This window comes from Paenibacillus turpanensis (genome assembly GCF_011421635.1).
Taxonomy (GTDB): Bacteria; Bacillota; Bacilli; order Paenibacillales; family YIM-B00363; genus Paenibacillus_AK; species Paenibacillus_AK turpanensis.
The window spans coordinates 230,687-288,357 of sequence record NZ_WTLI01000001.1; the positions used below are offsets into that span (position 1 = coordinate 230,687).

Consider the following 57,671-nt stretch of genomic DNA (forward strand, 5'->3'; position numbering starts at 1 on the left):
TGGTCGAGCTCTTCATCCGTCCAGCCGGCCAGCTCCTTGCCGGTGAGCGTCATGCCGCCGCGCGGAATCATGCCGAGCTGATGCGCAATCGCTTCGGCCGTCGTGCGGTGATCGCCTGTGATCATCACCGTCTTGATCCCGGCCTTGCGGCAGGTCGCGATCGCCTCGCGCACCTCTTTGCGCGGCGGGTCGATCATCCCGGTCAAGCCCGCGAAAATCAAACCGCGTTCCGCCTCTTCCGCATCGTTTACCGTTTCCGTCGACTTTACCTCACGGTATGCGAGACCGAGCACGCGCAATGCCGAAGCGGCCATGCTTTCGTTCGCCGCCATGACCTTCGCCTTCAGCGTCGGCGTAAACGGCGTGACCTTGCCGTCCCACAGCACGTAGGAGCACTGCTCCAGCAGCACATCCGGCGCGCCCTTCACGCATACAAGGCGCCCGCCCTGGTGCTCAACCAGCACGCTCATCCGCTTGCGTTCGGACTCGAACGGAAATTCCATCAAGCGGCGATAAAGCCCGTTCAGTGAAGATGCGGTAATGCCCGCCTTGGCGCCGAGAACGACTAGAGCCCCTTCAGTCGGATCGCCTTTAATGTTCCACACGGGAACTGCCGTGTCCTTGCCCTTTTTCCCCTTGCCTTCAACGGCAGCTTCTGCTTCCTCCAGCACCGCATTGTTGCACAGCACCCCGATTTGCAGCAGGCGGCGCAGCGATACGTCGCGGCGCAGATCGACGGACGAGCCCTTCATTGTAATGTCGCCGAACGGGCTGTAGCCGTCCCCGGTGACCTCCATCGTCTTTCCGCCCATCCAAAGATGCGTGACAGTCATCTTGTTTTGGGTAAGCGTTCCGGTTTTATCGGAACAAATGACCGAGGCGCAGCCAAGTGTTTCCACGGAAGGCAGCTTGCGCACAATCGCCTTGCGGCGGATCATCCGCTGTACGCCAAGCGCAAGCGCAATCGTTACGATCGCCGGCAGGCCTTCCGGAATCGCTGCCACTGCCAGCGAAACCCCGGCAAGGAACATGCCGTATACCGGCTGCCCATGCATTACGCCGGCAGCAACAACAACGACGGTCAACGCAAGCGCAACGCCGATCAAAATTTTACCCAGCTGCTCCAAACGATTTTGCAGCGGCGTTTCCATGGAATCGGTATTTTGGATCAAGTCGGCGATCTTGCCCATCTCCGTGCCCATTCCAGTACGAACGACAATTCCCTTTGCCGTGCCGCGTGTAACCATCGTTCCCATAAAGCCCATGTTTTTCTGATCGCCCAGCGGAATTTCAGCCGTGTCCAGCACTCTGCTGTGCTTGGCAACCGGCACCGACTCGCCCGTTAATGCCGATTCCTCGGCGTAAAGGCTGTTCGTCTCTATAAAGCGAAGATCGGCCGGAATGCGGTCCCCGCTCTCCAGCATAACGATATCGCCCGGCACGAGCTCGCTTGCCGCAATGCTTTGCAGGCGGCCGCCGCGAATGACGTTGGCGCTCGGAGCAGACAGCTCTTTTAAAGCATGCAGGGAGCGTTCCGCACGAAACTCCTGCACAAAACCGAGAATTCCATTAATCAGGATAATGGCAACAATCGTGATTGCATCTAAATACTCGCCGAGCAGTCCTGAGATGAGTGTCGCGCCAAGCAGCACAAGCACCATAAAATCCTTGAATTGGTTCAAAAACAGAGCCAGCGGCGATACCCTCGCCCCTTCGCTCAGCTCGTTCGGGCCAAACTGCTCCCTCCTTTTTAACGTATCCTCCTCGTCCAATCCATGCTCCGGGCTCGTCCGGAGCTGCGCTGCAATATCCTCCGCACTCGACTGATACCATTCCCGTTGATCCATAAGGGCTCCCTCCTCATTCCAAACACCTTGTACTAGGACAAATGTATTCAGACAAGCTGAGAAATATCCCTTATAACCAAATCGGGAACTGGCGGCGGCCTGCTGCTTTCGTATACAATGGGTTGGAACTTACTAGAGCGACAAAATGTTAGGAGTGGCTTTTATGGCTTTGGACGGATTGGTTGTCCGTGCGATCGTGCACGAGCTTCAAGCGTGCGCCGGCGGAAAAATCAACAAAATTTATCAGCCCACCGAACAGGACATCGTCATGTTTATCCGTTCGGGCGGACAAAATTATAAATTACTTTTATCGGCAAGTCCTACTTACCCGAGAATCCAACTCACGGACCGGCAGTTTGTCAACCCGGTCGAAGCTCCGATGTTCTGTATGCTGCTTCGCAAGCATTGTGAAAACGGAACGATCGAAGCCATCTCCCAAGTCGGGAACGAACGGATCGTCCACATTGATGTGCGCCAGCGTGACGAGCTTGGGGATGTCAGCGTGAAGCGAATCGTCATGGAGATTATGGGTCGGCACAGCAATCTGATTTTGATGGATCCGGCAAGCGGCACCGTGCTGGATGGAATCCATCACATCACTCCGGCGATCTCGTCCCACCGGGTTGTCCTACCCGGCGTCCGGTATGTCGAGCCGCCGCAGCAGGGCAAGCAAAACCCTTTTGAAGCGTCGGAGGCCGAAATCGTCCGAGTGCTGGAGGAGGCAGTAGCTTATGATGCCGCCGCAGCCGGCAAAGCGTTCGTCGACGCATACACCGGAATCAGCCCGCTTGCCGGCCAAGCGATCGCGGCGGCGGCCCCAGCCGGGGCTTCAGTCGCACAAGCCGCAGCTGCAGCATTTATGAGCACGATGCAGCGTCTCCGTGAACACCGATACGACATCATGATCAAGGAAACCGGAAAATCAGGGAAAATGGTGTTTTCCGTCGTTCCTCTTGTGCAATTCCCGGAGGAACCGGTTCGCTTCGATACAATCAGCGACTGCTTGGAGCAATTTTACGGGGATAAATCAGAACGGGATTTAATCAAACAGCGTACGGCGGATTTGAGCCGTTTTTTGCAAAACGAAATCCAAAAAAACGAGAAAAAGATCGTCAAGCTGCGTGAATCGTACGAGGATGCAAAGGATGCAGACCGCTTCCGCAAGCTGGGCGAGCTGCTGACCGCCTCCCTTCATACGATCCAGAAGGGTGACACGAAGGCAGCCGTCATCGATTACTACGATGAGGCGCAAAGCGAAATCGAAATTCCGCTTGACCCGCTGTTAAATCCATCCGAGAACGCACAGCGCTATTTCAAAAAATATAATAAAGCGAAGACCAGCTTAACGCATATCGAGGAACAGCTTCAGGAAGCCGAGGAAGAAAACGGCTACTTCCGCGGTCTGCTGCTTCAGCTGGAGGACGCTACGCTAAACGATATCGGGGAAATTCGCGAGGAGCTGACCGAAGGCGGTTATTTACGCGCCCGCGCGAAGAAAACGAAGAAGAAAAAGAAAGACGGGCGGCCGGCTCTCACTTGCTTTATATCGAGCGAGGGAGTTCCGATCTTTGTCGGCAAAAACAATACGCAAAACGATTATTTAACGTTAAAGTTTGCCGCAGCCGGCGAAACCTGGCTGCACACCAAGGACATCCCCGGCTCCCACGTGCTCATCCGCGGCGCAAGCTTCGGGGATTCTACACTGGAAGAGGCGGCGGAGCTGGCGGCCTACTTCAGTCAAGCGAAGCACTCGAGCAGCGTTCCGGTCGATTACACCTTGGCACGTCATGTACGCAAGCCGAATGGGGCAAAGCCTGGCTTCGTCATTTACGACCACCAAAAAACGGTGTACGTCACTCCAGACGAAGCCAAAATTAAAGCGATGAAGTCGGAACTCAAATAAGCGGCAAACCGAAACAAAAAAGGCTCACGGTACGTTTTACACGTCCACGAGCCTTTTTATTTTGCCGACCGCATCCCTTGCACAGCCAGACACGAAATATATATGCTTAGTGCCGCGCATAACCGCGTCCTCGGTTACACAGCGTCCGCCTATAAACACCTTGGTCAGCCAGCCGTTCTCTTCGATTTCACAATCCATCTGAAGCAGCAGCGGCTTTATTTCCTCGATTCGTTCTTCCGTCGATACGCTAAAGGCAAATGCCGCAGGCCGAAACTGCCGCAAACAGTCCAAAATCCCCTTTTCCGCAGGCGATGTGCCTAAAAATACGACCTTATAACCAACCTGAAGCGCATAGAAGCCAAAATATAAAATACCCATTTCATGCCGCTCGCCCGGTGCACAGCCTGTGACAAACATAGGACGATCGCCATACGCTTGAAATAAATGCTGCACAGCCAGCAGCCGGTCCCGCATAAAGTGACTGGCAAAATGCTCCTGAAATTCGGATAGCTCGCCCCGTTCCCAGCGTTCACCGATTTCGATCAACACGGGCTTCACAACTTCCATCAGCACAAAATCCATGGAATGAAGCGCAAGCAAACGGTCAAATAACCGCTGCGCATCATGCTGGTCCAGCGTGAGAAAAGCCTCAAGCAAGCTTTCCCGATAGTGGGACAATTCCGCCCCGCCGGCAAATGCTTGCATGGTGCCGGCAGCCGGCTCCGGCTTTCCCTCATCCGGTCCGTCCCCCTGATAATCCTGAACGGCCAGTCCAATCGGCACACCCGCTCCGACCCGGCTTTTCAGCCAAGTCAGCTTTTCCATATCTTCTTTTGTATAGCCTCGGTATCCGTTTGGAAAACGTGTCGGCTTGACCGCCTCGTACCGTTCTTCCCATTTGCGGATCAGTTGCGTTGAAATTCCGGTGCGCAGGGACACCTCTTTAATTGTATACAGCCTTTGTTTCATGCCTTCCCCCTGTGCTTCCTAACTAAGGAAACATTATAGAGGAATAACAAACGTTATACAACCTCGCTAAAAAGAAGCGACTTCCTTATCCGCTACCGGGTAATTGTTATAAATCCATCTCCTGAACGAGTTGCCGCAAATAGGGCTTGAGCCGGTCTGCAATGTCCTCACGGCGCAGCGCATATTCAATCGTCGCTTCCAGATAACCGAACTTGTCCCCAATGTCGTAACGCTTGCCCTGAATCCGATACGCTTTCATCCGCTGAATCTCATTCAGCTTGCGCAGCGCATCGGTGAGCTGAATTTCACCGCCGCGTCCCGGCTCCTGCCGCTCCAAAATATCAAAGATTTCGGGGTGGATGACGTATCTGCCGATCACCGCCATATTAGAGGGCGCCTGCTCCCTGCTCGGCTTTTCGATCAAATCCTCAATCCACGGATGCTCGCTGGAATCGGCTACAGGCGACACGATCCCGTACTTGTCCACATCCTCCCAATCGACTTCCTGCACCGCTATAACCGAGGTGCGGTACTCGTTATAAAGCGATATCATCCGATGTAAGCAGGGCGGCTCCGATTCGATGATGTCGTCTCCAAGAAGAACGGCAAACGGCTCATTTCCGATAAATTTTCGTGCGCATAAAACGGCATGTCCAAGGCCAAGCGGCTGCTTCTGGCGGATATAATGAATATCCGTCATATTCGAAATGCTTCTTACCAGGGAAAGCAATTCTTCTTTCCCTTGTTCTTCCAGCGTAGTCTCCAGCTCGAACGACTTGTCGAAATGGTCCTCGATCGCCCGCTTGTTGCGGCCGGTGACAATAATAATATCTTCGATGCCCGAGGAAATGGCTTCCTCGACAATATATTGAATCGCCGGCTTATCAACAACCGGCAGCATTTCCTTCGGCTGCGCCTTGGTAGCCGGCAAAAAGCGGGTACCGAGACCCGCCGCAGGTATAATCGCTTTACGGATCACCCTTCATGCCCTCCCTTCCTTCTCGCTTCCGCGAGGGAGAGCAGCTTTTGCGCTGTTTCTGCCGACGTTCTCCGAGCCCCGATGTACGAGCGGTGCAGCGCCCCATTGCGCGCCCCGTGAAAATCCGAGCCGGCTGTAAGCACAAGCCCATTGCTTAACGCCAGCGCTTCATAGACGGCTTCCTGCTCTGGACTATGGTCGGAGTGAAATACCTCAAGCCCGTCGAATTGCTTCGTTTCGAGCAGCCGCTCTACCATAGCATCCCGTCCGTAAATGCCCGGGTGGGCGATAACCGCGCTTCCACCCGCCTCGCGAATCCAGCGCGCAGCTTCCTCCGGAGAGATGCGCTGCGGAAGCACAAATGCCGGCTTTCCGGAAGCGAGATACCGGTCAAACGCTTCTTGAATGGTTGCGACATACCCTTTTTGCAGCAGCGCCGACGCAATATGCGGCCTGCCGACCGTCTCATCCTGCTTCAGCTCTCTTCCGATCGAAGCAACAACCTCTTCCATCGTTAAGCTCATTCCGAGCTGAGTGAGCTTCGCCAAAATCTCCTCGTTCCGTGAATCGCGCACGCGGCGAAGCTCCGCCAGCCTAAGCAGCAGCGTCTCGTTCTCCACGTCCATCCAATAACCAAGCACATGAACATCGCAGCCTTCGTCGGCCGTGCTGATTTCCACCCCAGGTACGACGCGGACGCCAATCCGTTCGCCTTCCTCCTGCGCCTCTTTCACTCCGGCAACCGTGTCGTGATCCGTGATCGCAATCAGGTCAAGACCCGCTTCCTTCGCCATACGCACTACTTCCGAGGGCCGATGCAGCCCGTCGGATGCCGTTGTATGCATATGCATATCTGCATTATTCATTCTGTTATCCTCCAAACATTCACTGTCCCTGACCTAAGCGCCAGGGGTCCGATCCTTTGCGTGTCCCGACGACTCACAGCCATTTGCCCAAATCGCGCTCCCGCAGGAAGGTTAGAAAGGTTACCGCCGAGATAGGCAGCAGGGTCGTATTTAAATAGGTTGCATAAAAGCTCCGGACGAAACGAACGTCGCTGACCTCCATCACTTTAAACAACCCGAGTGTCACCTCATGCTTTACCGAAGAAGAGGACAAAATTGACAGCCCCAGCCCCGCTTCCACCGCGGATTTGACGGCTCCCGTGCTTCCGAGCTCCATGACGATTTTCATCCGCTCCGGCTCAATCCCTTTGGCGCTCATTTCCTGCTCCATCACCTGACGAGTGCCCGAGCCCTTCTCCCTCAGTACAAAAGGATAGGCCAGCATTTCCTCCATCGTAACCGATTCGCGTTCGTACAGCTCGTGTCCGGCCGGCACAATCAGCTTGAGCTCATCGGAGAGCACCGCTTCACTGTGGAGATCCGGCTGCTGGATCGGCGCTTCAATTAAGGCAAAATTGAGCTGATGGCTGCGTATATCCTCGATCAGCTGCGTTGAATTCATTACCTTCATGCTGACCGAAATATGAGGGTATTCCTGCGAAAACGGCCCGAGCAATCGCGGCAAAATGTATTCGCCGATTGTCAGACTCGCGCCAAGCACAAGTCTGCCCTGCAGCATATGGGTAAACTTAGACATGGCAACATCTGTTTTCTTCATCAGCTGGATGCTCTGCTCTGCATAAGGCAATAAGGTCCGGCCTGCATCGCTCATTTCAATTTTTTTCGTTGAGCGGTGAAACAGCTTTGTGCCAAAATACTCCTCAAGCGATTGGACCTGCATAGTCACCGCAGGCTGCGTCATATGCAGCGCCTGCGCAGCAGCAGAAAAGCTTCCTTTACTTGCCACGGTGTAAAAAATATGAAGCTGATGAAACGTTAAGGCCATGATGGCGCTCCTCCTCACGGGTTTCCGAGCTGCGTTTTGTATAATTTCCTCTATTATAAATATTTCTTATGAAAATAAAAAGCCGCCGCTCGATCGTGAGCCGCGGGCATTTCGGGATTTTTTTAACATTATCTGCGCTTCCTGCTGTTTTTGATAAGCGTCATTCTCCGCGAATGCCGCAGCCACGAGTAGTACGACTTTAAATCACGAAGCTCCAGAGTTTCGGACATGCGTCCGAGAAACGTCACGATAATCATCTTTTGAAGGGGGTTGCCAATCAGATCAACTTCCTTTAAATCGGCAAATTCACAAACGACGACCAAATCATCGTCTACTAAATAGACATCCTGTTCATTGCGGTAATACGATTCCATCCTGCCCTGCTTTAGCTTCTCCCACATAAATTCGGCGATATCCGCAAACCCTGTTTTTTCGGTTTCTACCCGGTCGATCCAGCGCTGCTTTGCATGATTGGTGACGATAATATCGGCCACACGTATATCGCCAAGCTCAACAAAAAAAGATTCATAAGTCCCAAACCTTCTCGTTGCCTTATCTTTCATAAATTCCACCCCATTTCTAGTACAAAGTGCCCAATTCTATTACTTCTATAAATAATAACGTATCGCAAAAATGTTTCCAACTATTTTTTGCTAGGAACAGGTTAATTTTACCTTTTTTCCGACACCATTTTGAAAATGTCGTCGAAAATCAGCCAAAAAAGAACCTTCGCCTATTTTCCAATAGGCTAAAGGTTCCTTCTGCTTTCCAAACGCGCTCAATACGTGTAAAATCGGGTCTTGTCGGGGATATTGCTACTGTATTCCGTTTTGAGCTCGCCTCGAAACGATTTTTCTATTTTTTTGACGTACGGCAGCTTCAGCATTGCTTTGACCACGTCGTCATAACGGTCCGTATGAATATACATAGCAACATAATGCAGTTTTTTGGAAATGAAATGGACGTGACCGTAACGCTCCAGGTTACGGGCCGCCTTCGTGTCATTGACCCATACAATTAGGCCTGTACGATCCGGAAACAAGCGTTTTCCCCCTTTAGCAAGTTATTTTTATTTGGAGATGACGAATAAGATGATGGCAAAACATGTTCCTTTAGTATCCGTACTGCGCGGGCCCTTGCGCGAAAGTATGCATTCCGGGCGGGTTGCTGTTGTCCACAGCAGCGGTGCTCTAGTCGCTTCTGCCGGCGATCCGAAAGACCCGATGTTCGCCCGTTCTACCGCAAAGCTGCTTCAGGTGATTCCCGTTCTGGTAAGCGGGGCGTCAGAACGCTTCGGGCTGGAAGACCAAGATATCGCCGTCGCCTGCGCCTCCCATAACGGAGAGCCTGTCCACGTTGAGGCCGTTACCAAGCTTTTGGAAAAAGCAGGAATATCCCAGGATCAGCTGCAATGTGGTCCGCATGCCCCTTACCATAAACCAACGGCAGTCAGGATGAGAGAGCACGGAACCCCTTTTACAAGCTTACACAACAACTGCTCGGGCAAGCATGCAGCGATGCTTACGCTGAGCGCTTTTCTTGGAGCAAAAGACGAAAATTATATGGATCCGTCTCATCCGGTGCAGCAGTATATGTTGAAAACGGTTGCGGCAATGAGTGGAGAAGAAGCCGCAGATATTCCGCTTGGAATCGACGGCTGCGGTGTTCCCGTATTTGCGATGCCGCTCCAAAAGCTCGCCCTTGCCTACGCCCGCTTAGGCCGGCCGGATTCGCTTCCGGAAGGCTACGCGGCGGCGTGCGGCCGCATTCTCCGCGCCCTGCGCAGCCACCCGCATCTGCTGGCCGGCGACGACCGCTTCGATACGGCGCTAATTCGGGCCACAGGCGGCCGCCTGATCGGCAAGATGGGCGCCGAGGGCGTCTTCGCAGTCACCGTGCCGGATGAAGGCCTCGGCATCGCCGTGAAGGTCGAAGACGGCTCGCTGCGCGCGCTGTATCCAGCCGTTGTCGAAGCACTGCGCCAGCTGCAGCTGCTTTCCGGCCGCGAATATGAAGCGCTGGCCGGCTTTCATTCGCCGCTGCTGCATAATTGGCGCGGCGACGCTGTCGGCCGGATCGAGCCCTGCTTTACACTTGACCGAGAGGCATGCGGCTAATTTAGCCGCATTTGCCGCTGCAGCCCCCTCCGGTGCTGCAGCCGCCTCCTGTTGACAGGTCAAAATTGCTCGGCACTTTAATCGATTGCGAAACCGAGCGCGCAATGCGCTCGGATACTTCATATAACAGCTCATCCAGCTGCTGTTCCGCATCTTTAAAGCGAATTACTTCCTTATGCTGCTCCAGCTCATCCTGGATGGCATGCACTTCATTCAGTGCCTCGTGATAATTGGGATGAAAATGGCCGAACCTTTTGCATTCTTCAAATCGTTCCTTCGCTTTCTCGAAGCGCTCGACGATTTTACGTATATGAGGATTCTCGTCTACCTTCGATTTACTGCGCTTATATTCGGCGACAAGAACAGACTCGTTAATGAATTCTCCAAGCTCGTAAGCCTTGGAAATAAGGGCGGCCATATCCAGAGTGCGGCTTTCAATAACGCTCATTCGCGTTCAGTCCTCTCTTTTGGCTTACCTCTTATTTATCATTTATCCCAGGTAAAATCAACTGCATTTCCTCCCAATCCCCGTATTGAAGGCGAATTTCACCGTTTTCGGTGCGGCCCGATACGTTCCATCCCGATGAATCCTCCGTTACGCGAAGAGGCTGAAGCCGCAGCGCACCCGCTTTGGTCCGCAGCTTCACCGACGATTGCCATTCGATCGCCTTCTGCAGGATTTGCTTTTGCGTTGCGGCGTGATAAGGCCGACTTTCGTTCAGCCACATAGGCGGCACCGCTTTTAACTCCGGATAAACCGTATCGAGCGTCGGCGCTCGCTTTTCTACACGGTACAAATGCAGCGCATGCCTCGGCAGCACCAGTCCAGACTCCTGCCCTTCCTCTGGCTTCTGGAGATTAGGCGACACGCTGTCCTTCTTCACCGTTCCGCGTTCCAACGCATAGCCCTCCTGCCGAAGCAGCTCACGCAGCTTATCAGCCTGCTGCGGGTCAACTTCAAAATAACGTTCCCCGATTCGGGCGCCGAGCAGCGGAGAAATTCGCGGATGGACAGCAAGCTTGTCGGCCGTTTCCGTTTCTTCACTGCGCAGAACCGTAAGCTGCAGGATCGAGGCCGTATGAGTCCGGTCGGCCCATTCTCGAAGCGAGCATTCCACCTGCTCGGGTATGCCGAACAGCGCCTGCGCCTCAAGCAGCGAACAGAAACGCTGGGGATCTCTTCCGAGCCCCTGTCCCAGCCGGAAGCTCTCACGGGAAAGCCTGTAGCGGCTCACCTGATCCGTCTGGAGATGCTCCGCAAAATGCTCAAGCTCCCAGCGCAGCTCAAGCGGGCAGTCTGGAGGCACAATTACCTCGTAATCGGGCTGCACGAACACGCCGGCCTCTGTTTCCTCCTCCGCAGAATCGGTGCTTCCCGCCGGAGCCTGAACACGAAACAGCCATTCGCCGCCGGCGCTCTTTCCCGCTTCCGCCCAGCCCAGTGCGCTCCATGGAAGCAGCCAGGCATTGAGAAGGGCAGCCTCGGCAGCTTCACGCGAAGACGGGAGCACAATGCCCGATTCCTCAAGCACAGCCCGGAATCCGTTTACGGAAAGCCAACCGGTATCGTGCGCTTTATCGAATGCGGCTTCGGCATGCTGCAGCCATGGGTCGGAACAGCCGGCCCGTTCCAGAAATAATTCAAACAACTTCCGGTGCATGCCCTGAAGCTGTTCTTGGAATAGCTGGCTTAACACGTTTTCTTGGACAGCCAGCACGCCATTTTGCGGCGCCACAAGCCCCAAAGAAAGCGCAAGATCAAGAACGAGCGCCAGCTGTACGGGGTACACATCATCATTGCGGTATCGAATTCCGATTCCGCTTACTCTTTCCGCATCCGCCTCAACCTGGGCCGTAAGCTTTTGGACCAGCTTGCGATGAAGTACGCCCTTTCCCGTTAAGGGTGCCTCCTGCCTTGAGAGCGCCGCTAAAACGGCTAGCAGATCATAAACGATCCCCCGCCCGCATGGGGCCTCCACAGACACCGGCTGCTCTCCGGATACCACCCTCACGGCTTCGGCAATTTCCGGAAGGAGCGCCTCCTGCCAACAGCTAAGCGTATCTTTGGGCAGGACAAACACTCTCTCCCCCCACGATTTCATTAGGGAGAAGACGATGTTCTTTTTCCGAAGCAGCATGAGACCGACCCGCATCTCCGCCCCGGATTGGCCGGGGGGAGCGGCACGAACCAACTCTTCTTCCGTAAAAGGCTCGCCGGCAAAGCTGCGCAGCACCGACAGCAATGCCTCACGCTCCAGCTTGTTCAAGCTCTTCGCCAAGACACCGGCTTCCAGCGGCTTTGACTGCTCCTCTTTCTGATCCCCATGCGACATATGCGACAAATAATACAATCGGTTCATACCAGCATCATCTCCGGTTCTGTAATCGCAATCGTTTGAATTTCGTACCGGTATCCCTGTTCAACCAAAAACAGCTGACGCTTCATTGCAAAATCCTGTTCATTGGTCCTGTGTGAGACAAGCGAGTAGAAATACGCCGTCGACCCGGACTGCTTCGGGCGAAGCACGCGGCCCAGCCTTTGAGCTTCTTCCTGCCGGGAGCCGAAGCTTCCCGAAACTTGAATGGCAACAGCCGCATCAGGCAAATCTACGGCAAAGTTCGCCACCTTTGACACCACGATGAGCGATCGCTCACCACTGCGAAACGCAGCAAAAATCCGCTCCCGTTCCTCGTGGGGAACCTGCCCTGTGATAAGCGGAGCCCCTGTCTTTTCCGCTATGTAGCTCAGCTGATCGAGATACTGGCCGATAATAATCGTCGGCAGCCCGTCATGACGTTTCAGCAGCCTGCCGATCGCCGCCATTTTCCAAGGGTTTTCTCCAGCAATCCGAAATTTCTCCTTGGGCTCTGCCGCCTCGTATTGCCGCTCTACCGCCTCAGGCATCGGCACACGGATTTCCACACATCTCGCTTTTGCAATCCAGCCCTGTTCCTCCAACGACCGCCAAGGCACATCGATACGCTTGGGGCCAACCAGCGAGAACACATCCTCTTCACAGCCGTCTTCGCGGACAAGCGTCGCGGTTAGCCCCAGCCGACGCTTTGCCTGAATATCCGCAGTTGCCCGGAAAACCGGTGCCGGCAGCAAATGTACTTCATCGTAAATAATGAGCCCCCAGTTCCTTTGATTAAAAAGACCCATATGGGAAAAAATATCCTGCTTCGTTCGCCGGTGGGTCAAAATTTGGTAGGTTGCAATCGTCACCGGCTTCACGTCTTTCATCGTGCCGCTATACTCGCCGACTTGATCCTCGTCCAGCGTCGTCTTGTTTATTATTTCGTTTCGCCACTGTCTGACACTGGTAACGTTCGTCGTCAGAATCAACGTCTCGCACTGCAATCTAGCCATGATGGCGATGCCCAGCACCGTTTTCCCCGCTCCGCATGGCAGGACAAGCACACCACTTCCTCCCTCTGCAGTGCCACCCCGGTAGAAGGCTTCCACCGATTCTCGCTGATAGGACCTCAGCTCAAACGGTCGACCGTCCGGAAGGGTTTCCTTGAGGTTGATCCCCATGGCCTCTCCGTGTGAAAATCCGGCAAAATCCTGTACAGGATAACCCAGCTTTACAAGCTCCTGCTTTAGCACGCCGCGACCTTCCGGCTTTATGTATACAGCTCCCGCCTCATCATGGCCCTCGAACCATTCCTGAAGCGAGGGATAGGCCGATATTTTATCGTATACAGCAGCGTCGCTAACACGCAAAATAAGTCCAAGCTCCGTTTGTTCTAAAACGAGCATACCGTATCTTTTGATGTACTCGGCAATTTCCGTTTTAACCTTGGAGGGAACCGGAAACTTGGCATATTGCTCCAAAACAGCGACAACCTCTGCGCTGGTCCAGCCGGCCGCCGCCGCATTCCATAATGACAACGGGCTCATCCGGTAGGTATGGACATGCTCCGGGCTTTTGACCAAGTCGGCGAACCCGCAGATTCGCGCCCGCGCTTCCTCAAATAATGGATTTCTTACCTCAAGCAGCAGCGAAAAATCGTTTTGAACAATTAATGGCTTTAAATTTTTGCTCATCATGAATCGCCTCCGCCCTTTTCTATTAGTATGAAAGTTCGCTGGGCGGTTTAAACGACCGGACGCAAAAAACCCGGAGCCCAAGGCTTCCGGGTTTGCAGTACTGCCCTATTATCTGGAATGCACAGGCTCGGAGATTTTGCTTAGCGCCTCTCCCGCTTCCTCTTCCAGCTTGTTGCGTACAGCCAGATCGCCGATGGCAACGACACCGACCAGCTCGCCGTTTTCAACGACCGGCAAACGGCGTACCTGTTCTTTTGCCATCATTTTTGCTGCTTCATCCGCAGTCGTCTCTGGAGTAACCGTCGTGATTTGCTTGTTTGTCATCACTTCGCTCACTTCAGTGGATCCCGAATGCTTTTCTGCATAACCGCGAATCACAAGGTCACGGTCCGTAATTACGCCGATCAGTTTGCGGCCTTCTACAACAGGCACGAAACCGACGTCGTATTTTTTCATTTTAACGGCAACCTCATAAATGTTGTCCTTTAAAGTAACCGTCTCAACATCCGTCGTCATAATTTCACGCACTTTTTTGCTCATCGTTATCCCTCCTCCAAAAATGAACGAAGAGAAACGGCAGTCGCCGGCCCTCACGGTTTAGACTTCCCTGAGGGACCGAATCCATGCGTTAGAAGATCAGCCCAAATAGGCTTCCGCCATTCGGGTAAACCACTGCGCGGAAAGAAGCATGGCCTTCTCATCAATGTCAAATAACGGGTGGTGATGCGGGGCCACATGCTTTTCGCTGCCCGCGCCGACAAAAACAAAGCAGCCCGGCACCTGTTGCAAATAGTAAGCGAAATCTTCCCCGGCCATAATAAAAGGACTCTCCATTACGTTGGACTCTCCTACGGTTTGCCGGGCCACCTGCATCGCAAGCTCCGTTTCGCGCTGCGGGTTAACGACCGGCGGGTACCCCCGCTTGTACTCAAACTCGGCGGTAGCCCCCTGCATCTCGCAGCTCGCCTTAACGACCTCTTTCAGACGGCGTTCCGCCAAATCGCGGGTTTCCGCAGTAAAGGAACGAACCGTACCGATCAACGCCGTCTTTTCCGCGATCACATTAAAAGCCGATCCCCCATGAATCGAGCCAATGGAAATGACGCAAGGGTCGGTCGGATCGACGTTGCGGCTCACGATCGTTTGCAGGTTGACCACGAGATGCGAGGCCGTTACGATGCTGTCCACCGTCTGATTCGGCAGACCTCCGTGTCCACCCTTACCCTGTACGGTAATTTGGAACTCATCGGCGGCTGCCATGAAAGGACCCGCTTTCGTCTGAATCGTGCCTACGGGAAACGGCGTCCACAAATGAACTCCGTATATGGCATCGACGCCTTCCAATGCGCCGTCGCGAATCATGCCAAGAGCGCCGCCCGGACTTACTTCTTCCGCAGGCTGGAAAATAAATTTTACGTTTCCCTTTAAACGGTCGCGTACCGAGCATAAATGCGCAGCCGTTCCAAGCAGCGCGGCCGTATGCGCGTCATGTCCGCAGGCGTGCATGACTCCGGGAACCTTCGATTTATATTCACAATCCTTCTCATCCTGGATCGGAAGGGCATCGATATCGGCGCGAAATGCAATCGTAGGTCCCTGCTCCGCCCCGCGCAGCAGCGCCGTTATGCCGTGACCGCCAACCCCCGTCGCAACTTCCAGCCCAAGATCGGACAGCTGTTTCGCAATGAACGCTGAGGTTTCTTTCTCTTCATAGGAAAGCTCCGGATTTGAATGCAGGTGGCGTCTCCATTCCACCATGCGCGGATACCATTGATCCAATCCTATAGACAATGTCATGCGCAGCTCCTCTTTCCACTCGGTTTCGATTTGTACTTATTGTAGCATGTTCGTCTTTGCGTGTTCCATTATGATCCTCGCAAAGCGTGAAAAGGTTCGTTTTTTTGCCTAAAGCGCGGCTTGCACATCGCCATGAAACATACTATCATGGAAAAGACAGCTAACCTGCTGCATTACGAAACTAGGAGGAATTTTTTGTGATTCTCGAAAATACAGGATTAAACGGTCAAAAAACCGATCTTCACCATTTGGATTCCGCCTCTTCCAAAATCGGCTTTGTCCGGTGGCAGTGGGAGTACTATAGAGCGACTTACGATTACAAAATCGACGACACCGCGTCGGGTGCCGAATATTATCTTCGCATCAGCACTCGCGCCGTTGAAGGTAAGCTGGAAAACCCGGACGCGATTTTGCGCATTGACGACGTATATCTTGGACGTGCGACTTTCCCGCATGGACTCGATTACGAAGGCCAAGTGCCGGAGCAGGTATTAAAAATTGCCAAGATGAAGCTGGCTGCGCTGAAAGACCAGCTTGCTAGCCATTAATAAAGGGAAGCGCCAATGAACTCCTCGAAAAGGGGAACACCGGACTTTCTTCTCTTGATTCTAACCTTTATTCTTGTCTGCTTCGGACTTGTCATGGTATTCAGCTCCAGCAGTGCAACTGCGGCAGCCGACCCCGATATTGCAGACAAGTTTTATTATTTAAAAAAGCAGGTCATCTGGGTTATCCTTGGCTCGATCGGAATGCTGACACTGATGAATATCCATTACAGCAAGCTGAAGAAATGGTTTCTTCCGTATTTGATTGTTGTCATGGTGATGCTCGTTATTGTTTTGTTCCGTCCACCCGTCAACGGAGCGCACAGCTGGCTCCAGATCGGAAACTTAGGGATTCAGCCCGCCGAATTTGCGAAGCTGAGCATTATATTATATTTATCCGCGCTCATCAGCAAAAAAGGAGAAAAGTTCCGCGATTTTCAAAGCGGGCTCCTTCCGGTTATCGTCATGGTCGGATTGTTATCCTCTTTAATTTTTATGCAGCCTGATTTTGGCTCTAGTGTTATCTTCTTGGCTTGTGCCTTCACCGTTATTCTTACCGGCGGCGCAAATCTCAAGCATTTATTTTCTATTATAGGAATCATTGGCGCAACTGGCGCTGTTTTTATCGGGATCTATGCGCTCATCAAACAGGATCTCGGTTACCGCTTCGATCGTGTCACCTGCTTCTTGGATCCTTGGTCGGATACCTCGAATGCATGCTACCAAATTTTGCAGTCCCGTTATGCCTTCGGGCACGGTGGCCTTACCGGTACCGGCATCGGACGCAGTGTGCAGAAGCTGCACTATCTCCCGGAGGCACATAACGACTTCATTTTTGCCATTGTAGGCGAAGAACTCGGTTTTATCGGGACAAGCCTATTCCTGCTTGCGTATTTGTTATTTATTTGGCGCGGACTCATTGTCGCCCTTCGTTGTCCCGATCTGTTCGGTACGTTAATTGGAACGGGTGTCATGGGCATGCTCGGGGCCCAAGCCTTTATAAATATCGGCGGGGTAACCGGTGCCATTCCTTCCACGGGAGTAACACTGCCGTTTATCAGCTATGGCGGCTCTTCTTTACTCGTATGTATGTTTAGCATGGGGATTCTGCTCAGCGTTTCTCGTGAGCAGCAGGAACCCAATGCCTCGGCCTCATACAACAAAAAGGCAGTTCCGGTGAGATAGTTCGCCGAAACTGCCCTTTTTAGTGCCTATTTTACCCGAAGCTGCTGGGACGGCTCCTCTTGAGCATCCTCTTTAAATGCAACACCTTCTACTTTCACATTCACTTCAACGACCTGGAGGCCGGTCATATTCTCGATGGCTTCCTTTACATTGTTTTGCAGGTCTTGACACACCTCTTGAATCTGCACACCGTAGTTGACGATGACGCGCAAATCAACTGCCGCCTCTACCTGCCCGACTTCGACGGTAACGCCCTTCTGGACATTCTTCCCGCTCAGCCGCTTGGCTAAGCCTTCAGAAATGCCTCCCGACATCGCTGCGATGCCTGGGGTATCCAACGCCGCCAAACCTGCTATGGTTGAAACGACATCGTCCGACACGCGTACGGACCCGTGCTCCTCGTGTTTTGCCATAGACAACCACCTCTTTTCGTATCGTAGTTCCATTGTATAAGTTTATGGGCTCTGCCGCAACCGACCGACCAATTTTTGAATTGGAAATCATTTGCTCTCCGTCAGCCGGATAAGATATAGTAGAGAGGCTGTTATTTTTTGCTCGGAACTTTTATAGGGGTGAAATTGGAATGAATCCAAAGGTGTATTACACTTTACTGGGCGGAGGCTTTATTGCCAGCGGAGCGGCTCATTACTTGCATTTGCCGATGATGGTGCAGTTCGTGATTTCCTGCGTAGCTATTATTCTCGCAGCCAGCTTTCTCGGAAAAGCGACGGAAAATGTAGCGCACTATGCAGGACAGCGGCTGGGCGGTTTTTTGAACGCCACTTTCGGCAATGCAGCAGAACTTATTATTGCTATTCTTCTCATTAAAGAAGGTCTTTTCGATATGGTAAAAGCAAGCATCACCGGTTCGGTGATCGGGAACCTGCTGCTTGTGCTCGGAGCAAGCTTTGTTGCCGGGGGATTGAAGTTTAAGGAGCAAAACTTCAATGTAAAGCTAGCTTCCCACAACTCTTCGTTAATGATCCTTTCGATTATTGCCCTGTTCGTGCCGGCGATGTTCGCTTCCCGGCTGACTAGCGCCCAAACCGAGCAAATGAGCTTATCGGTAGCTGTCATTCTCGTTATAGCTTATTTGCTCTGGCTGCTTTTTTCCATGGTTACGCATAAGCATGTTTTGACGGATGAAGCCGCCCCAGACCATGGGGAACAGCCTTCCTGGTCAAAAGGCACATCCATTGTGCTGCTTATTGTAGCGACAGCGATGGTCGCTTTCGTCAGCGAATGGCTGGTCGGCACATTGGAGGAGGTTACACATCGTTTTGGACTTTCCGAGCTGTTTGTCGGCGCATTCCTGATTGCCATTGTCGGCAACGCGGCAGAACACAGTGCAGCGATATTACTTGCGATGAAAAACAAAATCGGCGCGTCTGTAGAAATTGCCATCGGCAGCTCACTGCAAATCGCCCTGTTCGTCGCACCGGTGCTCGTCCTCGTCAGCTTCTTTATGGGGAAGCCGATGGACATTATTTTCACCGTAGAAGAGCTTGTGGCCATGGGCGTCGCCGTATTTATTGCCAAAAACATTTCTCAGGACGGCTCCTCCAACTGGTATGAAGGCTTCCTGCTCTTGGTGGTTTATATGATTATCGGAATCGCCTTTTATTTGATCTAGCTGCGTACAAAAAAACGCCGATGCTCCAAAATTGGAGACTCGGCGTTTTTTATTTGCTTTGGCTAAGCGCTTCGTACAATTCTGCCAAATTCCGCTCAAGCTTGATCAGCAGCGCTTTTCCGTAATGTTCATCGAGCAAACCTGCGCGCACGGCAAAATCAATTTCCCGAGATAAGCCGTACATCTGCGTGTCTAGCACTTCCTCGTACACCGGGCAACGGCGGTTTGTCAGAGTTTCCATCTGGATCTCGATCAACTTCTCTATCTTCTCTGCATCCTCCTGCAGAAGCTGCAGCGCCTTTTGATGTAATTCTAGCATTAGTTCCGATGAAGACATTGTGGTCCCCCCTTGTCTGCCTGCAATGTACCTATGTCTATATTAGACGAAAACGAGGCTTTGTACAAGTGAGGTATTCGCGGGAAAGCGCTGCCAAAATAAAAAATGATCCTTCCCTTCAATCGGGTCAGGATCACTCTTTCGGCGATCGGGTATTAGATTACTGCTACCGTCATGCCGTGCTTTTCAAATACTTCCTTCATCGCTGTCTTCGCTTCTGCTTCATCCGGGCCATGAACATGCAGTTCATATTCTCCGGTGTTCACCAAAGTTGTGAACAGTCCAAGGATGCTCTTCACATCGATATACTTGTTCTCGTATTGAAGAACGATAGAGGACTTGAATTGGTTTGCAGTTTGGGAAAGTTCGACGATAGCAGCATTTTTGTTGGACATAGGATCGCCTCCAGAAATATTTGATACCATCATACCTTGTAACGAATCACCTGTGCAAGAACAATTTGGATTATTTTAACTGATCCGGGTTGAGTCCCTTCAAGTCCGGTACGACAAACAATCCGTCCTTACGAATTAACTCATCATCGAACCATACTTCTCCGCCGCCATATTCCGGGCGCTGAATGAGCACGAGATCCCAATGTACGGCAGAACGGTTGCCGTTGTCCGCTTCTTCGTAAGCTTGACCTGGGGTAAAATGCAGGCTGCCAGCAATTTTCTCGTCAAACAATGTATCCTTCATTGGATGAAGAATATAAGGATTAAAGCCAAGGCTGAATTCGCCGATGTAACGAGCCCCTTCGTCCGTATCGAGGACGGCGTTCAGACGTTCCGTATCATTGGCTGTCGCCTCTACAATCTTGCCGTTTTCAAAACGGAAACAGATGTTTTCGTATGTAACTCCCAAATGCACAGACGGTGTATTATAGGTGATGACCCCGTTAACGGAATCGCGAACCGGCGCCGTATACAGCTCCCCATCCGGAATATTCCGCTTGCCGTCGCACTTGACATTGCCGATGCCCTTAATGGAGAAGGACAAGTCTGTGCCCGGGCCGACGATCCGAACCTTGTCTGTACGGCTCATGCGCTCCGAGAGCGGGTCCATTGCTTTCGACATTTTCGCATAATCCAAATTGCAAACGTTGAAATAGAACTGCTCAAACGCATCCGTATTCATACCGGCCATTTGCGCCATTGCATCGTTCGGGAAGCGCGCAATAACCCAATTTGTATGCTTCACCCGGCGCTCAAGATGTACCGGCTTCGTGTAAAGCTGCTCATACTGGGCCATTTTATCGGAAGGAATGCCGGATAGATCACTTGCATTCTCGGAAGCCCGGATACCGATCCACCCGTTCATTTTGTTCATTCGCTCCAAATCATGCGCAGCCCACTCTTCAATATGTGCCTTCGATGCCGAAGAAATAATAACGCGGCGGATATTGCGATCCTGAAGCTCAACGTAAGGATTTCCCCCCGCCTGATATATTTCTTCAATAAGAGCTTTGACCAGCTCGCGCTCGCCGCCGATCATTTCAATTAATACATTGTCACCTTGCTTTACACCAACCGAATAATGAACCAACTGCTTCGCCAACTGGCTAATGCGCGGATCTCTCATGGTGTTTCTCCTCCTTTTACGTACGTTTCGAGCCTTTTCTCCACTTTCTGGACTTCATTCTTTGCTTTCATTCTTTTTTTTACCGCAACTCCAACCAGTCCCAGCACAACAAATATGGCGGAAAGCAGCAGCAGCCGTTGTTTATTTTCCTGAAAATGCATCAGGTCATAGCCAAGCATGCACTCCATAAAAATGATCGGGAGCTTTCCGAGTGCTGAAGCGGATGCAAACGAAGCAAAGCGTATTTTAGAAATCCCGGCTCCGAAATTAATCACGGATGATGGGATAACCGGGATGACCCGCAAAAATAAAATTACGAAAAACCCGCGTTGATCCAAGCTTTGATTAAATAAAGCTATGGAAGGGTAACGCGAAATGCGCCGCTCCACCCATTCATGGGCGAAATAACGCGTAACATAAAAGGAAATGCAGGCAGCGATTACCGTGGCGGTGTAGGCGATAATAAAGCCTTTTACAAACCCGAAGGAAACCGTGCAAATCCCCCCAATAATAAAGAAGGGCATGACCGGAAAAAAGGTTACCGTGAATACAACGGCAACCGCTAGGACATACGCCATCCAGCCAAAGGAGAGTAAATATTGCGATAACTGCTCTACATTGGAGTTGAGCAATATTGAACCCGTTTTCGTAAAAAAAAGAAAATAAACGACGCCGATTCCTGCTGCTAGCAGCCCGAGCAGCGCCAGAGACTTTTTCCATACTTGTGATTTCCCCATGTTTGACCTCCCCGGCTTAAAGCCCAAGCCTCATTGTAGCATGTTTTAGGCGGTAGGAACATTATGGGTTCTCGATTGATTCCCGGTCAATAAGCTGATCTTCAGAATAATTGTAGAAGCGGTAAATCGTTCGAGACGTTTCCTCCCTCTCCGCTTCCTCATTCTTATATTGGAGCGTTGTACTCGCCTCCAGCTGTGAAGGCAGCTCCGTTCCTTTATCTATATATAGCCGATAATGCGTATCGGTATTAACGGAATCCAGCATCGCAATATATTTCCCGCGAGCCTGCTCAATCCGTTCCGCTGCGATTGCTTTCCAGCGCTCCTGCTGCTCGGAGCTTAACCCGTACTTCTCCGTAACGCGGCCCAGCATTTGCTCCAGCTCCGCCTCTGCTGCGGCTTCTCCCCACTGCTCCTTTAAGAATGCCGCCATCTCATTCGGCTCCGACTCAATATCAAGCACTAAGGTTACATTATCAGAGAGCTCCTGGTTTACCGTTACACTTCTCTGCACATCCGCCAAACGATTCAGCTGGACCAGCGGGTTCAGCTTGCTTGCCGAAGAAAGCGTCTGTTCTTCTGCAGCTGATTCATTTTTTTTCGTAATTACCGCTTTACCTCTGCCCTGTACATACCCTTGAAATTCAATATCTTTCGTTAAGGAAATATCTTCAATGGTAACACTGCTTTCCCCTTGGAAGGCAAAGTTCTCTGCATCGTTTACTTTTTTCACAGTATCTCGCAGCAGCTGCTCGCTTTCTACTGAACCAGCGGGATAGGTACAGCCTGCGCATAGCCCTGTAAACAGAGCGATACCGGCCGCCCCGGCTGCCATTCGCTTGCCCGCTTCCTTGCGGAGGAAACGCTGAATTTTGCATGTAAGCATAATAAAAAAACCTCCCTTCTTCGCAACATTTATCGTGTCCCGAAAAAGGGAGGTTATTCCGCCTCACCCAACCTGATATTGATTTTTACCCGAATGCTTCGCTTGATACAGCGCCATGTCCGCTTTGTAGAACAAGCTCTCTACACTAATTTTGTCATCCTCGCTCTTCCATTCCGAGATGCCGCAGGATACCGTAACCTTCGGGTTCGTTTCCTCACTGACCCGGCTGCGGATGCGTTCCGCGATTCGGATTCCCTGTTCGACAGAGACCTGAGGTAAATATACCGCCAGCTCCTCCCCTCCCCAGCGCGCGGCAATATCCGATTCTCGAATGCTGGATTGAATGATTTCGCTGACTTGAATCAATATTTGATCGCCGATCTGATGCCCGAACGTATCGTTCACCATTTTAAAATTATCGATATCGACAACGATTAGAGAACCGCAGAAGTCGCGGTTTTGGCGCAGCCTTACTTGATCATTCAAATAATGACGGGCATATAAGCCTGTCAAATTGTCGGTGATTACCATTCTGCGAACCTCGGCGTGCAGCGAAGCGTTGGTCATGGCTAGGCCGATGTGTCCTGAAATGATTTGCAGCAGCTTATAATTATTATAGGAGAAAAAATTCGGCAGCTGATGGGTAATTAAAATGACGCCGATGACTTCCGAGTTGGCGATAATCGGTGATGCAAGAAGAGATCGTGAAGCGGTCTGCAGCATCAATCGCGATTCGATTTCCGGATGCTTTTGAAAATCGGATATGATCAATGGCTCTTTCGTTCGATGGACAATGCCGCAAAAGCCGTAATCCGTCGGAAAATCAGCATCACGGATTTCATCCCAATTCGTTGACGTAACTTGAAAGGCATCCTTCTGGGGCGACAGCTGAAGAATGACCGCCACCTCGGCGTGGAAAATCTGCACCAGCTCCACCGTCGCAAACTCCAGAATATCGGTAAGCTTAAGGCTTTGATTCAAGCGTTTGATCATTTCATTGATCAGCTTGTATTCTGTCACCAGCAATTTGGAATGCTCATGCAGCACCGCATTTTCAAAAGAAACTCCTGCGTTATCGACGAGGGAGAAAAGCGTCGCCAGCGCTTCCTGCTCCACATCGGCTTCTCCCGCTCCCCTTGTGATCCGTATGACGCCGTAAATGCCCTGCTTCCCTGACATCGGCAGCGCAAGTTGACACTCACCATGTTGCCGGTGTACCACCGGTTTCCCATGGACAAACGCCTCTGTGCACGGATCCTGCTCATCCTGCTGCAGTACGAGAGGGCGAACGCCCTTCCTTTCGACCTGGTGATCCTGAGATAAAAAGACGTCCACCCTGTAAGAAGGGTACCAATGACGAAGAATATCCATAAGCTCAGCCAAAACATCGTCAACATCGATCTTCGCGTTCAGCCTTCGTACCGCATCATAAAGCAGTTCCGTTTTGTGCAGGCTAGCCCCCGCTTCCGGCCGGCTCCCTTCGATGGCTGCCTCGCCTTCCGCATACATTCGGAAAGAAGCGGCGGCCATCCGTACAGCAAGGGAAGCAGAAGCCATATCAGCTTTAACAGCAAGTCCCAGCCATACCTCTTCGTTTCCTATAGACAAGGGGTACAAACCAATTCTTTGCTCGTCTAGCTCCAGCCATATGACGTCAGGTTCAGACATCGAGGCCACTAGCCGCTTGTCCCGCAAGAGAGCAAGCTTACTGAGGATAGCCTCCCCTTCTGCCGGAGATCGTTGAGAATCATATAGGTACCACCCGGCTTGCGGGCTGAATAATATCAAAAAACGATCCGTTCCGAGGGAGAACTCTCTTGAAATAAGAAGGCTCCACTGGAAAAACGTTTGGCGAATCCATAAAGGAAGCGCCTTCGCATCGCTGCTTCCTTTATCAAAGTACTCCGGTTGCCACATATACGGGTCCTTTCTACATTTTTGCTGGAAAACGCTTACTTAATCATACAAAAAAATATGCTTTTTTCTGTTGGCCATGTGTTGTTTCCGATACGAGTATCATACTAAATCCAGAACCTCCCTGCACGATTTTTTTGTATCTATTTCCAAATCATTTTTTCCTATGGGCATAGCGTAAAATTTGTTCCGTGTCAAAGTGTTTATCTTGACACCGCAATTGCGATCATATAAAATTAGTACTCGATGTGATTGCTTTGAAAGTAAAGAAAAGCGTGTGGAACCCTCTCACGGGTTTTGTCCTCCTGCAGGCAGCGGCTGAAACCCTGCAGGGAGTTACGAACTAACTATTCGGACAACGCCCGACACATGAGTTTCTTTCTTTACAAAACCATATAACTTTTGAAAAGAAGGAGTTACTCATTTATGTCACGTTACACTGGTCCTAAATTCAAATTAAGCCGTCGCCTCGGCATTTCCCTTAGCGGAACAGGCAAAGAACTGAAGCGTCCTTTCCCTCCGGGTCAGCATGGTCCTGGACAACGCCGCAAGCTTAGCGGTTACGGCATTCAATTGATGGAGAAGCAAAAGCTTCGCCACATGTACGGTCTGAGCGAGAAGCAATTCCGCAACCTGTTTGACCGTGCTTCCAAGCTTCCAGGGATCTCCGGTGAGAACTTCATGTTCCTGCTTGAGAGCCGTTTGGACAACCTCGTTTACCGTCTTGGCTTTGCAAACTCCCGTGCAGGCGCACGCCAGCTCGTTGCACACGGCCACGTAACTGTAAACGGTAAGAAGGTTGACATCGCGTCCTACCAAGTTCTTCCTGGCGACGTAATCGGTCTTCGCGAAAGAAGCCGTTCCATGAAGTCCATCAAGGAAGCACGTGAAGGTCGTCACCACATCCCAGCTTACATCGATTTGAACGAGAACACACTGGAAGGAAAGTACATCCGTCTTCCAGAGCGTTCCGAGCTTTCCCAAGACATCGACGAAAAGCAAATCGTCGAGTTCTACAGCCGTTAATAAACAAAAGCAGTTTCCTTCGGGAAGCTGCTTTTTTTGTTCTAACCCACCTGAGGAACAAAAAGAGGCGCCCTCGATCCTGCAGAGGAATACATTTCGTATTCCTCATTCTTTGGATCGGGAACGCCTTTTCCCCTTGCTGCTACCCTATACGCACCTTAGCAAACAAACGCTTGCCTACCTGGACGACATCGCCGTCCTGTACCGTGATGTCTGCATTCGGATCGCTGATTTTCTGCTCATTAATTTTCACCGCGCCGCCCTGTACACTGCGTCTCGCTTCCCCGTTGGAGCTCTGCAATCCAAGCGTCACAAGCAGCTTAACGATGCGGATCACGCCGCCCTCCAGCTCCGCTGCAGGAAGCACCCGCTCCTCGATTTCATCCGGCAGAGCACGCTGCTGGAATACCGTAACAAAACGCTGCTCCGCTTCCGCAGCCGCCTCTTCCCCATGGTACATGCGCACAAAAGTACGGGCTAACTGCATTTTTGCGTCGCGGGGATGAACGGTGCCGTTTTGCAGCCCCTCTTTCAAGGCAGCCAGCTCCTCGTTGCTGATATCGGTAGCAAGCTCGTAATACTTCAGCATAAGCTCGTCCGGTACCGACATCGACTTTCCGTAGATGTCGTTCGGCTCCTCTTGAATACCGATGTAATTGCCAAGGCTCTTACTCATCTTATTTACGCCGTCCAAGCCCTCAAGCAGCGGCATCATAATGGTTGCCTGTGTCGGAACACCGTATTCCTTTTGCAAAGTCCGTCCCATCAACAGGTTAAACTTTTGGTCGGTTCCGCCAACCTCCACATCCGATTTCAAAGCTACACTGTCGTAGCCCTGCATCAGCGGGTAGAAAAACTCATGAATGCTGATCGGCTGGTTGGACTGATAACGCTTCGTAAAGTCGTCACGCTCCAGCATCCGTGCTACCGTCACCTTAGCCGCCAGCTCAACCACGTCAGCAAACGTCAGCGGGGCAAGCCAATCGGCGTTAAAAACAACCTTCGTTTTTACCGGATCAAGGATTTTGAAAATTTGCTCTTGATATGTTGCGGCATTCCGCTTGACATCTTCCTCTGTAAGCTGCTTGCGCGTTTCCGATTTGCCCGTCGGGTCGCCAATCCTTCCCGTAAAATCCCCGATAAGGAGCTGCACCTCATGTCCAAACTCTTGGAACTGCCGCAGCTTATGAAGCACAACCGTATGTCCGATATGTATATCCGGTGCCGATGGATCAAGCCCCAGCTTAATCTTTAGCGGTGACCCGGTAAGCAACGAGTTCGCCAGCTTCTCCTTTAAATCTTCTGCTGGAACAATTTCCGCCGTTCCCCGACTGACCGTCTCCCATTGACGCTCGACCTCCGCTTTCTGCTCAGGGGAAAGCTTCTCCCATATCGTTTGCTCTGACATTTTGCACCATTCCTCCACACATTTTTTCGAATTGATCGCATAAAGACAAAATAAAAAACCTTCGCATCCCAAGGGACGAGAAGGTTCAGCTCGCGGTACCACCCTAATTACGGCATGACGTTCCTTCGAACAGTCAGCCGTCACTCATTCGCCGATAACGGGGCTGCCGGAAGATACTACCAAGACGTTCAATTCCGCCTCTTTCGCATCTTCAGCTCCAAACGGTAATTCACCTCGGCGGCCGTACCGGTTTGCACCTGTCACCGGCTCTCTGCAATCGCACCGCACGCGCTACTGACGTTTTTCATCGCAATCGAAAATTAAAAATTATGTGTATGTTTTACCACAAAATAAGGTGCAAAGTCAACGCCCTCCAAAACTCGAAAGTATGTTCGAATTCTTTGTTTATGCTATAATGTTTCTGAATTTGGTAACAGGAGGATCAGGATGGCTGAAACCACAGACAAGAAAGACCGCGGGAAAAAGAAGAACTCCGCCGCGCCTGCGATAAAGAAATATGGACTGATGCTGCTCACCGTCATGAAGTGGATGTTTGTGCTTGCTCTGCTTGCCGGTTTTCTTGCAGCTGGAGCCGTAACGGGTTATGTGTCTGCTCTTGTCAAGGATGATAAGGTACGGACGAAGGAAGAAATTCTCAATAAAATGAACGAAAGCACTTATACCGGTTTTGTTTATTTTAACGATGACACTGTAATTGGCCAGCTTCGAACGGAGGCGGACCATCGTCCCGCTCAATGGAACGAAGTGCCGGAAATAGTCAAGAACGCTTTCCTCGCTACGGAGGACGACGGTTTTTACGACCACCCGGGGGTTGATATTTACGGGCTTGGCCGCGCCGTCATGCAGAAGGTGCTGAAAGAAGACGTGCAAACCGGGGGCAGCACGATCACGCAGCAGCTGGCCCGCCGTGTCTTTTTGAATCTGGATCGTACCGACAGCAGAAAATTCAAGGAAATCTTTTTGGCGCTGCGGTTGGAGCGTTTCCTCTCGAAGGAAGAAATTTTCGTTCATTATATGAACAAAATTCCATATGGCAATGGCTCGAGCGGCTACAATCTATACGGGATTAAATCCGCTGCCAAAGGCATCTTTGACTTGGAAGATATGAATCAGTTAAATATCGCTCAAGCCGCGTACCTTGCCGGACTGCCTCAGTCCCCTTCCACTTATTCGGCGTTCACCGGACGGGGGGAATTTGATCAAGAGGGCTTTGATCTTGCGAAAAGACGTCAGCTGCTTGTGCTGGACCGGATGCTGGAAACGGGCAAGATTACAGCACAGCAGTACGAGGAAGCAAAAGCATTTGATCTTCGCGCATCGCTCGCGCAGCCGAAGAAGAAAGCATATGATACATATCCTTATCTCATGCTTGAGGCGGAGCGCGAAGCGGCCATGCGGCTGCTGCAGGTCAAAAATCCCGAGCTCACCCGAGAGGACCTGCGTAAGCCGGCGAATGCCGAGCAGCTTAAGGAAGCACGTGAAATGCTGCTGCGCGGCGGATACAAAATTTACACAACCATCGATAAGCCGCTCTATGATGCGATGAAGGAAATCGCCTCAAACCCGAAAAACTTTACAGAGGACCATAAAACCAAAGGTGTCGAGCAAATCGGCGCGGTGATGATCGATAATAAAACCGGTGCCATCCTAAGCATGATGGAGGGCCGCGACTTTTATATCGAGCAGCTCAACCACGCAACGCAAATGCTTCGCCAGCCCGGTTCGACCATGAAGCCGATTGCTGCTTACCTGCCGGCCATTGATCAGGGGCTCGTTTCTCCGGCGAGCGTTATCGATGACATTCCGGTCATTCTGGAGGACGGGGTTAAAGGCTATCACCTGCCGCGCAACTGGGATAACCGCTATCGCGGGTTGGTGACAGCTAGGGAAGCGCTCGACAAATCGCTCAACATCCCGGCGATCCGGATTTTCCTGGACAAGGTAGGAATTGAAGCTTCCTGGGACTTTGCCAAGAAGCTCGGCATTACTTCCCTGCAAAAGGAAGATTATCAAGCGAGAACCGGTGTAATCGGCGGATTGAAATACGGTGTTTCGGTAGAAGAGCTGACCAACGCTTATGCCGCGATCGCCAATAACGGCGTCTTTAACGATGCGCACTTCATCCGCAAAATCGAAGATGTGAACGGCACTGTCGTTTACGAGCATCAGCGAAAGCCGACAACCGTCGTTTCTGAGCAATCCGCGTACCTGATGACGGATATGCTGAAGACGGTAATCACGAACCCGGGCGGCACCGCGCATGATTTAACTAATAAATTTAAAAACTTCAAAAATATACAGATCGCCGGAAAAACCGGCTCGACCCAGGACGACGTCGACGCATGGTTTATGGGCTACACGCCGGACATTACGGTCGGTGTTTGGGCCGGCTATGATAAGCCTGCAACACTGACGAAAGGCAGCGGAACGGTTCGTGCGAAAAACATCTGGGCTCTGATTATGGATACTGCTATTGCCAAAAAGCCGGAGTTGTTCCCGACGAAGCAATTCACCCAGCCAAACGGCATCGTGAAAATGACCGTTTCCAGCGTTTCCGGCAAGCTTCCTAGCGAGCTTGTTTTGAAAAACGGAAAAACGGTGACGGATTTGTTCAACCAAAAGTATATACCGACGGATGAAGACGATGTGCTCGTCGAAGCGAAGATCGTGCAATTCGAAGGCAAAAGCTACTTGCCTCAGCCGGGAACTCCGGCAGATATGGTCATGCAAAAGCTGACAGTGAAGCGAGATCCGCCAATCTCTGAGCTAATGTCGCAAATCCAATCGATTATGGAAAAGCTGCCGGCGAAAAACCGTGAATCGGTAGAAAGCTTCCGTCCTGAAGACGATTATCCGGATGCGCCGCTGGAAACTGATCCGCGGGAGGATGCAAGCGGGGCGCCGGTTCCTCCTTACGGCCTTGAGCTGAAGCGCATGGTGGACTCTGTGGAGGGAACGTTCAATTTCAGCTCCAGCCCGGATGTCGTCGGTTATCGCATTTACCGTTCTACCAATCATGGACCATTTGAACGGTTAAACGGCAATGTTGTGCTTTACGGCGAACCGAATAATTTCGTCGATCAGGCTGCAGCTGGAATTGTGTACGGCTATTATGTAACCGCCGTTGATGTCGCGGGACGTGAATCCGGTCCGAGCAATGCGGTGTACACAGACGGACGCTCAGAATCGCTGCCGCAAAATGCCGGATCCAGCTTGGATTCCCCATTTGGGCCGATCCCGGACAGCCCGCAGGATGGCCGCTCAAATTCCGAGACTTCAAACGATTCGGATGAAGACAAAGGTAAAAAGCCTTCGTCCCCTTCCGGTCTTAAAGCAGAGAATTCTGCAATGGGCGTTAGGCTGAAATGGAATGAGAATGAGGAAGCCGACGAGGTTTCGCAATACCACGTGTACTTTAGCGAAAAGTCAGGCGGTCCGTTCAAACGGATTAAAACAACAACCACCCCTTCTTACGACCATATCACAGTGATCACGGAGGGCTGGTACCGCGTCTCTGCAGTCAATAAAGCAGGGGAATCTCCTCTCTCGGCTCCCGTTCCATTCAAGCAAAACAGCGAATAATAAAGAAACCGGCCGTCCCATTGATGGGGCGGCCGGTTTTTCGTTGGAATGAATTGATAAAACAATGACTACAATTACTCCTCAATCGTCGATAAATCGCCGGTTGGCAAGCTGAGCTCCCACGCTTTCAGAACCCGACGCATAATTTTACCGCTCCGCGTCTTCGGCAGCTTATCTTTAAACTCAATTTCTCGTGGCGCCGCATGTGCGGACAGCCCTTCCTTAACGAATTTGGCAATTTCCGACTTTAGTTCCTCCGTCGGTTCGTAACCGTCCCGCAGCGAAATAAATGCTTTAATTATTTCTCCGCGCATCGGGTCAGGTTTCCCGATGACACCGGCTTCGGCAACCGCCGGATGCTCTACGAGCTTACTCTCCACCTCAAACGGCCCGATTCGCTCGCCGGATGTATTAATAACGTCGTCGATCCGTCCCTGGAACCAGAAATAACCGTCCTCGTCCTTATAGGCCGAATCCCCGGACACGTACCACCCCGGGATACGCATATACTCCTCGTATTTCGCCGGGTTTTTCCAAATCTTACGCATCATGGACGGCCAAGGTGTGCGGATGGCAAGATTGCCCATGCGGTAAGGCGGCAGCTCATTTCCAGCTTCGTCGATAATCGAAGCCTCCACGCCGGGAATAGGCTTGCCCATGGAGCCGGGCTTAATCGCCATGCTCGGATAATTGCATATGAGCTGACCACCCGTTTCCGTCATCCACCACGTATCATGAATACGCTGGCCGTATACCTTCATCCCCCAGCGTACAACCTCGGGGTTCAGCGGCTCACCTACGCTCAGCACATGACGCAGCGAGCTGAGATCAAACTGCTTCACCGAATCGTCCCCAGCCCCCATCAGCATGCGAAACGCCGTCGGGGCACTGTACCATACGGTAACTTTATATTTTTGCAGCGTTGCGTACCAATCCTGCGGACTGAACCGACCGCCGCGTATAACATTCGTTACTCCATTCAGCCAAGGGGCAAAAATCCCATAGGAGGTTCCAGTAACCCAGCCCGGATCAGCCGTACACCAATACACATCATCCGCCTGCAAATCAAGCACGATACGCCCTGTGTAGTAATGCTGTATCATCGCGTTATGAACGTGATAAACGCCTTTTGGTTTGCCGGTGGAGCCCGATGTATAATGGATAATCAAACCGTCCTCGCGGTCGACCCACACCGGCTCGAATTCATCCGATGCCGACTCCATTTCACGATAAAAATCAATCTGCCCCGGATCGGCCTGCACATTATCCCCTACAAGAATCACATGCTTTAAATGCGGAAGCTGGCCGACAGGCACGCGGTGCAGAAGCGCAGGAGTCGTTACGATCGCGACAGCCTCACTGTCCTCCAGCCGGTCTTTCACCGCCGTTTCCATAAACGCCTCAAACAACGGTCCTACAATCGCGCCAGCCTTGATTGTGCCAAGCAGAGCAAAATATAGCTCAGGCGTTCGCGGCATAAAAATAAATACCCGATCTCCCTTGCTGATGCCCAATCCCTTCAGCACATTGGCAAAGCGGTTCGATTGCCGCTTCATTTCCGCAAACGTGTATGACTCATCCCGCTTATCGTCGCTGTAATAGAGTGCGATTTTATCTCCTTTACCGGAGTCTGCATGCCGGTCAATCGCCTCGTAAGCCATGTTTACGTTCCCGGTCTCGTACCAAGAAAACGTACGCTCCACCTGCTCCCACTGAAAGGATGCACGCTGCTCCTCGTATTTCCCCATATTGGAGCGCTCGGCAACCGGTTCAATCCACTCATTATGTGACATGGTCATCTCGATTCCTCCCCGACAAGTTTTCGGAATGATTATCCAATTTATGCGCTTTCATAAGTATAGCATACGCCGTCTGGCGGGTCACTCGAGAGTTCTTCCTTTTTCAGAATCCTTCTGATAAGATAAACACAATTACATGGAAACCTTGAAAGGGGCGGACCTGATGATCCAGCACAGGAAAATCCATCATACCGAATTGCTGCAAACCGATGCCCATTCGCTTGTGATCGAAGGCCCCGTCCCTCCTGAGCGGTTACAGGCGATGAGGATGCATCCTCAATTGGACGCCTTTCGAAGACCGAACGATCAGCATGAAGCGCTTGTTGAAATTGCCGGACTCGATGAGGGACGCATTATCGTGGCAAGAGTAGAGGACCTCATCGTCGGTTACGTCACCTTCCATTATCCCGATGAAATGGAACGCTGGTCTCAAGGAAATATGACCGACCTTATTGAGCTTGGCGCGATCGAAGTCGCTAACGAATACCGTTCGCTTGGCTTAGGAAAAAAAATGATCCGGCTCGCCTTCCAAGACCGGCAGTTGGAAAACATGATTGTGTTTACTACGGAATATTACTGGCATTGGGACCTGGAGGAGAGCGGCCTAAGTGTGTGGGACTACCGCAAAATGATGGAAAACCTAATGAAATGCGTCGATATGGTTTGGTATGCAACAGACGACCCGGAAATTTGCTCTCACCCGGCTAACTGCCTCATGGTGCGGATCGGCAAAGAAGTTCCTCTTTCTTCAGTAGAGCAATTTGACCGGATTCGTTTTCAACAGCGCTTTATGTATTGACGCATTGATACAGGGAGGAAACAAAGTGGCGGCCTCGGCTTTATTTATACATCACCCTGATAATCTGAAATATTTTTTTGGCGATACCCACCCTTTTAATCAAAAGCGCCTGGACCTGACGATCAGTCTTCTTCGTGCCGCAAACGCCCTAGACGTTGACGATCCGACCTTTCACATCCCGCCTGCCGTGGATGACGAGCTGCTGGCATCCGTTCATACGCAGGAATACTTATCTTTTGTGAAAGCGCTTAGCGAACAGACGCCTGATCCGACTCTGCTGTCTCAAGCAGGAAAATACGGTTTAGATGACGGCGATACCCCGCATTTTCCCGGCATGCATGATGTGACGCGTCAGGTAGTCGGCGGCTCCGTAAGCGCCGTAGAAGCCGTGATGAGCGGCCGGACCTGCCATGCGCTGCATCTTGGCGGAGGCCTCCATCATGCGATGGCTAACCGTGCCGGCGGCTTCTGCATATACAACGACGCCTCCGTGGCCATCTCGTACGCCCGAAGCCGCTACAAGGCCAAAGTACTGTACGTGGATACGGATGTACATCATGGGGACGGTGTACAAATGTCCTTTTATACCGATCCGTCCGTCTGCACCTTCTCTATTCACGAAACGGGGAAATACTTGTTTCCTGGCACGGGCTACGCGCATGAACGGGGCGAAGGCGAAGGCTTCGGCACCTGCTTCAATATGCCGGTGGAGCCTTACACGGAAGACGAGTCATGGCTGGAGTGTTTTACCGATATGCTTTTTCGGATTGTAGATGTGTTTCAGCCGGATCTGATCATCAGCCAGCACGGCTGCGATGCTCACGCCTGGGACCCGCTGGCCCATGTTCACTGCAGCATGGACATTTACTTGCAAATGCCCCTGCTGCTGCAGCAGGCCGCCGAGCGCTGCAGCGGCCGATGGGTGGCGCTGGGCGGCGGCGGTTACGACATTTGGCGCGTCGTTCCGAGGGCGTGGGGGCTGCTATGGCTAGTAATGAGCGGCCATCCCTTGGTCGGCGAGCTCCTGCAGCACGGAAATGCCCCGCTGCCTGAGGCTTGGCTGGAGCGCTGGAGCCCATACAGCCCTTCTAGGCTGCCGACGGCTTGGCTGGACGACAAAGACGCCCTGGGAAGCATCCCAAGGCGTGAAGAAATCGCGATAAAGAATCGCCAAACGAAGCAGCTGGCGATGCAGTTTATCGAATAGAATAGATGGTTACAGACTTTCCAGCATTCCCGCTACGATCAAATAAGAACGCTCGGATGCAAGCTGCGTAAACTCTCCAAAATTCACATGCGCCGATCCGTCTGCTTTATCGGACATTGAGCGGATCACAACATACGGGGTGGCGTTTACATGGCATACTTGTGCCACGGCCGCCCCTTCCATTTCCACGCATACTCCGCCCAACTCTTGATGCAATGCGTTAACGAGCTGGCGATCCGCCACGAATTGATCTCCGGACAGCACCCTGCCCTGCTTTACGCCAACATGAGCCAGCTTCTCCGACGAGCGAAGAGCTGCTTCGACGAGCTGCTGCGAAGCAGGAAATACCGACACCTCGGCATACGGAATGATTCCCTTTGCAAAGCCTAAAGCGGTCACATCCATATCGTGCTGCATGCACTCCGTGGAAACGACGATGTCGCCGATGTTCAGCTCCGGATGCAGCGCTCCGGCTACGCCTGTAAAGATGATTTGCTCCACTCCATATGTATCGATCAGCACCTGGGTGCAAACCGCCGCATTTACTTTGCCTACCCCGCATTTGCATAAAACTACGTGCTGTCCGCGCAGCTGGCCCTCGTAATACACCGTGCCTGCCTTCGTAAATTCCTGAACTTGGCTCATCTCCGGCAGAAAACGTTCAACTTCCTCCTGCATAGCCCCGATCAATCCGATTTTACCCATTAATTCCATTCCTTTCTATCCCGTTTCGTCAAAAACAAAGGAGAACCAATAAGTTCCCCCCTGAGTCATACCTATGATTAAATCGATGTAACCGAATTGCGTGTAATGATTTCATGCGGCAAAATTACGCGGTTCTGCTGGACGTTTTCTTTCTTCATCAGCTTCGTTAACAAACGCATCGCTACCGCTCCAATATCATACATCGGCTGAGCAACCGTAGTCAGCTGCGGACGAACCATCGAAGCCATCCGAATATTATCTACGGAAATGACTGAAATATCGGCAGGAACTCGCAGCCCCATATCTTGGATAGTATGGATTGCACCAATCGCCATTTCATCGGTTGCTGTGAAAATTGCGGTCGGGCGATCCTCCAGCTCAACAAAATACTTGGTCAGCTCTAGACCGGATTCATAACGGTAATTACCGACGCGAACATATTCGTCGCGCAGCGCGATGCCTGCTTGCTCCAAGGCGCGTTTGTACCCTTGATAACGGGCAAATCCATTCGCAGGATCCTGCAGCGTACCGCTGATCATCGCAATTTTGCGATGTCCTTGGCGAATCAGTTCATTGACTGCATCAAAAGCGGCCGCTTCATGATCGATATCCACCGCAGGCATCATTTCTTTCTCATCCGTCGTAGCGCACAATACGATTGGAACCGACGCCGTACGGAACGCCTGAATATGCTCTTCCGTGACAACGCCGCCCATGAATAGCAGCCCGTCCACTTGCTTTTCAAGCAGGGTGTTTACCACGCGGATTTCTTTATCCTTCCGCTTATCGGCATTACACAAAATAATATTGTAATGATACATATTGGCAATATCTTCAATTCCACGTGCTACCTCGGAAAAAATCGGGTTCGAAATATCCGGAATAACGACGCCAACCGTCGTTGTTTTCTTACTCGCTAGTCCCCGCGCAACAGCATTCGGGCGATAGCCTAAACGCTCGATCGCTTCAAATACCTTTTTCCGGGTTTGCGGTTTGACGTTCGGATTGTTGTTGACAACTCGGGAAACGGTAGCCATCGATACGCCAGCTTCTCTTGCAACATCATAAATCGTAACCGTCACTGTTCTATCTCTCCAATTTTTCGTAATTATCATTCACGTTCGAACAAGCCCACTTAACAGTTATGATACGACAAAATATGACTTTGTGCAATGAAAACCATGAAAACGGAAAAAAACGCAAAAACCCCGAGCCTTACGGCCCGAGGGTTTTGAGGTCATATGTAGCATGACGTGTTACTTGCTTTAGGCGGTTTTGGACATCTGCAATCCACGCTTCATCATTCAGCGAGTTAGCCAGCAGCAGCAAATCGAGCAGCTGGTTAATGCGGTCCTCTAAGATCTTTTGCACCGGAATATGCACTTGATCCTTCTGGGATACGGCGCACATGAGATGAGCCAGCTCGTTGTATTCGTTAAAATACAATTGCTGCTTCGAAGGATTCGTACCAAGTCCTCCGATCAGTCCTGTTAGCTCCGGCTTTACCTCAGGAATGACTTCGCTGCTGCTGCAGCTGTCACACGAATAGATCGGCACATTTTCGATTTCTACTTTATTAGAGAATATTACGGTACGAAGGTGCAGCGACATGGAATCACCGCATTTGCATTGCTTCTGCATGTAATTAACTCCCCCAGCCAGAAAATAAGAGCTGTTTTCAGCCCTTAGCAAATCGAACTTCTTATACTATACATATTCGATTTTTCAGCTAAATCTCCTGCCCGGAGGGAGTAACACTTTTTGTCAACTGCGCTTGGCTGCGAGCAGTTCTACAAACGCCAGCGTGAACGCCGGAAGGTCAGGCGGTCTGCGTCCGGATACGATGTGGCGGTCCACTACAACCTCTTCATCGACCCATGTCGCGCCAGCATTTTCAAGGTCGTCTTTTATCCCCGGAGTCGATGTCATCGTAAAGCCATTGCAAATTTTCGCCGAAATGAGCACCCATCCCGCATGGCATATATGTGCGATCGGCTTTTCCGCAGCATGAAATTGTTTCGTCAGCCGAAGAACAGGCTCATACCTTCTGAGCTTATCCGGCGCCCATCCTCCAGGAACGTATAGGCCGGCAAAATCGTCAGCTTCCAACCCCTCAAAGGAAACATCCGCTTTTAACGGTACGCCATATTTCCCGATATAAGTTTTCCCTGCCTCTGCCCCCGCTACGACGACCTCTGCTCCGGCCTCGCGTAAACGCAGCACAGGATACCACATTTCCAAATCCTCGAATTCCTCATCTACAAAAGCCAGCACCCGAAGTCCCTCTAAAGGTTTTGTCAATTGAATCGCCTCCTAGTGATAGTTTCAATTATTTAAAAGCAGCCGTTAGCCGCGCCGGTGGGTCCATCAGCGCCTTCACTTGAGCACTCGTCGTGCATCTCATCACTTGCTCCAAGCGCTTCACCGCTTCCTCCGTGCGGGCCTGCAGTACACGCTGCTTCAGGGGCAGCAGGGACTGCACCGACATGCTGAGATGATTCACGCCAAGACCTAGCCAAAACGGCAAAGCCCTTACGTCCCCAGCCATCTCGCCACAAACACCGAGCTCGATACCGGCGCGCTTCGCAGCCAGCACCGTATCACGGATAATGCGCAGCACTCCTGGCTGGTATGGGTCATACATATGAGCAATATGCTCGTTCATCCGGTCAACGGCCAGTACATACTGCGTTAAGTCATTCGTGCCGATACTGAAAAATTCCACTTCTTCCGCCAGCAAATCCGCAATCAGCGCAGCGGCAGGTACTTCAATCATAATCCCTACTGGGATGTCCTCCTTAAACGGAAGTCCTTCCCTGCGCAACTCATCCTTCGCTTCCTCTAGCAGCGCTTTCGCTTGACGAATTTCATCCACTGACGTAATCATTGGAAACAGTACTTTCACGTTGCCGTGAACCGTCGCCCGTAGGATCGCGCGGAGCTGCGTTTTGAACAGGTCGGTCCGATCCAAGGATATTCGGATCGCACGGTAGCCCAGCACCGGGTTTTCTTCCTCGTTTAAAGACAAGTATTCCAGCTGCTTATCCGCCCCGACATCCAGCGTACGAATGATGACCGGCCGGTGACCCATTTTTTCGGCAGCGCTGCGGTATACGTCGTACTGCTCCTCTTCATTTGGAAAAGCGTCTCGGTCCATGTATACAAATTCCGTTCGGAATAAGCCTACCCCTACAGCGCCATATTGCAGCGCTTGGTCCAGCTCCTTTAACGAAGTAATATTCACTTCCAGGTGAATTTCTGTGCCGTCCAAAGTTTTCGCCTGCTCCAGGGCGATGCGCTTCAGGTTTTCCAGGTTGGCTTCCAGATGGGCCTGCAGCAGCTTATATTCAGAAATGACCGCGTCCGTAGGATTTACGTATATAAGCCCTTCTTCCCCGTCAATAATAAGCAGATCCCCGGTTTGAATCGGCTGATCGAGCTTTCCTTCGAGACCCATAACGAGCGGCACCGCCATGGCGCGAGCCATGATGGCTGCATGGGAGGTAACTCCTCCGGCCATCGTAACGACACCTATTACATGGGAAGGATTTAAGTGAGCCAGCTGAGAAGGCGAAATTTCCTTAGCGACGAGAATAAACGGTTCGCTTGTTTCCGGCAGTACTACATCCGGTTTTCCAAGCAAGTGCTTGAGGAGTCGGTTTCCGACATCCTTAATGTCCAAAGCCCGCTCCTTCATATAGTCGTCATCCAGTAAATCAAACATATTGACGAACTTATCGATAACTTCCTTCACCGCTACTTCAGCCGCCTTATACTGGCGCTGAATGATTCCTTGAATTTCATTCATAAAAATCGGATCGTCCAAAATTGCCAGGTGAGCGTCGAAAATGCTGGAAGGCTCACCGCCGATTACATCCGAAAGCTCATTCTTAATGGAGCGGATTTCTCGTTTGGAGGTCCTGATCCCGTCGGATAACCGTTCGAATTCGGCGGCTAGATCAGTTACATCAATCATTTTATCGGGCAGCTCCCATTCCCAGGAAGGCAGCACGAACGCTTTTCCGGTTACAATTCCGGATGAAGCTCCGATGCCTTTAAGCGTTTGTCTTGTTGTCACTTGTTTCACCCTCCTTTAAAATGACGGACATCACTGAAGCCTGCCCCTTCTTCACCGGCTTAAACGGCGCAAAGCTCCAGGATTTGACGAGCCCAGGGTTCGTAATCAGCATCGGTGTGGCGATTGACTTCGCATGCTTCTTTAGCTTGCCAAGATCAAAGCGCACAAGTGTTTGGCCTGGCACCACCTCGTCGCCTTCCTGGACGTGAACCGTCATTCCCTTTCCTTCCATCTGAGAAGAATCGATCCCGATATGAAGCAGCACCTCGAGCTTTTCCGGCGTCACAATCCCAATCGCATGCTTCGTCGGATAAATATGCAAGATGCGCCCCTTTACCGGCGCGACCAGCTCACCCCGGTCTGGGAAAAAGGCCACGCCGTCACCGACCAGCTTTCCGGCAAAGATTGCGTCAGGCACTTCTTCAAGCGGAATCATCACCCCCTGCATCGGGGAATGAAAATGCACCTGCCTTACATCCTTACGCAGCACTTTAATAATTTCTTCGCGGATCAGCTCGGAAAACGTTCCGAAAACGACTTGAATATTACCTCCGCCAAGCCGAATGACCCCCGCAGCTCCGAGATGCTTCAAAGCAGTAAAATCGGCGAGACGGTCGTTGACAAGCGTTAAACGGAGCCTCGTAATGCACGCTTCAATATGTACAATATTTTCCTTGCCGCCAAGCGCCTGCAAAATTAACGGGGAACGATACGGTATATCACCCGCCCAATCTTCAAGCGGCGACCCCTCTTCCCTTCCCGGAGTTGGAATTTGAAACCGCCGAATGGCCCAGCGAAATAAAAAGTAATATACAAAGCCATAAGCAATGCCGACAGGCAGGAGCAGCATCGCATTTTTAGACAGATGATAGTTCATCAAGAAGTCAATTAACCCACCGGCAAATGAAAAGCCATGGTGAATATCGAGCAAATGCGCAATCCACATCGCTAAGCCGGATAATATCGCATGAACGGCAAACAGCGTAGGCGCAGCAAACAGGAACGCGAACTCAATCGGTTCCGTGACGCCTGTCAAAGCCGATCCCATGGCAGCGGTCAAGAAGGTCGCACGCACCTTCGGCTTTAAGTCTTCCCTTGCTTCATGGATGATGGCAAATGCAATCGCGGGGAGGGCGAAGATCATAATCGGATACAAACCGGCCATATAAAGCCCCGCTGTCGGATCCCCGGCAAAAAAGCGCGGTAAATCACCGCTTACGACGATTCCATTTTCCAATTCATACGAGCCGACTTGAAACCACACAAAATTGTTTAAAATATGATGAAGCCCCGTAGGAACAAGAAGACGATAAAAAACGCCGTACAGAAAAGCGCCGAAGCCGCCTAGGCCGACTAAAAAGGAGCCCACCCCAAGAAGCGCGGTCTGCAGTGGCGATCCCATCCAAAACATGATCAATGAGATAAATACTGCCTCAAAGGATACAAGCAGCGGAACGATACGGGGACCGCCGAAAAATTGAATGTATTCCGGCAGCTTTACGTTCTTAAAACGATGAAAGGTGAGGGCACTGACCAGACCGATTAAAATACCGCCGGGTACTCCAAGCTGTAAATCAAGCCCTAAATAAACGTAAGTCAGCTGCTCATAAATAAAATATCCGATCAGTGCCGACATGCCGGCCATTCCTGCGCTTTCGGTTAGACCAAGCGCTACTCCGACGGCAAATATGTACGGGAGGTAGGTGAAAATTGAGCTCCCCGCGATGACAAGCACCGTCGAAACCGACGGCAGGCCAAACGCAGCCCATGGCAGCTGGGATAAAAACAAGGCAAGGGCAGCTGCTGGCAAAGCAATCATCGGCAGCATTAGCGAACGCCCAAACTGCTGCAGAATCCCCATTCCATTCATTTGTCTGCCCCTTCCGACGAAAAAATAAAAAATATTCTACAGGTAATGGTACGTGCATCTCCCTATTTTGTCAAAGGAAAGGAAAAGACCCCTCGAAAGGGGCCTTTTCAATCGCTGTCCCAATATTAGAAACGTGCAGTTGGGAATGCGGAAGGGCGAATGTTTTGTACATGTGCAGTTGTGCTAGCGCCGCCTTGGAACTGCTGGTATTGACCGTATTGAGCGCCTTGGTAGCCGTAGCCAGCAGGCTGGAAGGAATCTTCACGGAACGCACGGTCATGATCCGGTACATTACCTACATAGCTTGCAGTGTGGTAAGCTTCAGGATTTGTTGGGTGGCCGTATTGCGTGAATTGCGGCTGGAATTGCTGTTGGAAGCCAGCTGTTTGGAAGCTAGTCGGCTGGAAACCGCCTTGGTAGGAAGATTGTACATAACCTACCGGTTGATATTGACGCTGGTAACCGCGGTATTGAGATTGGATTGGAGATTGGATAGGACGCTGGAATTGTTGGTTGTACATAGCCGAATTCCTCCTTAGAATAAATGAGTATAAGTCTTCAAAGGCGCCATCTGCAGGGCGTCCTCGTGAAGCCTTTACTATTATCTCTAAGGGTTTCGTTTTTTATTTACGGCTTTTTCAACATTTTTTTCGCGCAGCGCAAGACTTATCCACGGCCGTTCGGCAATAAAATGGAGTCCTCCACCTTAATACAGCGGTCCATAACAACTTGAAGTCCGCCATCCTTCGCGATCCGGGCTGCCTCTTCGCTAAATACCCCCTGCTGAAGCCAGATCGCCTTAGCCTTAACCTGAACTGCTTCCTCTGCCACTGGCGGAGTCATCTCACTGCGCACAAAAACATTGACAATATCGATCGGCTCCGGCACATCACTTAGCGAAGGGTAAACCTTTTGCCCGAGCACCTCTTTCGCTGTTGGATGAACAGGGATAATTCGGTAGCCCTTCTTCTGCATCGCTTCCGAAACATAAAAAGCCGGACGCTCCGGGTTATCCGATAATCCGACGACTGCAATGACGCCGGCATGTTTCAGCATATCCTTTATTTCATCTCTCGATGGATTTTCAAACATAATCCTGCCGCCCCTTCCTATTTAAAGCTATTGTACGAAAGTGCCTGCTTTCCAAGTGCTGCCCAGCTCTTTACAAACTGGGCCTTGTCCACCTTAATATTCGCGCTGCTTTTCAAAGGATCGTTTACATACACAGAATCTCGGTCGTAGCCCGTTAACAAAACGGAATGCTCCGAAAATGTAACGCGCACCGGGCCGTCCGGCGAATTCCATTGTACCCAATTGTACGGAACCTGATAATTAATTGTTGTCCAAACGACAACCGGAATTCCTTGCGATAGTTTATGCTCGAGGATATCAAACTCGGAGCCCGTCAGATCAACCGCCGTTGGCACATATTTTTCCAGCGTCGGGAAGAGCGCCTTATGATATATACCGAAGCCAGCTCCCGCAGCCGTAACCTCTCCGACAAAGCCGGTATTCGGATTTCCCCAGCTGGCGATCCGTCCCGCCTTATCGCGAACCAACGGGGTCGGATCACGCAGCATTTCAGCGGCAAGCTCCATCTTCCCTATATTATAGCCATAAAACTGCAGCAGCATTGTTAAGCTTGTAATTTCACAGCCTCTAGGCAGCTCCGGATTTTGCAAAATAATTGGGGCTTCCAGCAGGACGGAATCTTTCTTTGGCTGTAGAGGCTCCGTCTGCTGTGGCGGTGCCGATTGGACCGGCGCAGCCTCCGCAGGCGGTGCCGCAGACGGTTCGGCCGGCACTTCAGCGGCCGAAACTGTTCCTGTTGGAAAGGATGCCCATGACTTTCCGCTCATTTTCCCATAAACCAACACACTAAACACGCTGCTGGAAAACAGCAAGCCGACAACCAACGTCAAAACCAATCCATATTTTAACGGCACAAGCATTCTCATGAGGACCTCACACCTAAGTTGAAATTTGACGCCGGCTCCGGCTTAGTTGCTCAGCTATTGCTGCCATTCCACCTGCGCGCCTAACGCCTTAAGATGATCAAAATATTGCGGATACGACTTCGCCACGTGATGAGCATCGCGGATCAGCAGCCCTTTCTCGGAACGAAGACCAACCACGGTCAGCGCCATAATGACACGGTGGTCATAGTGAGCATCGATCTCCACTCCGCCTTCCACACCGGCCGGTTTTCCGTGAACGATAATTTCACTCTGACGCTCTTCTACATCGGCGCCCGCTTTTTTCAGCTCATTCAAATAATCGGTTATTCGGTCGCATTCTTTATACCTTAAATTTTCCACATTGTAAAAACGCGAGGTTCCTTCGGCAAACACAGCTGCCGCGACCATCGCAAGCACCGCGTCCGTAAACTGGTCGCCATCGAATTCTACGGCCTTCAGCTGCCCGTTACCTTGTACATGGACTACGCCGTTTTCATGCGTCATCGGCACGCCCATCGCCTTCAGCACATCAATCACGGCACGCTCGCCCTGCTTGCTGTTCTCCTCCAGACGGTTGACAACCACATCCGATTGGGTCACAGCGGCAGCCGCCAAAATCGCCGCGGAGCCCGGGTAATCGCCTTGAACGGTATACTGCTTCGCTTCGTATCTCTGCTTGCCCGGAACACGGAAATGCATGAGATCCTCGGAGGCTTCGATTTGAATTCCAGCTTGGCGGATAACCTCCAGTGTTTGACCGACAACGACCTTCGATTTCAAGTCATCTCCAGTCACAATGATTTCACTGTCCTCATCAAGCAGCGGCGTCATAAACAGCAGCGAGCTTAAATATTGGGACGAAACCGTTCCGGAAACTTCAATACGTCCGCCGCGCGGCTGGCCGCCTTTAATTGTGATCGGCAGGCGTCCGTTTTGGTGCTCGATTTCGACATTCATCGTCTGCAGGGCATCGATCAAGTCGTTATGCGGCCGCTTCCCCAAGGAATCGGGATACATATTCACAAACGTCACTTCCGGAATAAATGCCGCTACCGACATTAAGAAGCGAAGCACCGCTCCAGCATTTCCTACGTTCAATTCTTGGACATGCTTCGGATTGCGGCCGAAACCGGTAATCGTCATTTTTACATCGTCTTCTTCCACAATTGCCCCGAGATCTTTCATACAACGGCGCATGGCGTCGCTGTCTTCACTATGAGCCGGGTAATAGATGGTGCTTGTCCCTTCGGCAAGAGCGGCAACGAGCATATACCGTGTCGTGTAGTTTTTCGAAGAAAGAGCTTGGATTTCACCTTGTAAACGAGGCGTCGGCTTTACGACTACATTCATGTCATTTCTCTCCTATCTAATGATGGATAAAGCGGCAAATGCGAGCGCAATGCCTCCTATGTATGTTGCAGCAAAATAAATAATAACCGCTATTGTTCTCCCTTCCCTAAACCACCGTTCTCCCTCCGTCTTTAACGTAGAAAACGTGGTGAACGCACCGAGAAAACCGGTCCCGGCCAGTAAACGAAGCCATTCGTCATCGCTTGCTGCTAAAAGCAGTCCGAGGGCAAAAGAGCCTATTAAATTTACAGTCAGTGTACCATATGGCGGTTTGCTTGGGAATGCACGAGATAGCGTGAGCGAGATCCGATAACGTGCTACCGCCCCGGCAAACGCGCCAATCCCAATCATGAGGAGATTGATCCAGAGCGGGCTAGGGCTATTTATCATGAAGCACCTCCTGCAGCACGGCCTCGTCGAGCTCCCATTCGTGCTGCGGCCATGCCCCCGGCTAAGGATAGCCCCGCATAAGCTGCTGCCAAAGCGTAATGCTGTTCCGTCAGCAGGGAAACCGTCTCCACACTAAAGGCGGAGAAAGTCGTGAAGCTTCCTAGAAATCCCGTTGTTAGGCCTATACGGAGCCAGGGCTTATTTGCAAGCGGCAGTGCGCCGCCAAGCAAAATTTTGGCCAGCACATAGCTGCCCGCAATATTGCAAAGCAGCGTTCCCCATGGAAAATCGCTTACATAGCGCCCGTTCGCCAATATAGATATAAAATACCGGGACCATGCCCCCAGCACGCCAAAGCCCCCTACTGCGGCATACATGTGCCAAGCGGCTGTTTTGCGCTCAGCCAAAGCCATTGCAGTTCCCCTCCCCCGAAATTTGACAATGACCGGAACCATTTCTATGATGGAAATGATGTATTCCGATTAGAAAGGAGCCTTACACCCCATGCAAACTATTACTCCCGAGCAACTGAAAGAACGCCTGTCAAAAGGCGAGACCATTCAGATGATCGACGTTCGAGAAGCTGAGGAGGTCGCGGCCGGCATGATTCCGGGAGCCAAGCATATTCCGTTGGGCGAGCTTCCCGATCGTGTGAATGAAATTGAGCAGACCGGAGAGACCGTGCTTATTTGCCGCAGCGGCGGACGCAGCGGCAAAGCATATGATTACTTGACCGCCATTGGCCGGACCGGACTGAAAAACATGACCGGCGGCATGCTGGCTTGGGACAAGCTATAAATCTTAACTGCGATGAAACAGCGGGCGCTCTATGCCTGCTGTTTTTTTCGCTTCCAAGCCTCAGCGATCAAAGCAGCCGCCGCTTCCGCGCTCAGCTGATCGGTTTGCAGCGTTAGATGGGCAAAATCGTACGCTTCAGCCCGTTCAAGCAGCAAAGCGCGGACGCGCGCCTCGGCATCCCCGGCAAGCAATGGACGGTTTTTGTCTTCCTTCACCCGCGAAATAATCGTTTCCGCATCCGCCTTCAGAGCCACCACAAAGCCTCCGGCCAGCATCTGCTCGCGATTTTCCGGACGCAGCACCGCTCCTCCGCCGGTCGAAATAATTTGTCCGCTCCCCTTCACCATATCCTTCACCACAGCAGTCTCCAGGTCACGGAAGGCCTTCTCGCCCTGCTGCTCAAAAATTTGCGGGATGGACATCCCGCTTCGCTTCACAATGACCTTGTCCGTATCAACGAAGCTCCAGCCGAGCTGTTCGGCCAGCAGTAAGCCCACTGTCGTCTTCCCTGTACCCATAAAACCGACAAGCACAATATTCGTATTCATCTCTCATCTCCGGCTTGTAAAATGTATTCCTATCATATCACAGCCCTAGATTTGCAACAATTCATAGAATAAGCTTACAATCGAGAAACCCAAGTATGAGAAAACCACTACAGCCCCGCTGAAAATCAGTAAAAAAGGGGCCGCCCCCGGCTTTGCCTTAAGCAAAACCGAAGCCGGCCATCCTTCTGCTAACTACGGTGTTACACCGCAAATTGCGGTTGTAAGCGTTTATGATCTTTTTAGAACCACTGGAAGTGGAACGTGCCTTCTTTGTCCACACGCTCGAACGTGTGTGCGCCGAAGTAGTCGCGCTGCGCTTGAAGCAGGTTCGCTGGCAGACGCTCGGAGCGGTAGCTGTCGTAGTAAGCCAGCGCGGAAGCGAAGCCCGGAACCGGGATGCCGCGTTTTACTGCTTCTGCAACAACCGTTCTCCAGGAGCTTTGGTAGTTCTCGATAACGCCCTTGAAGTACGGGTCAAGCAGCAGGTTTTTCAGGCCTGCATCGCGATCGTACGCATCCTTGATGTTTTGCAGGAAGCGAGCGCGGATAATGCAGCCGCCGCGGAAAATCATCGCGATGTTGCCATACTCAAGGCCCCAGCCATACTCTTCGGAAGCCGCACGCATTTGCGCAAAGCCTTGTGCGTAGGAGCAAATTTTGCTCGCGTACAGCGCTTGGCGAACCGCTTCGACGAAGGAAGCTTTGTCGATCTGGCCTGCTGCGTCCTGAGGACCGTTCAATACCTTGCTCGCTTCCACGCGCTCTTCCTTCATTGCGGAAAGGAAGCGTGCGAATACGGATTCGGTAATGATCGAAAGCGGGATGCCAAGGTTCAGCGCATCCTGGCTCGTCCATTTACCTGTTCCTTTTTGTCCTGCTGTATCTTTGATTACATCAACCATTGGCTTGCCCGTTTCCGGATCAACCTTCGTGAAGATGTCGGTTGTGATTTCAATAAGGTAGCTGTCCAGCTCGCCCTTGTTCCATTCCGCGAACGTTTCGTGCAGCTCCTGCACTTCCATGCCAAGCACGTCTTTCAACAATTGATATGCTTCACAGATCAGCTGCATGTCGCCGTATTCGATGCCGTTATGTACCATCTTAACGTAATGGCCTGCGCCGTCCGGTCCGATGTACGTGCAGCAAGGGTCGCCGTCAACCTTAGCGGAAATGCCCGTAAGGATCGGCTCAACAAGCGCGTAAGCGTCGCGCTGGCCGCCCGGCATGATCGCTGGGCCTTTAAGCGCGCCTTCTTCACCGCCGGATACACCGGTGCCGATGAAGCGGATGCCTTTGGCTTCCAGCTCTTTGTTGCGGCGCTGCGTGTCTGTGAAGAGCGCGTTGCCGCCGTCGATCAGGATGTCGCCTTCCTCAAGCAGCGGAAGCAGCGAATCGATCGTTGCATCCGTAGCGGAACCGGCTTTAACCATGATCAAAATTTTACGAGGACGCTCAAGGGATCCGATAAACTCTTCCAGGCTGTAAGTGCCGACAAGCTTCTTGCCCGCCGATTCCTGGATCAGCTCTTTCGTTTTCTCCGGAGAGCGGTTGTATACACTTACCGTATAGCCGCGGCTTTCAATGTTGAGCGCCAGGTTTTTACCCATAACCGCCAAGCCGACGACGCCGATTTGCGAGTTTGACATACATTCTCCACCTTTTCCAATGAACTTTTTTCTAGTATCGATTTCGGTACCCATTGTACATGATCCGGCATAATTAGCCAAGCAAATTAGATCGTCATTGCTCCAAATCCGCCGTCAACGCGCAGGAATGTGCCAGTTACGAAGCCGGACGCTTTGTCGGAAGCAAGGTATACCGCTGCGCCCTGCAGCTCGGACGGATCGCCGAAACGGTTCATCGGCGTATGGCGCATAATCGACTCGATGCGCTCCGGAGAAAGAATTTTGCGGTTTTGCTCGGCCGGGAAGAAGCCCGGGATGATTGCGTTCACGCGAACGCGGTCCGGCGCAAATTCTCTTGCCAGAAACTGCGTTACGTTGTTTACTGCGCCTTTGGATGCAGAATACGTAAATACGCGGGACAGCGGAGGTCCGGAAGAAACGGACGAAATGTTAATGATGCTGCCGCCTTCGCCCTGCTCGATCATGCGCTTCGCGAACACCTGGCACGCAAGCACAACGCTCTTCAGGTTCACTTCCATGATCGAATCCCATTCTTCTTCCGTAATTTCGAAGAACGGCGTTGCGCTGTTTTTGCCCGGGCAGTTCATTAAAATGTCGACGCGACCGGTCCATTCTACAACTTCAGCTAGCACGCGCTCCAAATCCGCGCGGCTCGTTGCGTCCGCTTGAAACGACTTCGCCTTGCCGCCTGTGGATTCAATGCGGCTGCGTACTTCCTCACAAGTCTCTTGGTTGCGTCCGACAACGGCTACCGCTGCGCCATGTGCTGCCAGCGCGTCCGCCATTGTTCCGCCCAGCGTACTGTTGCCGCCGATAATAACGGCTGTTTTGCCGCTCAAATCAAATAAATTGGACATGGATGGATATCCCCCTTAACGGTTGTCAGCAAAATCGCGGTTCACTCGCGATCCGCCTGCCTTACTTGCCGCCAAACTGCTCCTTCTGGAACGCCGAAATTTTATCGAACGGCTCTACGAGCTTTTCGTAAACCTCGCCGTAAATCGCTGTCAGCTTCTGGTACACCTCATGATTGGCCTTGTTTACCTCATGGCGGTGCCCTGCTTTCACCCATTCATGAATCGATGAGAAATCCTTCGTTTCTCCAAGCGCCAGCAGCGCCAGCTGGGCAGCGCCAAGCCCGGAGCTTTCGATTGCGTCCGGAACGGTCAGCTCCGCTCCCAGCACATCGGACATCATTTGACGCCAGAAATGCGATCTTGCAAAGCCGCCGGAAGCGCGAATTTCCTTCGCTGGGCCAGTAAGCCCCTCAAGTGCTTCCGTCACGGCGTGAATGCCGTAGCAAACACCTTCGAGAACGGCGCGAATCATATGCTTCTTCTCATGGTACAGCGACATCCCGAAAAATACGCCGCGTGCATTCGCGTTCCAATACGGCGCTCTCTCGCCGGTGAGAAGCGGCAGCATCAGCAGTCCTTCCGAGCCTGCCGGCACTTCCGCCGCCAGCTTCGTCAGGTGATCGTACGGATCAAGGCCGAGTCTGCGTCCTTCCTCCGCTTCAAACGTAGCGAGCTGGTCGCGAACCCAGCGGAACAAAACGCCGCCATTGTTGATCGGTCCGCCGACAACCCAGAAGTTTTCGTTCAGCGCATAGCAGAACAATCGGCCCGACGGGTCGGTCAGCGGACGATCCACGACCGCGCGCACCGCACCGCTCGTCCCGATCGTTACGGCATATACGCCTGGCTCATATGCGCCCACGCCGAGATTCGCGAGCACACCGTCGGATGCGCCGACGACAAAAGGCGTATCCGCGCTCAGCGTCATTTCGGCCGCCGCCGCGCTGTTTAAGCCGCGCAGCACCTCCGTGGTCGGCACCGGCTCCGAAAGCTGCTCCGGCGTAACACCCGCCGCACGCAGCGCGCCTTCGTCCCAATCAAGCTTCTCCAGATTAAACAAGGCCGTCGCGCTCGCCAAGGAATGGTCGATCACCCAGCGGCCAAACAGCTTGTAGAAGACGAATTCCTTAATGCCGACGAATTTCCAGGTGCGCGAGACCAGCTCCGGCTCGTGATCGTTAAACCACATCAGCTTTAGCAGCGGCGACATCGGATGTATCGGCGTACCTGTACGGCGGTAAATCTCTAAACCGTCGTGCTCACGCTTCAAGATATCCACGTAAGCAACGGCGCGGTTGTCCGCCCAGGTGATGCACTGCGTCAGCGGCTCGCCGTCACGGTCAACGGCGATTAGGCTGTGCATGGCGGAGGAAAACGAGACCGCTTTGATCTCGTTTTCCGATACGCCCGACTTCGCCTTCGCTTCGCGGATCGCCTTTACTACGGCCCCATACAGCTCGTACGGGTCCTGCTCCGCGCGGTCAGGCAGCGGAACATGCAGCGGGTACTCGATGGAGGCCCCGCCCAGTATGCTTCCGTTGCGGCTGTCGATGACAAGCGCCTTCGTGCTTGTCGTGCCGATATCCGCAGCGATAATATATGGCTTTACGCTTGTTTCACTCATTTCGGCAAGTACCCCTCGCTGTCGAACGGCAGCTCATACGGCTCGCTCAAAATTTCGATATCCGGGTGCTGGCGCGCTTCTTCAAGAAGCGTTTCGGAAATTTCGATTTCTCCGAGATGCAGCGTATCGCGGATACGAACCATGCGGCACGTCGTGTAATCCAAAATGTTGGAGGTCTTAACCGCCGCTTTAATCGCCAGCAAATCGTTCTCCAGCGTCGTTGCTTGCTTGGTCGGCGCGCAAACGGTCGACGTTAGGCCGTTCATGTAGGTGCCCGGCCAGTCCGCTTTATCCGCAAGGCGCTGTGTCGTAAAGTCCGCAGTACCGACGCCGTTCGCGTTGCCCTTCGATTCCTTCGTCAGGTCAAGCACGACCATCTTCGTAACGTCCGGACCGCCGGTCGCATAAGGAGTCGGATAACGCCCCGTTACATTCGGGTCCATTCCGTCGCCGCTAATGTTTTTGCCGATGTAATCAATCACGAGTACATCCAGCTGCTTAAACAAAATTTTCGGCAGACGCGCCTTCGCTTCTTCAAGAAGCACCTTCTCGCGCTCGAACACCTGATCCGCAGGCAGAACCTCGATCCGGCACGTTTCATCATAAGCGTTCTCGACAGCAGCTACGCCGAAAATAATCGGCAGCTTCTTCATCATCAGCGTCGCCATTTCCGGCACAAACTCGGCCATATATTTAAAGCCGAGCTGGTGGCAGGCTTCCGCGCCCTTCTGCTTGCCAAGGCCGATGGAGATCATCTTCATGATGCCGCTCTCGATATGACCGCGGAACGCCGTGTGCGGCTTCACGCGGTTGATGACGATGATGGAGTCGGCTTTATACGCGTACGAATCAACGTACACCGGCAGCCCGTTCGCCATTTGGTCGATTTGCACAACTTCCATGGAAGAACGCACTTCACATTCCATCGTTTCTTCCGAAACGCCGAGATGATGAAGCACCTCCTTCTGCCCTTCCGCTGTGGAGCCGCCATGGCTGCCCATGCAAGGCACGATGAACGGCGTTGCGCCCGCCGCTTTCACAGCGTCCACGACCGCGCGCGTCATGCCCGCGATGTTTGCCACACCACGGCTGCCGACGCAGATCGCCACTTCCGTGCCGGGCTTAACGCGATCCATCGTGCCCGGCTTTTTCAATTCTTCGTTGAGTACCGCAATCGGGTCCTCCAGCTTGGAGCCGTCGAACTTTTGACGGATCCGCACCATTTTAGGAACCGGAATGTCTTTGAGTGCTTGGCGAATCGTTTCACTCATGCTGCTGCAACCCCCTGAAATCCGATATTATTTGCCGAGAAGGTCCAAATGCTTGCCGATATGCGAACGAAGCGAATCTGCATACTGCTCTTCTTGCTCGCTAAGCGTACGGTAGAACTCGTCTTTGAACAAGCTGCCGCCTTTTTCGTCCTTTGCTTGCAGCAAAATGCCGTATGTGATGTGGATCATTTGACGCGCATCGTCGTCATTCATGTATTCCGGCAAATCCGCATCGGAAACTTCGCTAAGCGGCTTAATTGTGGTGATATCTGCCTTTACATGATAGTAAGCTGTTGCTTCCTCAAAATGCTCAATTGCATAAGCATGCATGCGACGGTACAGGTCCGGGTTCACCTTTGCCACCGTACGTACCGCTTCCAGCCAGTTCGTACCCGCTGTTTTCGCGTGGAAACGGCCTTTAGTGTACTTGCCGATGATCGGGAATACGGAGAACTTATCGCTTCCGGAGTGAATGCTGAGCTTAAAGCCGAAGTGGTCGGCAATCGCTGCATGGATTTTCATCTCTTCTTCGAATTGAGCGATGTCGCCGATGTAGTCGATGCCCTTTTGGAACTCGCCGCAGAAGCGCGGAGCCATGCTGTATACAGTCATGCCGTATACATTGTACAGCTCGTTAGCCACGAAGAAATGCGAATGCGGCTCAGTCGGCGTCAGCGTCTCGTCGATCGAAATTTCGAAATCTACTTCACGGCCTGCCTTTGTAATATACGTTTCGTACACATATTTCATAAATCCTACCGCTTCGCCGTAGATAAGAGCATTCTTCATCACATTAAGGCGCGAGAATTCAACCTTTACACCGCTGCCGATGTCGAAGGTTTTGCCTTCGTAACGGGATTCGTAGCCTGCACGCACATCAGCCGGAAGCTTCGCATAACGCTCAGCAACTTCCGCCTCGCTCAAGCCTTCGATCGTGTTGTCGATTTTCTCGGAGCAGTCCAGCGTCAGCATTGTGAAGCCAAGATCAAGAGACATCTGAATGTCAGCTTCAACCTTCAGGTGGTCGCCGTCTGCGCCGAAGCCGTCGCGGTAGCCTTCTTCAAGTGCCGCGTAGCATGCAGCGTCAAGAACTTCCTTATAATCACGGCCAGTCAGGTTCAGCTCACGGATACTTTGCTGCGCCAAGATCGGACGAATATCACGGCCGCGAACGGTCTGGATATGTCCCTGAGACGCTACGCCAAGGCGGTCGCCCAAGCCGATTGTTGCGATCTGCGTACCGAATGCGCGCGGCGCAGTCCAAGGCAGATGACGGTTCAATACAAGACGGTTTTCATGGGACAGCGGGCAAACCTTCGCACCGTTGCCTGCAGCTTCGCCTTGAAGCTCCGAAGCAAGCGCTCCTGTGCCTGTTACGATAAGCTTCTTCGTGTAACCATCCTTAACAACGAGAAGCTTGTCTCCTTCATGCTCCGTCAAAGAGCGCGGATATACCTTTACTTGGCCTGCTTGAATTGCTGCGATGTCACCGCCGGAAAGCAATGCATCAACTACTGCTTGGATAGTAGACATGAAAAAAATCCTCCCTTAAATCTATATAATTTATTGGAATACCCTTAGTTTGGTACAAACGGCTTCACGGATTCGCGCACCATTAATTGAGTGGCCACCGGAATAAACTCACTGCGCCGTTCGCCGCTTTCCATCGCTTCGACAAGCTTGCCCGCGCCGTCTTTAGCGATTTTCTCGATCGGTCGTCTTACCGTAGTAAGCGAGGGCGATAAGAAGGCTGAAAACGAATGATCATCAAAGCCCGCTACAGAAATGTCGTCGGGAACCTTTCGGCCCGATTCGGATACGGCTTTCACTGCGCCAACCGCCATTTCGTCGTTTGAACAAAATACCGCGCTCGGGATCGACGGCAGCTCCAGCAGCTGCTTCATCGCCTGATAACCGCTCTCCATATCGTAGCTGCCCTGCCGGATTAGCATCGGATCAAGCTCTAACGCGTGGGTCCGCATCGCCTCCATATACCCGGCTTTCCGCTCTTCTGCGGATTGGAAGCGCGCCTTTCCTTCGATAAACCCGATTCTGCGATGCCCTTGCCGGATCATAAAATCGACAAGCGAAAAAGCACCTTGACGGTCATCCGGGACAATGTTAACCGCATGCTCCTCCTGAATGCGCCGGTTAAGCACGACGTACGGTATTTCCTTTTCCGCTACCCATCGGATAAAATCATTGTCCTGCGCACTTTGGCTCATCACAATGATTCCGTCAAAAGCCTTCCGGTTTACATTTTCGAAGCTTTCATATGTATCGATGCCTTTGACAGACACCTGATACCGGTCGCGAATAACGGACTGCACTCCCCGAACAACATCGTAGAAAAATTGTGCGGACGTTCCTGTATCCAGCGTTGTGAAAAACAGGCCGATGTGGTGGGATTTTTGGAGCACAAGGCTCTTTGCGTTATAATTTGGTGTATACCCCAGTTCTTCGGCGATCTGCTTTATCTTTTGCTTTGTCTCGTCATTTATGAGCGGACTGTCGTTTAACGCACGAGACACAGTCGTATGCGAGACCCCCGCAAGTCTGGCAATATCTTTGATGGTAACGCTCAATCTGTTCACCTCTCGGTTCGTCGCTGCCCCCATCATAACATACAATGCACACGTTAACAATATCCTAACAGAACAAAAAAACAGTACGGATTTTGACTCCGTACTGCCTCATACTTTCCCATATTTTTATGAGTAAATAATACCGATAAGTTCTTTTGCTACATCTCTAAAAGCAGCATTTCCTGGCGTAGCTCGGCAAGCTTTGCAAGACTTTTGGCCTTTTGCTCCTCGTTGCCGTTTTCGATCGCCTCATGGAGCACCGCAAGCTCATAGTCAAGCTCCAGCCTCACAAGAGGAATGCGTTCCTCCGCGCGATTCGATTTAAAAGCTTTAACCATTTCGTCCGGCGTAACGACGAGTTCCTTCTGAAACAGTACCTTCTGCTCCACCCCTGAAACCTCGACCATCCGAATGAGTTCGCCGAACATTATATTTTCAATTACAATTTGTCTGTCTCGGAAGCGTTTCACTACGGCATGTCCGCGAGTGTCCCCAATCATGCGTTCCATTACCTCGGAAAGCTTTTCGTCGCGAATGGAATAATCGCCGATCATCTTGAAGCGGTCACCGATCCGCTGAAAACGGAGTTTAACAAGTCTGCGGCCCGAACGGATCGAAATCGTAAAATGTTGATCGCTTTCATTCCAGTATAAAGAATAGCCTTCCTGTATGAGGGACTTAATGAACTGCTGGATGTGCCGACGGTCAAAACGAAGCTCCAAATTACAGTACTCCACCTCATAGCTTCTATTCACGGCAATCCCCTCCCAAAGATGTCTGTTTTTTAATACTGAATGTTCAGATAATTCAAATTTCTTTACAATATCTTATACTTAAATGTATGAATGTGCAACTTGGTTTATTGACTATTTTGCGCGAAAAATTTCTAGGGTCTACCCGTGTAACGGAATTGTAAAGCAAATACGGAAAAAGACCAACCGGTAAACTTTGGCTGGTCTTTGAATGGATATTTCAATTTTAAGCCGTGCTTGAATCGGACGGACGAAGCACCGCCGAGCCGAAGCCTAAAAGCACAACCGCAAACAACAAAAGAATGGCAAAATGGTAGCCGAGATCGAGAACTTTTCCGTCCAGCAGCAACATCCCTACCCCGTCTATGACCCATTTTTGCGGCACAAAATTGGCGATTTTCTGCATCATCTCCGGCATAATTTCAAGCGGCCAAAAGCAGCCTCCCAGCATGCAGGTCGGGGTTATAACTACGGAATTCATAATGGCAGAAGTCCTTTTACTGCGAATCAAGCTGGCCACCGAAGTGGACAGTCCGATTGACGCGAGCAAAAAGAACTCTAAGAGTAAAAACAACGGCCAAAACGGATATAGGAAGCTTTCGCTAAAGCCAAGCTTCGCGATACAGAGCACTAGCAGGATTTGTACGGTACCGACGGCCAATATTCCGAGGAAATTGCCTAGAGCAATCGATATTCCCCGAACCGGAGCAGTAAAAATTCGCTCCATTGTCCTTGCCCCGCGATCCTCCATATAGATCGAAACCGTCATATTCGCCAGCGCCATAATGAATAGCATCAAAATTCCAATCGGAAGCGTCTTCCACTGTCCGGCCTCAACGGTAACCGCCTCAATTCGTCCGCGAATTTGCTTTTCGGCTATTTGCTCCGCTGCGGAAGCGTAAGCTAAACTTCGCTCATTTCCACTTTTCCCGGAATTGTTGATTGCCGATACAACGACTTCCATCGTTCGAAGCTCTTTTTCCAAAGCCGTCCTTATAATGAAGCTTTGCTCCGTAAGCTGCTTTTCCTGCAGCATGACTTGTGGAGCACTCCCGCTCCACAGCGCATCGGTAAACCCATGCGGGATCAAAAAAACAGCTTCTGCTCGCCCATCCTGCAGCTCCTTCGCGGCCTCCTTAACAGATTGGGTTTGTACCAGCAGTAAATTTGGATTTTTCTCCAATGCTGAAATAAGCTCTGAGCCGAGCTCGCCACGGTCCTCCGACACATAAATGACAGGAAGCCTTACGGTTTCTTCTTTGTTTGCAAGAGCAATCAGAAGACAGATGAGCAGCACCGGTATCATAAAGAACACAAATAGACTGCTTTTTTTGCTGAACATTCTTATCACTACATTTCGGGCAATAAATCCGCTGTTTGTTATCCAATTATTCACGGTACCCTACCCTCCTGTAGACAAGAATGACTGCAGCCGCCAAAACGGCACAAAAAGCAGTCAGAGCCCATACGGCTTGGATAAACTCTTCTCCGCCGCTCCCATTCATGAGGCCGATGATGGCAGAGGCCGACCAGTAATGAATCGTGAAGGCTCCCAGAAACTCCAGCATCTTATTACTTAAGATGATAAACGCGCCTCCGAGAGATGACATGACAATGATAAGCAGCTGGAAAGTGAGCGCAGTCGCTTTTTCCGAGGAGACAAGCATAGAAATAAGCACCGCGAGCGACATTGCCGAAAAAACGGTCAAACCGATCAGCAGCACCAGCTTCCCATACTGGTTACCCCAATCTAAGCCATAAACAAGTTTTGAGAAGCCGATAATGATGGCAGCCTGCATCAATGCGATTACAAATTGAGCCGATATTTTTCCATAAACGATGACCCAGGGCCGGATCGGCAGCGACTGAAGACGGGCAAGTGTTCGATCCTCCCGCTCATTCACCAGACTAATGGCAGCACTCATACCGCCATAAAACAAAAACATGACAAGCATATGCGCCCCATAATACTGGAGAGCTGTTACCGGAGGGTGCCCTCCGCCAATGGCTTCGCTCCGGATATATGACGTACCCGCCACGTCTCGGTCCGTCCACACTGCTCGAATAGATTCAACCGCAGATCCTCCCAAGGTTAAATAGATGGACTGCCAGGTGTTGACTTCATCGAGAAACGATTGCATTATCGTTTGCGCTAACAGTGCATTGATTTCCCGCTTTCCCGGGATCATCATCCACTCGGCTTCCGAACCGGAACGGACCGATTCACTAAAGCTGTCGGGGATAATGACCCCCAAATCAGCTTCACCCGCTCTTAGAAGCGCTACCATTTCCTCGCGAGAAGCAACCCTTGAAAGACGAATATATGGCTGCTGATCGACCCCTTCTAAAAACTGTTCCACCGCCCCATCCAAGGCCGAGCCGGTAAGCTCTTGATTCCATACAGCTACCGCCGCTTCACTAGGGGGACGTTCAACATGCTCCTGATATACTCCGGAAAGCGCACTGCCCAAAATAAAAATAATGACAAGGGGGATGATGATTTGAACCACGTATAAAAATTTAACGCGAAGCGTCCTCTTTATTTCGTAATAAGCGAGCGTCAGCCACTGACTCATCCTCAAACCAACCCCCTATTCATCACGCAGCGAACGTCCCGTTATGCTTAAAAACAACGACTCTAGGTTCGGCTCCAGACGATTGATGGATCGGATGACGCACTGATGGCGTGAGAGTACGAATAAGACGTCCTGCAGCACGCTTTCCGCCGTCTTCACCGCCATTTCAATCACATTCCCGGCCGCCTTCAGCGCAGTAATCCGAGGATGGTTTCTAAGCTCCTCTATGGCTTCGGAGGTTAATCGATCCACCTCTACGATTAGAGTCTCTCCTGTAGCCGCCTGCCTGCGCAGCTCCTCCTTTGTCCCCGTTGCAATCAAATACCCTTTGTCCATGATGCCGACACGAGTCGAAATCGCCTCGACCTCCTCCATATAATGGCTCGTATAAATAATTGTGCTTCCGCGCTGATTCAGAACCTGTACCGATTCAAGGATGTGATTTCGCGACTGCGGATCGATTCCGACGGTCGGCTCATCCATAAT

General features: G+C 51.7%; 54 protein-coding genes and 1 other annotated feature (2 of these 55 running past the window's edge). Of the genes, 10 read left to right on the forward strand and 44 right to left on the reverse strand.

The annotated features are described in order from the left end of the window. Nucleotides 1-1,847 carry the 5' portion of a calcium-translocating P-type ATPase, SERCA-type gene (locus GQS10_RS01125; protein WP_166238128.1) on the reverse strand. Its footprint begins 919 nt before the window's first position, so the window shows 1,847 of its 2,766 coding nt (coding positions 1-1,847); its start codon is at nt 1,845-1,847; the stop codon falls past the left edge of the window. Nucleotides 1,848-2,010: 163 nt separating this feature from the next. Between GQS10_RS01125 and GQS10_RS01130 the strand changes: the two genes are divergently transcribed. Continuing rightward, complete coding sequence (locus GQS10_RS01130) at nt 2,011-3,750, forward strand: Rqc2 family fibronectin-binding protein (RefSeq protein ID WP_166238130.1); 1,740 nt, start codon at nt 2,011-2,013, stop codon at nt 3,748-3,750. 36 nt (nt 3,751-3,786) lie between these two features. On the opposite strand, the gene GQS10_RS01135 is transcribed toward GQS10_RS01130, so the two are convergent. From GQS10_RS01135 to GQS10_RS01160, 6 genes are all read right to left on the reverse strand, one after another. Next, entirely contained in the window at nt 3,787-4,719 is a 933-nt protein-coding gene (locus GQS10_RS01135) for a MerR family transcriptional regulator (protein WP_166238132.1), read from the reverse strand. A 106-nt stretch (nt 4,720-4,825) separates the two neighbouring features. Next, nucleotides 4,826-5,698, reverse strand: a complete 873-nt coding sequence (gene galU / locus GQS10_RS01140) for a UTP--glucose-1-phosphate uridylyltransferase GalU (protein WP_166238134.1) — start codon at nt 5,696-5,698, stop codon at nt 4,826-4,828. Then, nucleotides 5,695-6,564, reverse strand: coding sequence for a PHP domain-containing protein (locus tag GQS10_RS01145; protein ID WP_166238137.1), 870 nt, complete (start codon nt 6,562-6,564; stop codon nt 5,695-5,697). Before GQS10_RS01145 ends, galU begins: the two co-directional genes overlap by 4 nt. Before the next feature lie 73 nt (nt 6,565-6,637). Next, nucleotides 6,638-7,549 carry a selenium metabolism-associated LysR family transcriptional regulator gene (locus tag GQS10_RS01150; RefSeq protein WP_166238139.1) on the reverse strand — a complete coding sequence of 304 codons (912 nt, stop codon included), beginning with the start codon at nt 7,547-7,549 and terminating at the stop codon, nt 6,638-6,640. Nucleotides 7,550-7,677: 128 nt separating this feature from the next. Then, a complete protein-coding gene (locus GQS10_RS01155; protein WP_166238141.1) occupies nt 7,678-8,112 on the reverse strand; it encodes a hypothetical protein in 435 nt (144 codons plus the stop codon). Nucleotides 8,113-8,327: 215 nt separating this feature from the next. Then, entirely contained in the window at nt 8,328-8,591 is a 264-nt protein-coding gene (locus tag GQS10_RS01160) for a YlbG family protein (RefSeq protein WP_166238143.1), read from the reverse strand. Between the two features lie 49 nt (nt 8,592-8,640). Here GQS10_RS01160 and GQS10_RS01165 point away from each other — a divergent pair, with 49 nt between their 5' ends. Next, nucleotides 8,641-9,666, forward strand: a complete 1,026-nt coding sequence (locus GQS10_RS01165; protein ID WP_166238145.1) for an asparaginase — start codon at nt 8,641-8,643, stop codon at nt 9,664-9,666. A gap of 1 nt (nt 9,667) precedes the next feature. Here GQS10_RS01165 and GQS10_RS01170 read toward each other — a convergent pair whose 3' ends face one another. The 5 genes from GQS10_RS01170 to GQS10_RS01190 form a co-directional block, all read right to left on the reverse strand. Next, entirely contained in the window at nt 9,668-10,114 is a 447-nt protein-coding gene (locus GQS10_RS01170; protein ID WP_166238147.1) for a YlbF/YmcA family competence regulator, read from the reverse strand. Between the two features lie 31 nt (nt 10,115-10,145). Further along, entirely contained in the window at nt 10,146-12,026 is a 1,881-nt protein-coding gene (locus GQS10_RS01175) for a helicase-associated domain-containing protein (protein ID WP_166238149.1), read from the reverse strand. Next, nucleotides 12,023-13,720, reverse strand: coding sequence for a DNA repair helicase XPB (locus GQS10_RS01180; RefSeq protein WP_166238150.1), 1,698 nt, complete (start codon nt 13,718-13,720; stop codon nt 12,023-12,025). Before GQS10_RS01180 ends, GQS10_RS01175 begins: the two co-directional genes overlap by 4 nt. Before the next feature lie 108 nt (nt 13,721-13,828). Next, entirely contained in the window at nt 13,829-14,260 is a 432-nt protein-coding gene (locus GQS10_RS01185; RefSeq protein WP_166238152.1) for a CBS domain-containing protein, read from the reverse strand. 96 nt (nt 14,261-14,356) lie between these two features. Further along, a complete protein-coding gene (locus tag GQS10_RS01190) occupies nt 14,357-15,517 on the reverse strand; it encodes a M20 metallopeptidase family protein (RefSeq protein WP_166238154.1) in 1,161 nt (386 codons plus the stop codon). Nucleotides 15,518-15,714: 197 nt separating this feature from the next. Between GQS10_RS01190 and GQS10_RS01195 the strand changes: the two genes are divergently transcribed. Beyond that, the gene (locus GQS10_RS01195) at nt 15,715-16,065 is read left to right on the forward strand and encodes a YugN family protein (protein ID WP_166238156.1); all 351 of its coding nucleotides are present in this window, start codon (nt 15,715-15,717) and stop codon (nt 16,063-16,065) included. 15 nt (nt 16,066-16,080) lie between these two features. Next, nucleotides 16,081-17,247 carry a putative lipid II flippase FtsW gene (gene ftsW, locus GQS10_RS01200; protein ID WP_166238158.1) on the forward strand — a complete coding sequence of 389 codons (1,167 nt, stop codon included), beginning with the start codon at nt 16,081-16,083 and terminating at the stop codon, nt 17,245-17,247. A 26-nt stretch (nt 17,248-17,273) separates the two neighbouring features. On the opposite strand, the gene GQS10_RS01205 is transcribed toward ftsW, so the two are convergent. Further along, nucleotides 17,274-17,660 carry an Asp23/Gls24 family envelope stress response protein gene (locus GQS10_RS01205; protein ID WP_166238160.1) on the reverse strand — a complete coding sequence of 129 codons (387 nt, stop codon included), beginning with the start codon at nt 17,658-17,660 and terminating at the stop codon, nt 17,274-17,276. Nucleotides 17,661-17,830: 170 nt separating this feature from the next. Between GQS10_RS01205 and cax the strand changes: the two genes are divergently transcribed. Beyond that, nucleotides 17,831-18,880 carry a calcium/proton exchanger gene (cax, locus tag GQS10_RS01210; RefSeq protein ID WP_166238162.1) on the forward strand — a complete coding sequence of 350 codons (1,050 nt, stop codon included), beginning with the start codon at nt 17,831-17,833 and terminating at the stop codon, nt 18,878-18,880. 49 nt (nt 18,881-18,929) lie between these two features. Here the strand turns inward: cax and GQS10_RS01215 are convergent, their stop codons facing one another. From GQS10_RS01215 to GQS10_RS01240, 6 genes are all read right to left on the reverse strand, one after another. Next, nucleotides 18,930-19,217 carry an Fpa/YlaN family protein gene (locus GQS10_RS01215; protein WP_166238164.1) on the reverse strand — a complete coding sequence of 96 codons (288 nt, stop codon included), beginning with the start codon at nt 19,215-19,217 and terminating at the stop codon, nt 18,930-18,932. A 155-nt stretch (nt 19,218-19,372) separates the two neighbouring features. After that, nucleotides 19,373-19,612, reverse strand: a complete 240-nt coding sequence (locus tag GQS10_RS01220; protein ID WP_166238166.1) for an HPr family phosphocarrier protein — start codon at nt 19,610-19,612, stop codon at nt 19,373-19,375. Nucleotides 19,613-19,682: 70 nt separating this feature from the next. Then, the gene (locus tag GQS10_RS01225) at nt 19,683-20,798 is read right to left on the reverse strand and encodes an aminopeptidase (RefSeq protein WP_166238168.1); all 1,116 of its coding nucleotides are present in this window, start codon (nt 20,796-20,798) and stop codon (nt 19,683-19,685) included. After that, on the reverse strand, nt 20,795-21,535 hold the full coding sequence (locus GQS10_RS01230; RefSeq protein ID WP_166238170.1) for a TVP38/TMEM64 family protein: 741 nt from the start codon (nt 21,533-21,535) through the stop codon (nt 20,795-20,797). The genes GQS10_RS01225 and GQS10_RS01230 overlap by 4 nt, the downstream gene beginning before the upstream one ends. Before the next feature lie 61 nt (nt 21,536-21,596). Continuing rightward, entirely contained in the window at nt 21,597-22,421 is an 825-nt protein-coding gene (locus GQS10_RS01235) for a hypothetical protein (RefSeq protein WP_166238172.1), read from the reverse strand. A gap of 63 nt (nt 22,422-22,484) precedes the next feature. Then, nucleotides 22,485-24,338 (reverse strand): sensor domain-containing diguanylate cyclase, encoded by a 1,854-nt coding sequence (locus GQS10_RS01240; protein ID WP_166238174.1) that lies wholly within the window; start codon nt 24,336-24,338, stop codon nt 22,485-22,487. 423 nt (nt 24,339-24,761) lie between these two features. Here GQS10_RS01240 and rpsD point away from each other — a divergent pair, with 423 nt between their 5' ends. Next, nucleotides 24,762-25,361 (forward strand): 30S ribosomal protein S4, encoded by a 600-nt coding sequence (gene rpsD, locus GQS10_RS01245; protein WP_166238176.1) that lies wholly within the window; start codon nt 24,762-24,764, stop codon nt 25,359-25,361. Nucleotides 25,362-25,503: 142 nt separating this feature from the next. Here rpsD and tyrS read toward each other — a convergent pair whose 3' ends face one another. Continuing rightward, the gene (gene tyrS, locus GQS10_RS01250; protein ID WP_166238178.1) at nt 25,504-26,769 is read right to left on the reverse strand and encodes a tyrosine--tRNA ligase; all 1,266 of its coding nucleotides are present in this window, start codon (nt 26,767-26,769) and stop codon (nt 25,504-25,506) included. 68 nt (nt 26,770-26,837) lie between these two features. Further along, nucleotides 26,838-27,086, reverse strand: a binding site (T-box leader). Nucleotides 27,087-27,216: 130 nt separating this feature from the next. Here tyrS and GQS10_RS01255 point away from each other — a divergent pair. Then, on the forward strand, nt 27,217-30,372 hold the full coding sequence (locus GQS10_RS01255) for a transglycosylase domain-containing protein (protein ID WP_166238180.1): 3,156 nt from the start codon (nt 27,217-27,219) through the stop codon (nt 30,370-30,372). Nucleotides 30,373-30,446: 74 nt separating this feature from the next. Here the strand turns inward: GQS10_RS01255 and acsA are convergent, their stop codons facing one another. Further along, complete coding sequence (gene acsA / locus GQS10_RS01260; protein ID WP_166238182.1) at nt 30,447-32,171, reverse strand: acetate--CoA ligase; 1,725 nt, start codon at nt 32,169-32,171, stop codon at nt 30,447-30,449. A gap of 163 nt (nt 32,172-32,334) precedes the next feature. On the opposite strand from acsA, the gene GQS10_RS01265 reads away from it, so the two are divergent. Further along, nucleotides 32,335-32,970 (forward strand): GNAT family N-acetyltransferase, encoded by a 636-nt coding sequence (locus GQS10_RS01265; RefSeq protein WP_207952088.1) that lies wholly within the window; start codon nt 32,335-32,337, stop codon nt 32,968-32,970. A gap of 25 nt (nt 32,971-32,995) precedes the next feature. After that, nucleotides 32,996-34,177: an arginase family protein gene (locus GQS10_RS01270; RefSeq protein ID WP_166238184.1), complete on the forward strand. Its 1,182-nt coding sequence runs from the start codon at nt 32,996-32,998 to the stop codon at nt 34,175-34,177. Between the two features lie 9 nt (nt 34,178-34,186). Here GQS10_RS01270 and GQS10_RS01275 read toward each other — a convergent pair whose 3' ends face one another. From GQS10_RS01275 to GQS10_RS01330, 12 genes are all read right to left on the reverse strand, one after another. Then, on the reverse strand, nt 34,187-34,891 hold the full coding sequence (locus tag GQS10_RS01275) for a 5'-methylthioadenosine/adenosylhomocysteine nucleosidase (RefSeq protein WP_424991762.1): 705 nt from the start codon (nt 34,889-34,891) through the stop codon (nt 34,187-34,189). Between the two features lie 68 nt (nt 34,892-34,959). After that, a complete protein-coding gene (ccpA, locus tag GQS10_RS01280) occupies nt 34,960-35,964 on the reverse strand; it encodes a catabolite control protein A (protein WP_166238186.1) in 1,005 nt (334 codons plus the stop codon). Nucleotides 35,965-36,097: 133 nt separating this feature from the next. Beyond that, entirely contained in the window at nt 36,098-36,523 is a 426-nt protein-coding gene (locus GQS10_RS01285) for a hypothetical protein (protein WP_166238187.1), read from the reverse strand. Between the two features lie 123 nt (nt 36,524-36,646). Further along, nucleotides 36,647-37,183, reverse strand: a complete 537-nt coding sequence (locus GQS10_RS01290; RefSeq protein ID WP_166238189.1) for a type 1 glutamine amidotransferase domain-containing protein — start codon at nt 37,181-37,183, stop codon at nt 36,647-36,649. Nucleotides 37,184-37,211: 28 nt separating this feature from the next. Then, entirely contained in the window at nt 37,212-38,960 is a 1,749-nt protein-coding gene (gene ptsP, locus GQS10_RS01295; protein ID WP_166238191.1) for a phosphoenolpyruvate--protein phosphotransferase, read from the reverse strand. Beyond that, nucleotides 38,938-40,830 (reverse strand): glucose PTS transporter subunit IIA, encoded by a 1,893-nt coding sequence (locus tag GQS10_RS01300; protein ID WP_166238193.1) that lies wholly within the window; start codon nt 40,828-40,830, stop codon nt 38,938-38,940. Before GQS10_RS01300 ends, ptsP begins: the two co-directional genes overlap by 23 nt. Before the next feature lie 125 nt (nt 40,831-40,955). Further along, complete coding sequence (locus tag GQS10_RS01305) at nt 40,956-41,351, reverse strand: hypothetical protein (protein WP_166238195.1); 396 nt, start codon at nt 41,349-41,351, stop codon at nt 40,956-40,958. Between the two features lie 145 nt (nt 41,352-41,496). Next, nucleotides 41,497-41,925, reverse strand: a complete 429-nt coding sequence (locus tag GQS10_RS01310; RefSeq protein ID WP_166238350.1) for a CoA-binding protein — start codon at nt 41,923-41,925, stop codon at nt 41,497-41,499. Nucleotides 41,926-41,939: 14 nt separating this feature from the next. Next, entirely contained in the window at nt 41,940-42,788 is an 849-nt protein-coding gene (locus GQS10_RS01315; RefSeq protein WP_243734862.1) for a C39 family peptidase, read from the reverse strand. 54 nt (nt 42,789-42,842) lie between these two features. Then, on the reverse strand, nt 42,843-44,138 hold the full coding sequence (aroA, locus tag GQS10_RS01320) for a 3-phosphoshikimate 1-carboxyvinyltransferase (protein WP_166238197.1): 1,296 nt from the start codon (nt 44,136-44,138) through the stop codon (nt 42,843-42,845). A 12-nt stretch (nt 44,139-44,150) separates the two neighbouring features. Continuing rightward, a complete protein-coding gene (locus tag GQS10_RS01325; RefSeq protein WP_166238199.1) occupies nt 44,151-44,528 on the reverse strand; it encodes a fluoride efflux transporter FluC in 378 nt (125 codons plus the stop codon). After that, entirely contained in the window at nt 44,525-44,941 is a 417-nt protein-coding gene (locus tag GQS10_RS01330) for a fluoride efflux transporter FluC (RefSeq protein ID WP_243734863.1), read from the reverse strand. Before GQS10_RS01330 ends, GQS10_RS01325 begins: the two co-directional genes overlap by 4 nt. 91 nt (nt 44,942-45,032) lie before the next feature. Here GQS10_RS01330 and GQS10_RS01335 point away from each other — a divergent pair, with 91 nt between their 5' ends. Beyond that, on the forward strand, nt 45,033-45,326 hold the full coding sequence (locus tag GQS10_RS01335; RefSeq protein ID WP_166238201.1) for a rhodanese-like domain-containing protein: 294 nt from the start codon (nt 45,033-45,035) through the stop codon (nt 45,324-45,326). A gap of 29 nt (nt 45,327-45,355) precedes the next feature. Here the strand turns inward: GQS10_RS01335 and GQS10_RS01340 are convergent, their stop codons facing one another. From GQS10_RS01340 to GQS10_RS01390, 11 genes are all read right to left on the reverse strand, one after another. Continuing rightward, nucleotides 45,356-45,874, reverse strand: coding sequence for a shikimate kinase (locus GQS10_RS01340; RefSeq protein WP_166238203.1), 519 nt, complete (start codon nt 45,872-45,874; stop codon nt 45,356-45,358). A gap of 239 nt (nt 45,875-46,113) precedes the next feature. Continuing rightward, complete coding sequence (gndA, locus tag GQS10_RS01345; RefSeq protein WP_166238205.1) at nt 46,114-47,520, reverse strand: NADP-dependent phosphogluconate dehydrogenase; 1,407 nt, start codon at nt 47,518-47,520, stop codon at nt 46,114-46,116. An 86-nt stretch (nt 47,521-47,606) separates the two neighbouring features. After that, entirely contained in the window at nt 47,607-48,377 is a 771-nt protein-coding gene (locus tag GQS10_RS01350) for a glucose 1-dehydrogenase (RefSeq protein ID WP_166238207.1), read from the reverse strand. Nucleotides 48,378-48,438: 61 nt separating this feature from the next. Then, nucleotides 48,439-50,001, reverse strand: coding sequence for a gluconokinase (locus GQS10_RS01355; RefSeq protein ID WP_166238209.1), 1,563 nt, complete (start codon nt 49,999-50,001; stop codon nt 48,439-48,441). Beyond that, on the reverse strand, nt 49,998-51,272 hold the full coding sequence (locus tag GQS10_RS01360) for a nickel pincer cofactor-dependent isomerase, group 22 (RefSeq protein WP_166238211.1): 1,275 nt from the start codon (nt 51,270-51,272) through the stop codon (nt 49,998-50,000). Before GQS10_RS01360 ends, GQS10_RS01355 begins: the two co-directional genes overlap by 4 nt. 27 nt (nt 51,273-51,299) lie before the next feature. After that, nucleotides 51,300-52,805: a tagaturonate epimerase family protein gene (locus GQS10_RS01365; protein ID WP_166238213.1), complete on the reverse strand. Its 1,506-nt coding sequence runs from the start codon at nt 52,803-52,805 to the stop codon at nt 51,300-51,302. Between the two features lie 44 nt (nt 52,806-52,849). Next, entirely contained in the window at nt 52,850-53,857 is a 1,008-nt protein-coding gene (locus tag GQS10_RS01370; protein WP_166238215.1) for a LacI family DNA-binding transcriptional regulator, read from the reverse strand. A gap of 158 nt (nt 53,858-54,015) precedes the next feature. Next, nucleotides 54,016-54,612: a hypothetical protein gene (locus tag GQS10_RS01375; protein ID WP_166238217.1), complete on the reverse strand. Its 597-nt coding sequence runs from the start codon at nt 54,610-54,612 to the stop codon at nt 54,016-54,018. A gap of 223 nt (nt 54,613-54,835) precedes the next feature. Next, nucleotides 54,836-56,005, reverse strand: coding sequence for an ABC transporter permease (locus GQS10_RS01380; RefSeq protein ID WP_166238219.1), 1,170 nt, complete (start codon nt 56,003-56,005; stop codon nt 54,836-54,838). Beyond that, complete coding sequence (locus GQS10_RS01385; RefSeq protein ID WP_166238221.1) at nt 55,998-57,185, reverse strand: ABC transporter permease; 1,188 nt, start codon at nt 57,183-57,185, stop codon at nt 55,998-56,000. The genes GQS10_RS01380 and GQS10_RS01385 overlap by 8 nt, the downstream gene beginning before the upstream one ends. Before the next feature lie 15 nt (nt 57,186-57,200). Continuing rightward, on the reverse strand, nt 57,201-57,671 hold the 3' portion of the coding sequence (locus GQS10_RS01390; RefSeq protein WP_166238223.1) for an ABC transporter ATP-binding protein. It continues 468 nt past the right edge of the window; 471 of the gene's 939 nt are visible here — the last part of the coding sequence; its start codon lies off the right edge, out of view; it ends in the stop codon at nt 57,201-57,203.

What these genes read in the sequence shown, in the direction of transcription:
- GQS10_RS01255 (WP_166238180.1), top strand. Translation starts at nt 27,217, where the DNA reads ATGGCTGAAACCACAGACAAGAAAGACCGCGGGAAAAAGAAGAACTCC.
- GQS10_RS01360 (WP_166238211.1), bottom strand. Translation starts at nt 51,272, where the DNA reads ATGAGTGAAACGATTCGCCAAGCACTCAAAGACATTCCGGTTCCTAAA.
- GQS10_RS01275 (WP_424991762.1), bottom strand. Translation starts at nt 34,891, where the DNA reads ATGGAATTAATGGGTAAAATCGGATTGATCGGGGCTATGCAGGAGGAA.
- aroA (WP_166238197.1), bottom strand. Translation starts at nt 44,138, where the DNA reads ATGAATGTAGTCGTAAAGCCGACGCCTCGTTTACAAGGTGAAATCCAA.
- GQS10_RS01350 (WP_166238207.1), bottom strand. Translation starts at nt 48,377, where the DNA reads ATGTCCAATTTATTTGATTTGAGCGGCAAAACAGCCGTTATTATCGGC.
- GQS10_RS01235 (WP_166238172.1), bottom strand. Translation starts at nt 22,421, where the DNA reads ATGCTTACATGCAAAATTCAGCGTTTCCTCCGCAAGGAAGCGGGCAAG.
- GQS10_RS01225 (WP_166238168.1), bottom strand. Translation starts at nt 20,798, where the DNA reads ATGAGAGATCCGCGCATTAGCCAGTTGGCGAAGCAGTTGGTTCATTAT.
- GQS10_RS01175 (WP_166238149.1), bottom strand. Translation starts at nt 12,026, where the DNA reads ATGAACCGATTGTATTATTTGTCGCATATGTCGCATGGGGATCAGAAA.
- GQS10_RS01365 (WP_166238213.1), bottom strand. Translation starts at nt 52,805, where the DNA reads ATGTCTACTATCCAAGCAGTAGTTGATGCATTGCTTTCCGGCGGTGAC.
- GQS10_RS01190 (WP_166238154.1), bottom strand. Translation starts at nt 15,517, where the DNA reads ATGACATTGTCTATAGGATTGGATCAATGGTATCCGCGCATGGTGGAA.
- GQS10_RS01305 (WP_166238195.1), bottom strand. Translation starts at nt 41,351, where the DNA reads ATGTACAACCAACAATTCCAGCGTCCTATCCAATCTCCAATCCAATCT.
- GQS10_RS01165 (WP_166238145.1), top strand. Translation starts at nt 8,641, where the DNA reads ATGATGGCAAAACATGTTCCTTTAGTATCCGTACTGCGCGGGCCCTTG.
- GQS10_RS01135 (WP_166238132.1), bottom strand. Translation starts at nt 4,719, where the DNA reads ATGAAACAAAGGCTGTATACAATTAAAGAGGTGTCCCTGCGCACCGGA.
- cax (WP_166238162.1), top strand. Translation starts at nt 17,831, where the DNA reads ATGAATCCAAAGGTGTATTACACTTTACTGGGCGGAGGCTTTATTGCC.
- GQS10_RS01285 (WP_166238187.1), bottom strand. Translation starts at nt 36,523, where the DNA reads ATGCAGAAGCAATGCAAATGCGGTGATTCCATGTCGCTGCACCTTCGT.
- acsA (WP_166238182.1), bottom strand. Translation starts at nt 32,171, where the DNA reads ATGACCATGTCACATAATGAGTGGATTGAACCGGTTGCCGAGCGCTCC.
- GQS10_RS01220 (WP_166238166.1), bottom strand. Translation starts at nt 19,612, where the DNA reads ATGTCCAACAAAAATGCTGCTATCGTCGAACTTTCCCAAACTGCAAAC.
- GQS10_RS01315 (WP_243734862.1), bottom strand. Translation starts at nt 42,788, where the DNA reads ATGAGAATGCTTGTGCCGTTAAAATATGGATTGGTTTTGACGTTGGTT.
- GQS10_RS01130 (WP_166238130.1), top strand. Translation starts at nt 2,011, where the DNA reads ATGGCTTTGGACGGATTGGTTGTCCGTGCGATCGTGCACGAGCTTCAA.
- GQS10_RS01300 (WP_166238193.1), bottom strand. Translation starts at nt 40,830, where the DNA reads ATGAATGGAATGGGGATTCTGCAGCAGTTTGGGCGTTCGCTAATGCTG.
- GQS10_RS01355 (WP_166238209.1), bottom strand. Translation starts at nt 50,001, where the DNA reads ATGAGTGAAACAAGCGTAAAGCCATATATTATCGCTGCGGATATCGGC.
- GQS10_RS01215 (WP_166238164.1), bottom strand. Translation starts at nt 19,217, where the DNA reads ATGTCTTCATCGGAACTAATGCTAGAATTACATCAAAAGGCGCTGCAG.
- GQS10_RS01330 (WP_243734863.1), bottom strand. Translation starts at nt 44,941, where the DNA reads ATGGCTTTGGCTGAGCGCAAAACAGCCGCTTGGCACATGTATGCCGCA.
- GQS10_RS01230 (WP_166238170.1), bottom strand. Translation starts at nt 21,535, where the DNA reads ATGGGGAAATCACAAGTATGGAAAAAGTCTCTGGCGCTGCTCGGGCTG.
- gndA (WP_166238205.1), bottom strand. Translation starts at nt 47,520, where the DNA reads ATGTCAAACTCGCAAATCGGCGTCGTCGGCTTGGCGGTTATGGGTAAA.
- GQS10_RS01180 (WP_166238150.1), bottom strand. Translation starts at nt 13,720, where the DNA reads ATGATGAGCAAAAATTTAAAGCCATTAATTGTTCAAAACGATTTTTCG.
- GQS10_RS01150 (WP_166238139.1), bottom strand. Translation starts at nt 7,549, where the DNA reads ATGGCCTTAACGTTTCATCAGCTTCATATTTTTTACACCGTGGCAAGT.
- GQS10_RS01205 (WP_166238160.1), bottom strand. Translation starts at nt 17,660, where the DNA reads ATGGCAAAACACGAGGAGCACGGGTCCGTACGCGTGTCGGACGATGTC.
- ftsW (WP_166238158.1), top strand. Translation starts at nt 16,081, where the DNA reads ATGAACTCCTCGAAAAGGGGAACACCGGACTTTCTTCTCTTGATTCTA.
- GQS10_RS01340 (WP_166238203.1), bottom strand. Translation starts at nt 45,874, where the DNA reads ATGAATACGAATATTGTGCTTGTCGGTTTTATGGGTACAGGGAAGACG.
- GQS10_RS01265 (WP_207952088.1), top strand. Translation starts at nt 32,335, where the DNA reads ATGATCCAGCACAGGAAAATCCATCATACCGAATTGCTGCAAACCGAT.
- GQS10_RS01240 (WP_166238174.1), bottom strand. Translation starts at nt 24,338, where the DNA reads ATGTGGCAACCGGAGTACTTTGATAAAGGAAGCAGCGATGCGAAGGCG.
- GQS10_RS01155 (WP_166238141.1), bottom strand. Translation starts at nt 8,112, where the DNA reads ATGAAAGATAAGGCAACGAGAAGGTTTGGGACTTATGAATCTTTTTTT.
- GQS10_RS01335 (WP_166238201.1), top strand. Translation starts at nt 45,033, where the DNA reads ATGCAAACTATTACTCCCGAGCAACTGAAAGAACGCCTGTCAAAAGGC.
- GQS10_RS01145 (WP_166238137.1), bottom strand. Translation starts at nt 6,564, where the DNA reads ATGAATAATGCAGATATGCATATGCATACAACGGCATCCGACGGGCTG.
- tyrS (WP_166238178.1), bottom strand. Translation starts at nt 26,769, where the DNA reads ATGTCAGAGCAAACGATATGGGAGAAGCTTTCCCCTGAGCAGAAAGCG.
- GQS10_RS01170 (WP_166238147.1), bottom strand. Translation starts at nt 10,114, where the DNA reads ATGAGCGTTATTGAAAGCCGCACTCTGGATATGGCCGCCCTTATTTCC.
- rpsD (WP_166238176.1), top strand. Translation starts at nt 24,762, where the DNA reads ATGTCACGTTACACTGGTCCTAAATTCAAATTAAGCCGTCGCCTCGGC.
- GQS10_RS01385 (WP_166238221.1), bottom strand. Translation starts at nt 57,185, where the DNA reads ATGAGTCAGTGGCTGACGCTCGCTTATTACGAAATAAAGAGGACGCTT.
- GQS10_RS01325 (WP_166238199.1), bottom strand. Translation starts at nt 44,528, where the DNA reads ATGATAAATAGCCCTAGCCCGCTCTGGATCAATCTCCTCATGATTGGG.
- GQS10_RS01185 (WP_166238152.1), bottom strand. Translation starts at nt 14,260, where the DNA reads ATGAGCAAAAAAGTGCGTGAAATTATGACGACGGATGTTGAGACGGTT.